This window comes from Actinomyces viscosus (genome assembly GCF_900637975.1).
In the GTDB taxonomy this organism is placed as follows: Bacteria; Actinomycetota; Actinomycetes; order Actinomycetales; family Actinomycetaceae; genus Actinomyces; species Actinomyces viscosus.
This window is the reverse complement of the sequence record NZ_LR134477.1, coordinates 1,960,365-2,018,035: the sequence shown is the minus strand read 5'-3', so window position 1 is coordinate 2,018,035 and position 57,671 is coordinate 1,960,365. Positions and strand designations below refer to the sequence as shown.

The window sequence follows — 57,671 nt, the reverse complement described above, 5'->3', positions numbered from 1 at the left end:
ACGTACTGGTCGATCTTGGAGGACAGCAGCCGCAGCGGCCACGGGTTCTCGGCGGTGGTGAGGTTCGCGCGCGGCGCCAGCTCCTGGGGGCTCCCGTCGGCGGTGGGGCCGGGCGCCGTCCCGGGCACGGGGCCGCCGGCGGGGGAGGACTGCGGGCTGGGCTGGGTGGGGCTCTGGCCTGTCACATGCACCACTGTGCCACGTCTGCCACTGGGGACCTGGGTCCTACTGTGGCACAGTGGTGGCCGTGACGACCATCGAGCTCGCCAGCGAGCACACCGACGCCACCGCGCCCGAGGCCGGCTCCGGGGACGCCCCGCAGGACGGCGAGGCCACTGCCAAGGGCCGCAGCAAGGGCGGTAAGCGGATCCTCATGGCCGCCCCGCGCGGCTACTGCGCCGGCGTGGACCGCGCCGTCGACGCCGTCGAGCAGGCCCTGGCCCACTACGGGGCGCCGATCTACGTGCGCAAGGAGATCGTCCACAACAAGTTCGTCGTGGAGGCCCTCTCCCGGCGTGGCGCCATCTTCGTCTCCGAGACCGACGAGGTGCCGGTGGGCGCGCGCGTCGTCTTCTCCGCCCACGGCGTCTCCCCGGCCGTCCACGCCGAGGCCGCCGAGCGCCGGCTGGCCACGATCGACGCGACCTGCCCGCTGGTGACCAAGGTGCACAAGCAGGCGGTGCGCTTCGCCTCCAAGGACTACGACATCATCCTGGTGGGCCACATCGGCCACGAGGAGGTTGAGGGCACCCAGGGCGAGGCCCCGGACAACATCCAGGTCGTCAACGGCCCCCACGAGGTGGACCAGGTCGAGGTGCGCGACCCCTCCAAGGTCGTGTGGATCAGCCAGACCACCCTGAGCGTGGACGAGACCCTGGAGACGGTGCGCCTGCTGCGCGAGCGCTTCCCGGAGATGATCGACCCGCCCGGCGAGGACATCTGCTACGCCACCCAGAACCGTCAGGGCGCGGTCAAGCAGATCGCCCCGCAGGTCGACCTCATGCTCGTGGTCGGCTCGGGCAACTCCTCGAACTCGGTGCGCCTCAAGGAGGTGGCCCTGGAGGCCGGGGCCGGCGCCTCCCACCGGGTGGACTTCGCCAGCGAGATCGACCCGGCCTGGCTCGACGGCGTGGAGACGATCGGCCTGACCTCGGGCGCCTCGGTGCCGGAGATCCTCGTGCGCGAGGTGATCGAGCGCCTGGCCGAGTTCGGGTTCGACGACGTCGAGGAGGTGCGCACCACCACGGAGAAGATCTCCTTCTCCCTGCCCAAGAACCTGCGTGCCGACCTCATGGCCGCCCAGGGCGCTCCGGCCACGCACAAGCGCCGCGAGCCTGCCGCCGGCCACACCCGCTGACTCCGGGCGGCTCCCGACGGCGGTCGGTCCCGTCGTGGCTGAGACCGTCAGCACATCTCGGAACGCGTGAGACGGGACAAGGTGAACACCGGGTTGCGCGCCCAGCCATTACCCTCGGTTGGGTGACACACTCCCATGACGATCATGACGGGGCGGCCGCCGGCGGCCGCGCACCCGCCGAGCCGGGGCGCCGGTCCGACGCCACGGACGGTACTGCCGGCGCCGCCGATCCCGCTCCCAGCGCCGCCGCCGACTCGCTGGTCCCCGATGCCTCCGGGCAGGTCTCCAACGAGGCTCTGGAGGAGAGCAGCGGGCTGCAGCGCAGCCTGACCAACCGGCACATGCAGATGATCGCCATCGGAGGTGCCATCGGCACGGGGCTGTTCGTGGCCTCGGGGGCCACGGTCTCCACGGCCGGGCCGGGTGGCGCCCTGGTGGCCTACGCGGCGATCGGCCTCATGGTGCTCCTCCTCATGCAGTCCCTGGGGGAGATGACCGCGCACATGCCGGTGGCCGGCTCCTTCCAGACCTACGCCACCCGGTTCGTCAGCCCCTCCTTCGGCTTCGCCATGGGCTGGAACTACTGGTTCAACTGGGCGATCACGGTGGCGGCCGAACTGGTGGCCGCCGGGATCGTCATGGCCTACTGGCTGCCGGGGGTGCCCCCGTGGATCTGGGCGGCGCTGTTCCTGTCGCTGCTGACGACCCTCAACGCCCTGTCGGCCCGCGCCTTCGGGGAGGGGGAGTTCTGGCTGTCGGCCATCAAGGTGGTCACGGTCGTCGTCTTCCTCATCGCGGGCGTGGCGATGATCCTGGGCGTCATCGGCGGCGGGCCCGCCGGCTTCGGCAACTGGACCACCGGGGACGCGCCCTTCCACGGCGGGATGCTGGCGATCGTGTCGGTGTTCATGGTGGCCGGCTTCTCCTTCCAGGGAACCGAGCTGGTGGGCGTGGCGGCCGGCGAGGCCCGCGACCCGCGCCGTGACGTGCCCAAGGCGATCCACACGGTGTTCTGGCGGATCATGATCTTCTACATCGGCGCGATCTCGGTCATCGGCTTCCTGGTGCCCTACACCGACCCGAACCTGCTGCGCTCGGACACCTCCGACATCTCCTACTCACCCTTCACCCTGGTCTTCGAGCGGGCGGGCATCGGGATCGCGGCGGCTCTCATGAACGCCGTCATCCTCACCGCGGTGCTCAGTGCCGGCAACTCCGGCCTGTACGCCTCGACCCGCATGCTGCACTCGATGGCCCTCCAGGGCCAGGCACCGGCCTGGTTCTCCTACGTCAACCGCCACGGGGTCCCGGTGCGGGCCCTGGGGGCGACGGCGCTGGTGGGGGCGGCCGGCTTCCTCACCGCCGTGGTGGGGCAGGACACCGCCTACACGTGGCTGCTCAACGTCTCGGCCCTGTGCGGCTTCATCGTGTGGCTGGGGATCGCCGTGTGCCACTTCCGCTTCCGGCGCGCCTACGTGCTCCAGGGCAACGACCCGGCCGACCTGCCCTACCGGGCGCCCTGGTTCCCGCTGGGGCCGATCCTCGCCTTCATCCTGTGCGCCCTGGTGATCCTGGGGCAGAACTATGAGGCCGTCTTCAAGGGGCAGCTGCTGGAGGTGCTCTCCTCCTACATCGGCCTGCCGGTCTTCGGGGCGATCTGGCTGGGTCACCGGCTGGTGTCCGGTTCGCGCGCGGTACGCCTGGAGGACGCCGACGTCTCCGGTGTCGTCGTCCACGAGCGCCGCTGACCGGCCACCGGCCGGCGAGTGCCGGGCTATGGAGCCTACTTCCGGCCGGTGACGCTCAGGTAGATGGAGATCGCGATGATGGCGGCGACCACGGATGTGGCCCACTTGATCCAGTCGACCCCAGGAGTGTGGGCGACGCCGAAGAAGCCGGCGACTGCGCTTCCGATGAGCGCGCCGACGGCGCCCAGCGCGATGGTCCACAGCACCGAGATGTTCTGCTCTCCCCGCATGATGAGCCGGGCGAGGGCGCCGATGACGGCACCGGCGATGATCATTCCGATGATTGACAGCATGGTGTCTTCCTTCGAGAGGGTCCGATGAGACGGAGGCGGGAGTATGTCTCATGTGGACGTTGATACGTTCTGGCAGCGTGGCAACTCGTCATGAGACCGGAGACAACGCTCCCTGATAGACGCCATGGAAGCGTCGATCGTCACGGAATTGGAATATGGCGTGCGTTACGGATTCGTGAGGTGGTCCTGCCCTTCGGAGACGGGGGCGGTGAACTCGGGTGCGGTGACCTGACTTGGCTCATTGCGGGGTGGTTGGGTCGCTGGGGGTGTGGTTGTGGTTGGGATTGTGCGGGTTGCGTGGGTGGGGGTGCGCACTAACGTGGGGGTATGAGTCCGTACGTTCGCGCGGTCAGGACGGCGTCGGGGGCCCGTGCGGTGCAGATCGTGTACTCCTCCCGCAAAGGAGCCCGCAGCATCGAGCACATCGGCTCAGCCCATGACGATGCTGAGCTGGCGGCGCTTAAGGAGGTCGCCAGGCAGCGTCTCAACGCTGGCCAGCTCGGCCTTGACCTGCCGGGCCTGAACGGTGCGGACGTCGGGGGAAAGGGACCGCAGGCGCTGGCTGGGGCCGGGCGCGTAGCGCCGATCACCTCCAACCGGATGGGAGTGCTCCTGGAGACGCTGGAAGCGGCTTGGAAGGCAGTGGGCCTGGACGGGCTCGGTGGTGCTGACGAGGTCTTCCGCCAGCTCGTTACCGCCAGGCTGATCGAGCCGACCAGCAAGCAGGGCTCCCTGCGGGTCCTGGCCGAGGCAGGTCTGACGCCGGTGTCCTACGCCACGGTCAAGCGTCATCTGCCCCGCTACGCCGCTGAGGAGTTCACCCGGGGCCTGTCGCGCCTGCTGGCCGGACGCGCCCGCATCGACCGGGCCTCGCTGGTCCTGTTCGACGTGACGACCCTGTACTTCGAGACCGACAAGGCCGACGGTTTCCGCGAGCCGGGCTTCTCGAAGGAAAGACGCCTGGAGCCGCAGATCACGGTAGGGCTGCTCACCGACGAGACCGGGTTCCCTCTACGGGCCGAGGCCTTTGAGGGCAACAAGGCCGAGACCGCCACCATGATCCCGACGATCAACGACTTCATGAACGCCTACAACCTCGACGACGTGGTGGTCGTCGCCGACGCCGGGATGATCAGCGCCGCCAACAAGCAGGCCCTGGAGGCAGCCGGCCTGTCTTACGTGCTGGGCTCACGCACCTCACGCGTCCCCCACGTGATCAGCTCCTGGCACGACAACCACCCCGACCAGGACGTCCCCGACGGGCTGACCCTGACCCAGCCCTGGCCCGCCGGAGCCAGCGACCAGCGCCGTGACGAGACCATCTACTACCGCTACAGCGCCGACAGGGCCCGACGCACGCTACACGGGATCGACACCCAGGTCGCCAAGGCCGAGAAAGCCGTCGCAGGAAAGATCCCCGTCAAACGCAACCGCTTCGTGCACCTGTCCGGCGCCACCAGGAGCATCAACCGCGACCTGGAGACACGGGCCCGGACCCTGGCCGGGTGGAAGGGATACGTCACCAACCTGCCCAACCCCGACCCCGAGACGGTCATCGGTGCCTACCACCGCCTGTACAACATCGAGAAGTCCTTCCGCATGTCCAAGTCCGACCTGAGAGCACGCCCCATCTACCACCACCTGCGCCAGTCCATCGAGGCCCACCTGACCATCGTCACCGCCGCCCTGGCCATGGCCCGATGGCTGGAGAACACCACCGGCTGGTCCATCAGACGCCTGATCACCACCGCCCGCCGCTACCGCACCATCACCATCAACATCACCGGACACACCCTCACAGCCGCCGACCCACTCCCACCCGACCTCATCCAAGCCCTCAACAACATCCACCACGACACTAAATGAGCCAACTCAGGTCTCATGTGGACGTTGATACGTTCTGGCAGCGTGGCAACTCGTCATGAGACCGGAGACAACGCTCCCTGATAGACGCCATGGAAGCGTCGATCGTCACGGAATTGGAATATGGCGTGCGTTACGGATTCGTGAGGTGGTCCTGCCCTTCGGAGACGGGGGCGGTGAACTCGGGTGCGGTGAAGGTGCGCACCTGGGCGGCGTCGGCGCCGATGAGCGCGGGGGAGTCGACCTGCTCGCCGAGGGTCTCCAGGGACCGGGCGGTCACCAGCAGCCGGTTCTCCATGGAGCCGACCGCCTTGTTGTAGGCGGTCACGCCCCGCCGCAGCGCCCCGCCCAGGGCATCGAGGTGGCCGGCCACGGTCCCCAGCCGCTCGTAGAGGGTGCGCCCGAGCGCGAGCAGCTCGCGAGCGTCGTCGTTGATGGCGGTGCGCGCCCAGGCCGTGGCGCACGTGCGCAGCAGGGTCAGCAGCGATACCGGTGAGGCCAGGGCGACGCCGTGCCCCAGCGCGTGCTCCAGGAGCGCGGGGTCGGTCTCCAGGGCGGCCGAGAGCACGGCCTCGGCCGGCACGAAGAGCACCACGAGCTCGGGGGAGTCCCCCAGCGCCCGGTCGTAGCGGCGCGCGGCGAGCTGGTCGACGTGCCCGCGCAGTGCCTTAGCGTGCGCGTCCAGGAGCTCGCGGCGTCGGTCCTCGGCCTCGGGGGAGGCGCCCTGGACCGCCGTGGCCGCCAGGTAGGAGTTCATGGGGGCCTTGGCGTCCACGGCCAGGTACCCGTCCCCCGGCAGATGGACGACGACGTCGGGTCGGGACCGACCAGCAGCACCGTCAGCGGAGTCAGTCGCGGCTCCCAGCCCACCGCGCCGCTGGACCAGGGCGCCGATGGTGCGCTGCTCGGAGAAGTCCACGTGCCGCATCATCCCGGAGGCCTCCAGGACGCGGGCCAGCTCGACCTCTCCCCACATGCCGCGGGCCGAGCGCGAGCGCAGCGCCCCCTCCAGGGAGGCGGCGGAACGCGCCAGGTCCTGCTCGCGCAGGGCGGTGGCCCGCAGCTGCTCGGCCAGGGCCGCGTGCTGCTCGGCGCGCTGCTTCTCCAGGGACTCCACCCGGGACCCCACCTGCTCGAGCTGGCTGCGTACCGGTGCCAGGGCCCGCAGCACTGAGCCGTCCCGCTCGGCGCGCTCCTCGGCCACCTGGGTACGTGTGGACAGCTCCTCGGCCCGGGCCTGCCACTGGGCGGCCTGCGCCCGCAGCTCCGCCAGCTGCTCGCCGTCCGACCGGTGCGCGGTGGTACGCCGGGCGATCGCACCGATATAGCCGATCGCCACCCCGATCACCAGGCCAATGAGGAGCAGCAGGACGGGAAGAAGGACGGGTGAGGAACTCATGAACCGATGGTGCCCCAGGGGTGTGACATCTATTCGGGACTCTTAAACCGGCTTGCGGAGGTCTGCCGGGCATCGCGGACACACCGTGGGTCATCAGGATGGGGCCGGCAGGAACCCGCGCGGCTCGTGTCGACTATCGACGCCGTCGGCCGGCCGTCCCGCAGCCACCGGCCAACCGACCGTTCGGACCTGGGTCAAGGGTCCCTCTTCATGGCTTTCTCCTCCCTGCGCAGGAGCCGAGGAGACCAACGGCACGGCTCCTCTGCTACCTCGGGAGGATGGGCATTCGCGCAGGTAGTGCCATGCTTTGGAGACGTGAGCCTCCTGCGTGGAATCGAGTTGACCAGCGCCAGCACGATCTGGACCGTCGCGGTCCTGGCGGTCCTGAGCGCCGTCGTCGCCGCGGTCCTGCTGCCGTGGACCCTGCCGGCCCGTGCGCGGACCCGGCCGGCTGAGCCGGCCGACGTCCCGGGTCCGACCGATGCCGCGGATACCGCGGACGGCCCGGGCACTGCCGAGATCCCCACCAAGCCCACCACCGAGCCCGCGAGCCCCACCCCCGGCCGCGCCTCGGCCCGCGCGGTGCTGCGCGCCGTCGGCCGCTATACCGCGCGTGCCGTCATGGTTGGTGTGCCGGTGCTGCTCGTCGTCGTGCTCGGAGGCCTGCTCATCAATCGACCCATGCACTACGTGCGCACGCTCGGCGACGTCATCGAGGCCGCAGCCCCTCGCACCCAGGGGGCCTCGCGCGTGACGCCCCTGCCGGACCCCTCCGTCTACGACGCCGTCCCGGCCTCCGCCTGGAAGGCAACCTTCCAGGACGCCGGCGACGGCTCTCAGGAGGCCACCTGGACCGGCCCGGTCAGCGGTATCAGGCTGCCGGTGCGCGTCATCGTGCCGTCGGGCTACCGGCCCGACGACGGCCGCACCTACAACGTCATCGAGGGCATCCACGGCTGGGTCGGAGACCCGCAGTCCCTGGTGACGGGCATGACCTCGCCCAAGCAGCTCCAGGAGGCGATCGACGCCGGGCGCATCCCGCCGTCGATCATGGTGCTTCCCTCGGTCAACGTGGACGGCGGCCAGCACGACTGCGTCAACATCGCCGGCCGCCCGGCTGTGGAGACCTGGACCGCCGAGGAGATCCCCCGCATGATCCGGGCCACCTTCCCCAACGTCTCCACGCAGCGGGCCGGCTGGATGCTCATGGGGATCTCGGCGGGCGCCTACTGCGCGGCCCGGACCGCCTACGACGTTCCGCAGCGCTTCGGGGCGGTCGGGGTCATGTCCTCCTCCGACAGCCCGGGCGAGGGGGCTCTGGCCCACAGCGGCAAGCAGCTCCGGGCCGAGAACACGCTGTCCACCATGCTGGGGAAGCGCACCCCTGACGGCCTGCGCTTCTACGTCATGGGGGCCCAGGACGACTCCTCCGGCGAGGCCCGCGCCGCCTGGTTCATGGAGGACTCGGTGCAGGCGCCCGACTCGGTGACGATTGATACCCCGGTGCAGGGCGGGCACTCCTGGGTCCTGTGGAATGACCGCTTCCCCTCGCTGTTGACGTGGTGGGGATCCGATCCGGAGGTCTTCGCCGCGGCCGGTCTGCCGGCACCCGGGGGCGATCCGTGGGCCAAGGCGAGAGCCGACGGCGTCAAGCCGCTGACGGAGACGCCCAGGGACCAGCGCACGGCTGGATCCATCTCGCCGATGCGCGCCGCGCCCTTCGAGATCAACGGCCTGGGCACCATCATCGTGGCCGTGGTGGCCTCGCTGGCGACGGTCGGGATCGCGCTGGCCTGGGCTCCTCGCTGGGGCCGACGGCGCGAGGGAGACAGTCCCTCAGGGCTGCGGTTGGTTGGTGCGATCGTGGGACGTTTCGCGGTGGTGATGGTGGCGGCCTCCCTCATCGCGACGACGGTGGGCATCGGGGTCAACGCCGGCGGGGGCTTCTACACCTCGTGGCGTGATCTGCGCGCCTCGGTGCGGATGAACAACCAGGCCGGTTAGCGGAGGACAGGCCCGGGCCGGCCGGCGCAGCCGGTCGGGGTGGGGGAGCGGCGCCGCTGTGCCCGGTTGGGGCGCACGGTGTCGGAGGGGCCGTCTAAACTCTCCTGCGTGGCACTTACCATCGGAATCGTCGGACTGCCCAACGTCGGCAAGTCCACCCTGTTCAACGCCCTGACCCGTGCGACCGTCCTGGCCGCCAACTACCCGTTCGCGACCATTGAGCCGAACGTGGGGGTTGTGCCGCTGCCGGATGCGCGCCTGGACAAGCTGGCCGAGCTGTTCCACTCCGCGAGGGTGGTCCCGGCGACGGTCTCCTTCGTGGACATCGCCGGGATCGTGCGCGGTGCCAGCGAGGGCGAGGGGCTGGGTAACCAGTTCCTGGCCAATATTCGCGAGGCGGACGCGATCTGCATGGTGACGCGCGCCTTCGAGGACCCGGACGTGGTGCACGTGGACGGCAAGGTGGAGCCGGCCGGGGACATCGAGACGATCAGCACCGAGCTGGTGCTGGCGGACATGCAGACCCTGGAGAAGGCGATCTCGCGCCTGGAGAAGGAGGTGCGGGGCAGGAAGACGGAGCCCGTGGTGCTGGAGACGGCACAGGCGGCCCTCAGGGTCCTGGAGGAGGGGACGCTGCTGTCCGCCGGGGCGGAGGCCGCCGGGATCGACGTGGAGGTGCTCAAGACCTTCCAGCTGATGACGACCAAGCCGTTCATCTACGTGTTCAACTTGGACGACGCCGGGATGAGCGACGAGGCCCGTCAGGCCGAGCTGCGTGAGCTGGTGGCGCCGGCGGAGGCGATCTTCCTGGATGCCCAGTTCGAGGCCGAGCTCGTGGAGCTGGAGCCCGAGGAGGCGGCGGAGATGCTGCACGAGAACGGTCAGGAGGAGTCCGGCCTGGATAAGCTGGCGAGGGTCGGGTTCGACACCCTGGGGCTGCAGACGTACCTGACGGCGGGGGAGAAGGAGTCCCGGGCCTGGACGATCCGCAAGGGCGCGACGGCGCCTCAGGCGGCCGGGGTGATCCACACTGACTTTGAGCGGGGTTTCATCAAGGCGGAAATCGTGAGTTACGATGACCTGATCCAGTGCGGCAGCGTCGCCGAGGCCCGCGCGCGCGGTCGAGTGCGCATGGAGGGGAAGGACTACGTGATGAGCGACGGAGACGTCGTGGAGTTTAGGTTTAATGTGTAAGACCAAATTTCTAGACAGAACTATTACGATTTTGTTACGTAAAACAAGAGCACCAACCTGGGGTTCAATCAGGGGGTCGGCAAAGTCGGTGGGTGATGAGGGATGAGCCGGTCTGACGGGGGCTTTGACGGGGTTTGGTGTGTCGTTGAGACGGGGGCGCGGGCCCCGTGGGGACGATGAGTGGTGTCTAGTCATCCCCTCGTCCTGGGAGCCCGCGCTGATGCCATCCTCCACCACGACCGCCTTGTCGCGCCAGCCCCTGGTCCAGGTTCTCAGGAACGTGACCGACCCCCGCGATCGGCGGGGTGTGCGCTTGAGGCCTGCCCACGGTCCTGTCCCTGGCCGTCACCGGGGTGCTGGCCGGCTGCCGGAGCCTGACGGCGATATGGGAGCACACCACCGACCTGACCGGCGCCGACCTGCGCTCTCTGGGGCTGGAGGAGGGGCAGGCCCTTCCATCGGAGTCCACCATCCGACGGGTGCTCCAGGACCTGGACCCCGCAGACCTCGACGCCCATCTGATGACCTGGTTCTACACGCGTACCGGCACCATCAACGGCCGCACAGTGATCGCCGTGGACGGCAAGACCATGCGTGCAGCGCGCAGGGGCGAGGATCCGGCGCCGCACCTCCTGGCCGCCTTGGACCACGCCACGGGCGCCGTGCTTACCCAGGAGCGGGTGGCCGGCAAGTCCAACGAGATCCCCGCACTCAGGGTTCTGCTTGAGCCCCTCGACCTGGACGGGGTCGTGGTGACCGCTGACGCCATGCACACCCAGGTGGACACCGCCCGGTGGATCACCCGGCGTGGTGGTCACTACGTGTTCACCGTCAAGGGCAATCAGAAGACCCTGCGCAGGACGCTCAAGGCCCTGCCGTGGAAGGACGTCCCGTCCATCTCCTCGGTCGAGCGCTGCCACGGTCGGTGGGTGCGGCGCACCGTCAAGGCCCTCGAGGCCCCTAAGTGGGTGGACTTCCCCGCCGCCGCCCAGGTGATCCAGATCCGACGCACCCGAACCGTCAAAGGCCGCAAGCGTGTCGAGGTGGTCTACCTGATCTGCTCCCTGCCCATGACCGACGCCCAGCCCGAGGCCGTCGCGGCCTGGGTCCGCGGGCACTGGGGGATAGAGAACCGTCTCCACTGGATCCGGGACGTGGTCTTCGACGAGGACCGTCACCAGCTGAGCACCCGCAACGGCCCCGAGATCATGGCCGCCCTAAGGAACCTGGCCATCAGCCTCATCCGCCTCTTCCTCGGGCCCGGCGTCTCCATCGCCTCAACCACCAGATCCCTGTCCAGACGCCCCAAACGAGCCATCAGCCTACAGACCCAACCAACCCCCTAAAACCGACTTTGCCGACCCCCTGGGTCGGACACCCATGCCAGGGTCTCGGCCTGGGTACAGGCGACCTGCATATTGAAGCCGATGATCTTGTACTGGCCTTAAGTAAAGTTTAGGGCGATCGGTTTGGAGTTAGTGCTTTAGTGGGGTATCGATACGTGATCGTCGGGGTGGCGGGCTCCGTATCGGCCTCCGTAGGACTCTACCTAATGGTCGATATGTTGGCCCAACTATCCTGATGGACATTTTCGTAGGTTTGGGTCGCGCTGATTCTCCTGATATTATGGCCGGCATTAAACAAAGTTTCCTTCTGGGGTTGTGTTGTCGGGTGGTTTTGGGGGTATCGATATAGAATGTGTGTGTGGTTGTTGATGTGACTGCGGAGGAGCGGGATGTTCTTCTGGCGTGGAAGAAACGCGGTGACTCGTTCGTCCTGGTGCGTTTAAAGGCTGAGGCCATTTTGTATGCCTCTCGTGGTGTCGGCACGGGTGTTATCGCTGAGATGGTCGGCCGCAGCCGCAGGACGGTGAGCAACTGGCTGCGCCGCTGGCGGTGCTCCAGGTTGCACTCGGTTGTCACTGGGCACGCCGGCAACGAGAACGCCGCCAAGCTCACCCGCGCCCACAAGGAGCAGCTCAAGCGGATCCTGAGTAGGCCACCGGCCCAGAGCGGGATCAGGGCGGACTTCTGGGACGTACCGGCCCTGCGTGACGTGGTGCGGATCAAGTTCGGCGTGGAGTACGCCTCAGACTCCTCCTACCAGCTGCTCCTGCGCTTCGTGGGGATGAGCTTCAAGCTGCCCGACCCCTTCGACAAGCGCCGCGACGAGGCCGCCGTCACCGAGCGAATGGACCAGGTCCGTCAGGAGGTCGCCGACCTGCTGGCCCGGGGCTGGGAGGTCTACACCGTCGACGAGGTGCGCGTCGAGCACGAGGCCGTCACCCGGCGTATGTGGCTGCCCACCGGCCGTCGGACCAAGATCTATGTCGACCGAGAACGCTCGGCCCAGTCTTTCTTCGGCGCCCTGAGCCTGACCAGCAAGCAGGTGCGCGTCTACCCCATCGAGGGCAACCAGAACGCCGAGCAGGTCACCCTGGCCCTGGCCCGTCTGGTACGCGAGACGGCAAACGACAAGATCGCTGTTGTTCTTGACAACGCCGGCTTCCACCACGCCAAGGCGGTCACTGACCTGTATGAGCCCGGCCAGGCCCTGGAGCGCGTCAGGCCGATCTATGGCCGGCATTAAACAAAGTTTCCTTCTGGGGTTGTGTTGTCGGGTGGTTTTGGGGGTATCGATATAGAATGTGTGTGTGGTTGTTGATGTGACTGCGGAGGAGCGGGATGTTCTTCTGGCGTGGAAGAAACGCGGTGACTCGTTCGTCCTGGTGCGTTTAAAGGCTGAGGCCATTTTGTATGCCTCTCGTGGTGTCGGCACGGGTGTTATCGCTGAGATGGTCGGCCGCAGCCGCAGGACGGTGAGCAACTGGCTGCGCCGCTGGCGGTGCTCCAGGTTGCACTCGGTTGTCACTGGGCACGCCGGCAACGAGAACGCCGCCAAGCTCACCCGCGCCCACAAGGAGCAGCTCAAGCGGATCCTGAGTAGGCCACCGGCCCAGAGCGGGATCAGGGCGGACTTCTGGGACGTACCGGCCCTGCGTGACGTGGTGCGGATCAAGTTCGGCGTGGAGTACGCCTCAGACTCCTCCTACCAGCTGCTCCTGCGCTTCGTGGGGATGAGCTTCAAGCTGCCCGACCCCTTCGACAAGCGCCGCGACGAGGCCGCCGTCACCGAGCGAATGGACCAGGTCCGTCAGGAGGTCGCCGACCTGCTGGCCCGGGGCTGGGAGGTCTACACCGTCGACGAGGTGCGCGTCGAGCACGAGGCCGTCACCCGGCGTATGTGGCTGCCCACCGGCCGTCGGACCAAGATCTATGTCGACCGAGAACGCTCGGCCCAGTCTTTCTTCGGCGCCCTGAGCCTGACCAGCAAGCAGGTGCGCGTCTACCCCATCGAGGGCAACCAGAACGCCGAGCAGGTCACCCTGGCCCTGGCCCGTCTGGTACGCGAGACGGCAAACGACAAGATCGCTGTTGTTCTTGACAACGCCGGCTTCCACCACGCCAAGGCGGTCACTGACCTGTATGAGCCCGGCCAGGCCCTGGAGCGCGTCAGGCCGATCTACCTACCTCCTTACGCGCCCGACCACAACCCAATAGAGCACGTCTGGAACACCGCCAAGAAGAACATCTCAAACATACAACGAGACAACCCCGAGGAAACCTACACCGCATTCACCAGCTACATCACCAGCCGCACCTTCGACTACGACTTCGAGCACCTACCCATCACACCAACCCAAGAAAAGCTTGATTAAAGACCGCCATACCTACCTCCTTACGCGCCCGACCACAACCCAATAGAGCACGTCTGGAACACCGCCAAGAAGAACATCTCAAACATACAACGAGACAACCCCGAGGAAACCTACACCGCATTCACCAGCTACATCACCAGCCGCACCTTCGACTACGACTTCGAGCACCTACCCATCACACCAACCCAAGAAAAGCTTGATTAAAGACCGCCATATCCGTGTCCTGCGGGAGGTGAGTTCCCGAAGTTCTTTGTTTTACGATGAGGTGAAAACGTGAGCATGGAGATGGCCTCAGTGGCTACATGGACCTTCCTGGCCGAGGTTCCAATCCCTCAGGATGTTATGGGGGTTCTCGTGCAAGGCGAGCAGCCTTATGCTGCCTTCAAGACGATGCGAGACTCCGCCATATTTACGTCGAAGAGGTTGATCGTCCGTGATGCTCAAGGGCTGACCGGTCGGAAGGTGGAGATCTATTCGCTGCCCTACAGTGCCATCAATATGTGGTCGACCGAGAATGCGGGAACGTTTGACATCAACTCAGAAGTCGAGTTGTGGACGCGGGCTGGTCACATCAAGATCAAGCTCGGGTCTCAGGTCGATGTCCGCAAGATCGATAGGCTCATTTCGTCTTGTGTTTTAATGGCGCACTGACTTTTCGTTAGTGAGTGTTGGGTGGTCGTTGTCGCTGCTGATGGTGACAGAATAGAGCCACATGGTCGATTTTCTTGTACGGTACTGCCGTGGTCGAGCATCTTCTTCATGGGCGTCGCATCAGCGGTAGGCAGATCCGGGCGTGGGCTGACGAAGCAGAGGCTGGCTACGACGTCCGACAACTGCCGCAGCCAGTTTTGGGACCTCCTTCGATCGGCCGAAAGGCTGCCGATCCTCAACTCGTTGCGGCTGAACGAGCAGTGCGCCGTCGAGATGAACAGACTGAGGCTGGAGATCGAGCCCAGTGCTGACTCGGCGGACGCTCTGGGTGCCCTTGACGATCAGCGGGATGAACGGCTGTAAACAGGCTGAACGACTGTGGGTCGGCCTCCACATGCTGGTGCTCGTGTGCTCCGTAGTAGGAGCCCAGTTCAGGAAGACGCCACCGCGGCTGGCCCTCGCTGGGCTGGACCACGACGAAGCCCGGACCGTGGAAGGCCAGCTGGAAGGACTCGCCCGAGCCCCGTCCGATGAGGGAGCCCATCTTGAAGGTGCTCTTGATCTGCGGCTGCAGGTTCGCCGACCAGCAGATCGCCGCCTGCGGGTCGACGAAGGTCGGCAGTTGGGGCAGTTCAGCAGCATTGGAGAGCTGGTGGAGGCGGCGCACCCTACCTCCTGCCTTCGGGCATGTTGTCATGCCTCTCATCGCGTAGACTCCAGACATGGAGACCCTAGACGTCGACCGAGTGAGGCTTGATGCACTGTGTCGTCATTTCGGGATTGCGCGCCTCGATGTCTTCGGATCGGTCGCCCGTGGTGAGGATCGCCCGGGAAGCGACGTCGATCTTCTTTACGAACTTGCTCAGGGGCGGTCGCTCGGCTGGGAGATCGAGGACCTGTCTCAGGACCTAGCCGACCTGTTCGGGCGTCCAGTCGACCTGGTGTCGCGGTCTGCTTTGCACCCGCTGATTCGTGAACAGGTCCTTGCGGACGCGGAGCCATTTTATGACGCGGCCTGAGTATCTGTATCTGCGAGAGATGCGGGATGCGGTCACTCGCATCATCGCTCTCGTTGATGGTGTCTCGGTGGGGACTGATCTCGAGGATGACTGGGTGAAGGCTGATGCTCTGTCCTGGAACTTCACTGTTCTCGGGGAAGCTGCTGCGAAACTACCCGAGAAGTTCCGCTCGGGCCATCCGGAGGTTATCTGGCGTCGCCCCATCGGCTTGCGCAATCGAGTCGTGCACGGTTACTGGTCAATCGATGTCGACATCCTGGTGACGACAGCGCGCAACGACCTTCCTGAACTTGGCCGGCAACTCGATGCCTTGCTGTCCAACATGGAACCTTAAGCAAGCACCCGCGAGGCACCCAGTTCAGGAAGCCGTCACCACCGGCTGGCCCTCGCTGGGCTGGACCACGACGAAGCCCGGGCCGTGGAAGGCCAGCTGGAAGGACTCGCCCGAGCCCCGGCCAATGAGGGACCCTATCTTGAAGGTGCTCTTGATCTGCGGCTGCAGGTTCGCCGACCAGCAGATCGCCGCCTGCGGGTCGACGAAGGTCGGCTGCTGGGAGCAGTCCAGCAGCATCGGCGGCCCGTCAGAGGACACAGCAACCACGCCCTGCCCCTGAACCATGAGGTTGAACAAGCCGCCGGCAAGAATCCCCGCGTTGCCGAGCATCCGGATATCGTAACCCAGGTGTGCATCGAAGGCCAGCAGTGACGGCGTGTTCACCGTGATCGCGTCGCCCTCCAGCTGAAGCAGGAACACGTTGTGCGCACTGCGGGCGAAGAACACCTCGCCCTGCCCGGAGGCGCGCATGAGGTTGCCACCCTCCCCGGTGGCGGCCTTCTTGATCATGCCGCCCAGGCTCCTCGAACCCTGGTAGGAGAAGTCGATATTCCCCTGGTAGGCGACCATCGACCCCTGCGCGGCCAGCACCTCCGGCCCCAGAGCCACGCGCAGCATCTTGTCGGACTGAAGAGTCCAGCGCTGGCCGGTCTCCTGTTCACGGTTGGCCTGGTCGAAAAGGGGACTGCGCACGGAAAGTACCTCTGTTCCAAGGGGTGGGGGCGGGAGAGCAGCAAGTCGCTGTTGGCGGCAGACCACCAAGCGGGCGGTCGACGCATCTGAGAAACCACCCCGATCACCGGACCCGCCGTCGAGCCCCCACCCCGCTTCCTCTCGTTTCTTGTGACGATCGCGCTCGCCATAACTTCCAGTTCGGGCTACGGTGCTAGCCATAGTGAACGGAGGACGAGGACTGTGCCCGGCTACAGGATCAACCGTCAGGTGTAAGGAGCTCGGGGAGCACGTGCGCGGGTGGCGCATGGTGCTCGGCCTGACCGCGCAGCAGGTCTCCGAGCGCGCGGGCATCACCCGCGACACCCTGCGCAAGATCGAGTCGGGCAACCCCAACGTCAGCTTCAACAGCGTCGCCCAGGTGCTGCGCGCCCTGGGCATCCTTGACCAGCTCGTCGACGCCGTCGACCCCCTGTCCAGCGACATCGGTCGCCTCCGCGCCGGCCGCCTCACCAGAAAGCGCGCCCGATGACCGCCGTCGAGATCGTCACCGGCACCAACGGCTCACCCCGCCTGGTCGGCCTGGCGCACTTCGCGGGATCGCGCGGCCAGGTCTCCACCACCTTCCTCTACGACCCCACCTACCTCGCCGACGGCGGAGCGAACATCGACCCGGCCCTGAGCCTGGTCCCCGGAGCTCAGTACCATCCGAGTCTCCCCGGCGTCTTGGGTTCCTCGCCGACCGCAGATTCTGGAGGCTCAGCCCCGTGTTCGACGTCAACCTGAGCCCCGACCTCAGCAGGGCCCGTGCCACCTCGATCATGAGGGCCGACGTGATGTCCGATGAAGCTGACGGGTTCCTGGCGGAAAGCCGTGAGGGTCCTCCACCCGCCCGGGTGGAGGACCCTCACTCATCTGGCTGACGGCCGCGGTTACCGGCTCTCAGCGCGCCGGCTCACGCCCTGCGGCGATACGCCAGGAGCACGCCGCCCGCGATCGCGGCCAGAGCCAGGGCGAGGGGGATCCCCACGAATGCCCCGGTCCGGGCCAGAGACGATCCGGAGTCTTCCTGCGCCGGGTCGCTGGGTGTCGGCTCGCTGGACGCCGACGGCTCAGGGTTTGCTGAGGGCTCGGGGTCGCTGGGTGTCGGCTCGCCGGATGCGGAGGGCTCGGGGCTCGCCGACGGCTCGGGGCTCGCCGACGGCTCCGGGACACTCGGATTCTCGGTGTAGGCGTTGATGAAGGAGGCGTTGACCACCTGGTCCTTCTTCGAGACCGTCACCGTTTGGGCCTCCGGGGCTGCCAGCGTGTAGCCGTCGATCGCGGCCGCCTTGGCGTCCTCGGTCACGGTGCACTGCGTACCGGTGGGCACCTTCGGTCCGGCGACCGCCTCGCCGTCGGCCTTGGCCTTCAGTGTGCCCTTGGTCCCGTCGGTGCAGGTGTAGGCGAAGGAGAACTGCTTGTCGCCGGCCTCCGCGCCCGTCACGGTCTTGGTCACCGAGAACGAGCCGGTCTGACGGCTGTAGGTGTTGACGAAGGAGGCGTTGACCACCTGGTCCTTCTCCGAGACCGTCACCGTCTGGGCCTCCGGGGTCGCCAGCGTGTAGCCGTCGATCGCGGCCGCCTTGGCGTCCTCGGTCACGGTGCACTGCGTACCGGTGGGCACCTTCGGTCCGGCGACCGCCTCGCCGTCGGCCTTGGCCTTCAGCGTGCCCTTGGTCCCGTCGGTGCAGGTGTAGGCGAAGGAGAACTGCTTGTCGCCGGCCTCCGCTCCCGTCACCGTCTTGGTCACCGAGAACGAGCCGGTCTGACGGCTGTAGGCGTTGGTGAAGGACAGCGCGGCGTCCTTCTCCGCGATCGTCACGTTCTGCGCCTCCGGGGTCTTCACGTCATAGCCGTTGACCTGGGCCGACGACGCCTTCTCCGACACCGAGCACGTCGCCCCGACGGGCAGCGCGGGCCCGGAGACGGCAGTGCCGTCACCGCGAGCCGTCAGCTCACCACTGACCTCGCCCTCGACGTCGGAGGTGCAGGTGTACTGGAAGGTGAAGGTGACGTTCTTGTGGGTCTTGGCGCCATCGCCCTCCACCTTCTTCGACACGGTGAAGGTGCCGCGGTCCAGGGTGTAGGTGTTGACGGCCGAGACGCTGACGGCGGCGGCGTCCCCGCCCAGGACATCGAAGGTCGCTTTGTCGCCTTGCACGGGCGTGCCGTTGACGGCCAGGGCCGTTGAGAGGCTCGTTCCCTTGGCGGAGGCGTCCTTCTCCGTGAGCGTGCAGGAACCGGTCGGCACGTCGCCCACGTGTGCGGTCTCGCCGGCCTTGACCACGACCTGCTTGGGGGAGCCGGCCTTGCCGGTGACCTTGTCGGTACAGGTGTACTCGAAGGTGAACTCCGCGGGAGCGGACTGCGCGCCGTCTCCCTGAACCGTCTTGGAGACCGAGAAGCCCCCGGTCTGGCGCGTGTAGGTGTTCGTCACCGAGACGTCCGGAACCTGGTCCTTCACGATCCTCACGGTTGTCGAGGAGTAGGCGGTGGCGACCGCGTAACCCTCACGCTGAGCCGAGGCGTTGTCCTCACTCAGGGTGCACTCCGTCCCCGTGGGGAGGGCCGGCCCGCTGACGGCGGTGCCGTCCATGGGCACATCGAGGCTTCCCTGGGTGCTGTCGGGGTCGTTGCAGGTGTAGCCGACCTTGACGGAGTCGCCCGCCTGCGGGACGTAATCGCCCTTGACGCTCTTGGTGACCGAGAAGGTACCGGTGTCACGGGTGTAGGTGTTGGTGGCGGTGACGGCAACGGTCTGGTCCTTGGCGATGGTCACCGTGTCCTGCGACAGGGTCGAGGTCACCGAGTACCCGTCCTTGGCGGCCGACGCGGCGTCCTCCGCGATCGTGCAGGAGAGTCCGGTCGGGATCTGCGGAGAGGACACGGCCGTCCCGTCACCGGGGACCGTCAGGGTGCCCTTCACGTCACCGTCGCAGGTGTAGGTGAAGGTGTAGGGGCTGTTGGCCGCCCCGTCCGGGCCTCCCTGGACCGACTTGGCGATGGAGAAGGACCCCGTGTCACGGGTGTAGGAGTTCGTGAACGCGGCCGTGGCGACCGGCTCGGCAGGGTCCTTGACGGTGACGGTCTGCTCCTCGGGAGCCGTGAGCGTGTAGCCGTCGAGCTGCGCGGAGTCGGCATCCTCCTTCACCGTGCAGGTGGTGTCCTGCGGGAAGGTCGCGCCGGCCTGGACCGCCGTCCCGTCGCCCTTAGCGCTCACCTGTCCGGACTGGCCGTCGGAGCAGGTGTAGGTGAAGGTGAAGTCCTTGTCACGACCACCCGCGGGGGCGCCGACGACGGTCTTCGTCACCTGGAAGGTTCCGGGCGCCTTGACGAGGTCGGCGGTGTTGTTGAGCGTGACCTTGGTCGATACCCGGTTGCCGATGGTCAGGACATTGGTCTCGGTGTTGCCGACCATGAAGACCGGATCCCCCCAGGTGTACCCGGAAGGGGCGGGGGAGGCCTGGCCGGTGTCCTCCGACAGGGTGACGACGGTACCCTGGGGGAAGGTGCCCTGGAACGTGTTGGTCTTGCCGATACTGACGTTGAGGACGGCGGTACCGCTGAGGCCGTCGTCGTGGAGCGTCCCGGGAGCCTGCCAGCCGACATAGCTGCTGGCGGGCCCGGGCAGGACGTAGTCGACCTTGACCGGCAGGGTCGTGGAGGTGACGTCGACGGCGTCCAGACCGCTACCGTCAAGCATCTTGACGATCTCGAATCCGCCGAATCCTGCGGCCATCTCCACGTTCACCTTGAAGGAGTCGGTGTAGCTGCGGGTGAACTCCCCCTGGGCCCCGGAGTTGTTGAGGGAGGCGGAGTTGTTGTAGCGCACGCCGGCGGTGGCCTTGCCGTTGTGTGAGGTGAAGGTCACGGGGTAGGAGATCTTGTAGTTGGAGCTGGCGGCGAAGGGGCCGGTGACCTTGATGGTGGCGACCTGACCCTGGATGTCCACCGTCATGTCGAAGTCGCCGTACTTCGTACTCAGGTCCTTGCCCGCAGCGTTGGTCAGGGTGACTCCGGACATATCCGGCTCAGCGGCGCTGTTGCGCAGTGAGAGGTTCCACCTGCTCGGATCGGGGTTGAAGGTCATGCCGGGGCCGAGGGTGTCGGTGACGGTGATCGTCTGGCGGGTCTTGCCGTCCACGATGATGGGGCCGGCTCCTCCGGCCAGCTGCTCCTTGATGTAGTCCGAGCCGAAGTTCACCTCCCAGACCATGGAGGAGGATGTCGAGGTGATGACCGAGGAGACCTTCGTGAACTTGAAGGGGGTGTAGACCGCTGGCGGGGGGCCCGCGATGCCCCCGGTTCCCGGCAGGTCGACGCTCACCTTCTGGCTGCCGTTGACAGTCATGTCCACCGTCTCTGCGGTGGTGGTCTGCGTGACGAGGAGCAGCGCCTCACCTGAGCCCCTGAACTCCGTGAACCCTGCCTTCTTGAGGTCTTCGATCTTGTCGTTGAAGGTGCACTCCATGGTTTTTTCTGTCAACGAGCAAGTACCCACTTCTGTGGATGTCCCGTTGTACGGAAGGCTCATAGAGACGGTTTTCGGACTTTCCAGGTTCTTGAAATGGTCGCCCAGATCGATTGAGAATGAGTCTCCCGGATTGATCGTGGTCTTGGTGGCGTCCCACGTGTAGGACAGCTTGGCCACGTCCTGTGTTGTGATGGCCCCCGAGGCGTTGTTGCCGTCCCGGTCGGACTTGGACAGGGTGAGGCTCGACACCTCGATACCGTTATTGACTGCGCCGTAGGCCTGCAAAGGTGGCATCGCGCTGAGAATCAGGGCTAGGAGGGCGAGTGCGATGGTCGCCAGCCGTACCCTGGGTGTGGTGTGCCTGAGATCGGCAGTAACCTGCATTTATGCTTCCTCTTCAGTAGGAACTTGCGGTCCGTTGATGGCCGCTGGTGGCCGGTGAAGAGTATCGTGGGAGGCAAATTCTGGGCAAGTATTGTGGTGTACCAGTCAACGGCTTTGAAGACGTTATAAGAATGTCATAGAAGCGTTACGAAAAAGAAATTATTGGTGAAACAAAAGGGTTGTCGTTATTTATCTGATCATTTAATGTGCCTTATGCGGCCGCCTGTCGGTGAGTGGGACGGTGAATTGTCGCCAAGAGTGTTCTGGTGCTTTGTCCTGGAATACCTCGGGAGGTGTCCGGTGCGACGGAGGACGGTGATGTGAGAATCGTTTGTGGTGAGGTGCTCAGGGGCTCGCCGTCGCTGCCGACGGCTTCATTACTGTTACTGCAGTCGGTTCAAGGGTGCTCTTCAGGTGGGCTGCTTGATGAGGGCTGTCGGACGCCCTCTCGGTCATCCAGTCTCACTAGAAAGCGCGCCCGGTGACCGCCGTCGAGCTCGTCCTCTGGGGCAGGGTGTGTCAAGGGTGTGCCAGTGGTCGGGTGGTGCAGGAGCCGTCGAGGGTGAGTGTCAGTCCCGGTGCAGCGAGGGTGGGTTGCTTTCGCTAATGGTACCATGATCTGGTACCACTAGCGAAAGAGGGGTGTTCCTGTGTCCATCAGTGCAAGTGAGGCTCGCAAGACGCTGTACCCGCTCATCGAGCGGGTCAATGCAGATCATGACGCTGTAGAGATTGTTTCGCGTAAGGGCGCTGTTGTTCTTATGCCTGCCGACGAGTACGCCGCCTGGCAGGAGACCGCCTACCTGTTCCGGTCGCCTGAAAACGCGCGACGCCTTCTCGACGCCTACGACCGGGCTCGTTCGGGCCGTACTGAGACCCATGATCTCGACTGGGAGGACTGATGCGTCTCGTATGGGACCCGTCTGCTTGGGAGGACTACAAGCATTGGCAGACGACGGATCGTCGGGTCCTCAAACGAGTCAACACACTCATTGGTGCAGCTCTTCGCGACCCCTTCGGTGGCATCGGCAAACCCGAACAGCTCAAGTACGGCGCCTCGGGCGCATGGTCGCGGAGGATCAGTGACGAGCACCGTCTTGTGTATCTCGTTGTTGGCGATGACCTGGTGATTCTTCAGGCTCGCTACCACTACTGACAAGGAAGATGTTTCCTCAGCGCTGAGAGCCCGCACCGGCTCGCTCTGCTGTGCCACGGACTTGCGTGGCACGATGTTCTCGAGCTGCTCTCGCAGCGCTCTGCGCTTAAGCCGCAGCTCGTAGTGGGTCTGCCGGCTCATCCAGAGCTCAGCCGATGTGCCGAAGTACCTGGCAGTCTCACGGCCGTGTCCGCCGTCACGCCGCATTAGCTGTGCACGATAGCCTTAGGATCCGCGCCGTAATGCATGAAGGCGAGGGGCAGGACGCACCGGCGTTCTGCCCCTCGCACATCATTCAGGCATCAGCCTGAACGCGACTCTCACTCGGTCCGGGCGCGACGAATGCGCAGGACCAGGTAGCCCCCAGCGGCCGCTGCGGCAGCGACACCAAGAACCAGCAGCGCGTTGGTACCCGTCCGCGACAAGCCGTTCCTCGACGTCGCCCCGGTCACCGAGGTGCTGGGCCTACCCGCCCCGCCGGTCGGCTGCGCCATGGCACCGTCGGAGGGCCGATCAATCTCATCGGGCTCCGTACTCGGTCCCGACGTCGCCGACGAGGACTGACTCGGCGCCGGGATAGCACTCGACGAGGGCTCAGGCGAAACGCTCGGCTCACTGCTCGGCGCCGTGGTGGGCTCCGGTGCGGGCGCAGTAGTCGGCTCGCTGGTCGGCTCGGCGCTCGGGGCTGCTGACGGCGTCGGGCTCGGGCTCGGCTCCGGGCGCGGCTGGCTGCACTGGTCGCCCACCCAGCCCATCGTGAAGTTGCGGTACCAGATGCCGCCGTAGTTCCCGTCCTCGCTGAGCAGGCCGATGCTGCCGTCGGACTGCACCGCGATCGTCGTGTAGCCGACGAACTTCTCGTTGAAGACCCGGCCGGTCACCCAGGAGGCGCCGTTGTCGCAGGACATCGAGATGGTGCCGCGGTCGCGCGACCAGGGCCTGGGGTTCGGCGAGTGGCTCAGCAGCAGCACCTTGGCGCGCGGGTCGCTGGGGGCGGCGTTGGGGAAGGGGCGGATGATCTGGGCGTTGTCCACCGAGTCGGGCAGGTTCTTGTCGGGGACCGGCTCGCTCCAAGTCTGTCCGCCGTCGGTGGAGGTGGCCACCTTACGGAAGCCCGTGCCGTCCGAGGCGCGCGAGTTGAGCATGAGGGAGCCGTCGGAGAGCTCGACGACCTTGTTCTCGTCCATGCCGGTGCCGGTCGGCGTTCCCGCCTGCCAGGTCTGCCCGTGGTCGTCGGAGTAGACGGAGACAGCCTGCACCACCCCGTCGGCGGTCCTGATCGTGTACTGCTGCACCAAGCGACCGGCGTGCGGACCCTGGTGGATCTGGATGCCCTGGCCCGAGGCCGCGAAGCGCGCAGTCCACGGATTGTCCCTCGTGATGTCCGCGGTGATGGTGCGGTGGGTCCAGCTCCAGCCGTTGTCGGTGGAGGTGGAGACCTCGGCTTGGATGACGCTCCGGTCCTCCGGGTCGGTGCCGGCCTGTGAGTGGCCCCAGCCCTGGTCGAAGGACTTGACGTGGAAGTTGAAGATCGTGCCCGTCTGGTTGTCGACGACGTAGCTCGGGTCGGAGTAGCCGACCTTGCGCCCCGTCTCCACGCCCTGGTGGATGTAGCTCGGCGCCGACCACGTCTTGCCGCCGTCGGTGGAGCGGCGCTGGACGATGTGGTTCGGGTTGGGCGAGTCGCCGCCGTTGTTGCCGTTGTCCCTGGGGCGCTCGTCGTAGGAGACCAGCAGGTCCCCGTTGGGGGCGGTGGTGATCGCCGGGATGCGGTAGTTGTCGGTGGCCGTGTTCTCGGCCAGGTGCTGGGCATCGCTCATCGAGGCGGGAAGCTCCGTGCTCGCGTCGGGCGCCGGAGCCGGATCGGCCTTCGGGCGCTCGACGACGACACTCAGCGGCTCCCCGGTGGCGGCCAGGGTCTGGAGGGCCGCGCCGTCGGTCCCGGTCGCGGCCAAGGTGATCGACGGCGTCCAGGTGCCGTGGTCGGCGTCGGCCTGCGTGATCGTGTGGGTCAGCGGCTTGCAGTTGTAGACCGCTCCCTGGCCTGGCTTGAGGTTGCCCCAGTGGCACTGTCGGGCCAGGTCGTCGAAGGAGGAGTCGGTGGCGGCGACGTTGATGGTCTGGTCCGACAGTGAGCGGATGCGCACCGTGTAGCTGACGACGTCACCGACCGTGTAGGTCTCCTTGGGGGAGGCAAGCGTGAAGGACTCGACCTTGAGGGAGGCCGGCTTGATCTGGCTCGTGGGGCCGGTGACCGGCTCGGGCTTGTTCAGGGCCTCGCCCTTGTAGCCCACGGCCTTGACCTCGTAGGCGATCTGCGGGGTGAAGCCGCCGGCCTTGAGGTCCTCGGCCGTCACGGTGTGGGTGGCCAGACCCGTGCAGTCGGTCTTGGTGGCACCGGCCGCGACATTGCTCCAGCGGCACTTGAGGACGTTGCCAGACAGGTTCGTCGAGGCCGGGGCGAAGGAGCGGGCCTGGCCGCTGGTGTTGGTCAGCGTGATGTCGAAGGTCATGACGTCGCCGACGGCGTAGATGCCGTCGGCCGGCGCATGCGTCTGCGTGATGGTGACATCGGCCAGGCCGTCACTCGTGGGGGTGGCGTGCGCCGGTGGCGCGGCTGCGATGATGCCGGTGACGGCAAGAGCCAGCGAGCCCGCGAGGGCCGACAGGCGCCTCAGGGCGGAGGACTTCGTTGTTGTCATAGGGCTTCCGTTCGGGATAACGAGGCGACCTTGCCTCATCGGGGGAACGCCGACCGAAGATGTCTGACGTCTTACAATAAGGTAACGGATGGTTGCGATTCTGCAAAGTCGGGCGAGTCGCCGCCTCCCGAGACGGGCCTGCGGGTTGGTTGGTTGTGCTTGGCGGCATCCGGTGGGGTGGCGGTGCCGGTAGCCGTGCGGGCAGTGCCGCCAGGGCGGGGTGTCCCTGCTGCGCTGGCGCCGGCCTGACGGTGAGCTCGCGCCGGAAAGCTGCTAGTCGGGACCGGAGTGGGGAAAGGGTTCTGGTGATATCAATTCGGCTGCGTGAGCTCCGTTGGAAATCTGGCAGATCATCTCGCGTGAATCCATCTGGGGTCGACCTGTTGCGTTAACCGCGGGATGTCGGGGGAGGCCGGCGATCTCAGGCTGTGGATAAAGAATGTTATCCACAAGGCGGGAAGGCCGGATGTGCATGAATGGTGGGGTTCTTGCATGATGGTTGCATGGGAATTCGATACTACGCATATGCAGTTGAGGCGGACAGGATCGACGACGCTATTGAGTGTCCCTCGATGTTCCTGTCCTGCGATCCTCTTGCCGACGCCTGGGGAATGGAGGGCGGCGTGATGTCCGGGCCGGCCACCATGAAGCAAGTGGTCCCGAAGAGGGACATGCTCTATCTGGATAAGGCCTGGGATGAGCTGCAAGAACTTACTCGAGCTGAGAATAATGGTGGAGAATGTCGCCCTTCTTATCGCATGTTTGAAGGGAGGGTGCGCATGGTCGGGCCGGAGTGGGAGCCGTGGGTCAGAGTGCTGAGGCCTGAGGAGATGAGGGGGATCAGCTGGGATCTGAAGTTGTTGTGCCAGGAGGAGGCGTCGATATCGAAGCGCAGTCACGGGGGAGGATCTGAAGAGAGCATGTCATACCTCGTCAGATATCTTCAGGAGGCCTGCCGATTTGCTGAGGAACTTGTCGAGGACGGGCGCGGCATGGTCTACATGATTGGCTGACAAGTGTCGCATGGGCCAGTGGTCACCGGTGTTGCTGCCAACAGTTGCGGGCGGCTGGTCGTGTCGACGCCCGCTTGACTCGTGCCAGCTCAGCTAACCGGATGTGAGTGGAGGTGACGCGCGCGAATCGACGTATCTGTTGAGGTGGAGGCCGAGTCTGGGTGGGCTGGAAGCTAGGTTGCCGGTGGACTCGTCTTAGGTGCGCCTGTCCTTGTTATTGCGCTTCGGCAGGTATTAGCGTTTCCTGTGGCGGTAACGCCGGTGTGTTTCGGTGAGGAGGGTGAACAGGTCCTTGTGAGGGATGGTGAGTCTCTGAGGGACAGAGATCGTGCAGCTATTTCGAGAAGAGAAGATTGTGTACCTCTGGCGGGCGACCGGGTTCGAGCGAAGAAGTTCCTCATGTCACCCCTTCCCGAAGGGTGTGAGGTGATACAGGAGGGTCTCCGGCCCCTCTTCGTGACAGCATCCGTCCGGCTTCTCCTCCGTGCTCCGACGTCGGATCCGATGCTGCCACCCCGGGCGGACGGCGCTCCGGCGCCCACCAAAAAGTGATCTAGATTACGATCCGGGCTGTCTAATGTCCGTTCCGACGGACGAAAGTCGCACCTGCCTATAGTCTTCCCGCCACTGGACATCAGATGTCAACGATGACGTCGGCCGTGGCACGTGTCAACGAAGAAGGTGCACAACCCCATGACCACCACAGCCTCCCCGGGCAGCAAGGTCTCCTCCCCGGGCAAGCAGCCCAGCCCGCAGGCGCGCGCCGCAGCCCGACGCTACGCCACGGTCCTGGCTCTCATCGCCACCCTCGGCCCGTTCTTCTACGGCTTCGAGGGCATGGTCCTCAACGGCGCCATCAAGGCCGTCGGCAGCGAGTTCCACCTCGGTGAGCTCGCCAAGGGCGTCGCCGGCAGCGCCGGCATCATCGGCGGTCTCATCGGCGCCGTCCTGGCCGGCCGCATCTCGGACAAGATCGGCCGCAAGACCACCCTCATGTGGGTCGGCCCCTTCCTCGCCTTCGAGGCGATCTGCGGTGTCTTCAGCCCCATGCTCGGCTCCTACGGCTACCCCTTCCTGCTCCTGTGCCGCGTCATCGGCGGCATTGGCTTCGGCGCCGCCACCACCGTGGCCCCCGGCTACGTCGCCGAGATCGCCCCGGCCGACATCCGCGGCCGCCTTCTACATCATCTTCACCACCTTCATCCCCGAGTCGCCCCGCTACCTGGTCTCGGTGGGCCGCCGCGAGGAGGCCGAGAAGATCCTCGTCAAGGTCACGGCCGAGCCCGACCCCGCCGCCCGCGTCCAGGCCATCGCCGACTCCATGGGCGCCGACGGCGCCGTTAAGATGAGCGTCGGCCAGATCTGGGCCTCCCAGTGGCGCGGCCTGGTCCTGGTCGGCATGGCCATCGCCGCCTTCCAGCAGCTCACCGGCATCAACGGCGTCTTCTTCTACTCCAACACCCTCTTCGGCGCCGTCGGCTTCACCGAGGACATGGCCCTCCAGCAGACCCTCATCATCACCGCCTTCAAGGTCGTCGGCGTCGTCAGCGGCATCCTCCTGGTGGACAAGATCGGCCGCAAGCGCATGCTCATCTACGGAGGGACCATCATCTTCCTGTCCCTGGCTGTCGTCGCCACCGTCTTCACCATCGCCCCGATCGTGGACGGCAAGCCCGACATCGCCGGCAACCCGACCCTCGGCTTCATCGCCGTGGCGGCCCTGTGCACCTTCATCTTCGGCTTCACCTCCTCCTGGGGCCCCATCTTCTCCATCGTCATGGGCGAGATGTTCCCCAACCAGATCCGCGGTGGCGCCATGTCCCTGGCCTCGGGGGCCGACTTCCTGGTCAACTTCCTCGTCGTCCTGTTCTTCCCCTACCTCATCGCCTGGTCGCCGGCTGGCACCTACTGGATCTACTGCGCCTTCGGCGTCCTGGCCGTCATCTTCACTGCCCGCTACCTCCACGAGACCACCGGCACCCAGCTCGAGGACGTCGACAAGGTCGTCTCCAAGTGACCCGCCGGTCACCTACGGACCACGACGACAGAAAGGAACTCTCATGACGACGACGTCGAACCCTCAAGCCGCTCAGCCCGCTGAATCCGCAGGGCCCACAGAGCCCGCCGGGCCGGTCGAGGGCGCCCAGCCGGCCCGCCCGGGTCGGGATATCCCCGACAACGTCCGCAACGTCCTGGTCATCATGACCGACCAGCACCGCACCGACACCATCGGCTGCCTGGGCAACCCCCACGCCCAGACCCCGGTCATCGACGCCATGGGCGAGAACGGATTCGCCTTCACCAACTGCTACACGCCCACCGCCATCTGCACCCCGGCGCGCGCCTCCCTGCTGACCGGCAAGCTGCCGCGCAAGCACCAGGTCCTGGCCAACCCGGAGTGGAACATCGCCTACCAGACCGCCATCCCGCTGGGCACCTGGACCTACACCCAGGCCCTGCGCGACCACGGCTACAACGTCGGCATCGTCGGCAAGTACCACTGCGGCCCCAACCTGCCCGACCAGTTCGGCATGGACGACGACTCCTACTGGGGCGCCGAGAACCCCGTGGGCAACGAGAAGTACGTGGCCTGGCTGGAGAAGAACAACCTCCCGCCGGTCAAGGCCCACGACCTGTGGCGCGGCAAGCTCCCCGGCAACCGCGACGGGCACATCATCGCCGCCCGCCTCGACCAGCCCGAGGAGGCCACCTTCGAGCGCTTCCTGGCCGACCGCGCCATCGAGAAGCTGCGCGAGTACGCCGCCGACTGGAAGAAGGACTCCAAGCCCTTCAGCCTCGACGTGCACTTCTTCGGGCCCCACCTGCCCTACTTCCTGCCCGACGAGTGGTTCGACCTCATCGACCCCGAGACCGTCACCCTGCCGGAGAACTTCGGGGACTCCCTCATCGGCAAGCCCCCGATCCAGCAGAACTACGCCACCTACTGGTCGACGTCGTCGTTCACCAACGAGCAGTGGAAGAAGCTCATCGCCGTCTACTGGGGCTACGTGGCCATGATCGACTTCGAGATCGGCCGCATCATGGACGTGGCCCGCGAGCTCGGCGTCCTGGACGACACCGCCGTCTTCTTCTGCGCCGACCACGGCGAGTTCACCGGCTCCCACCGGATGAACGACAAGGGCCCGGCCATGTACGACGACATCTACAACGTCCCCTTCATCGCCCACATCCCGGGCGTGTCCACGGTGGGGCGCTCGGACGCCTTCACCTCGCTCATCGACCTTCCGGCCACCGTCCTGGACATCGCGGGACTCGACCCCTCCCTGGTGGAGGACGGCCGCTCGATCGTCGACCTCACCCGGGGCCAGGAGGTGCCCGACTGGCGCGAGAACATCGTCTGCGAGTTCCACGGCCACCACTTCCCCCTCCAGCAGCGCATGCTGCGCACCCGGGACTTCAAGCTCGTGGTCAACCACGAGTCCATCAACGAGCTCTACGACCTGCGCGTGGACCCCGCCGAGATGAACAACGTCTACACGGTGCCCGTCTACGACCAGATCCGCCGCGAGCTGGCCACCGAGCTCTACCGACAGCTCCGCGAACGCGGAGACCACTCCTTCGCCAAGTGGATGGCGGCGATGACGGACTTCGACATCCCGCTGGTCAACACCGCGCGAAGCGACCTGGACAAGGTGCTCAGCGACTGAAAGCCGGTCTCGACCGCCCTCAGTCGCCTTGCGGCACCTTCGACGCCGATCCCCGGCGGGCCCACTTCCCTGCACCGGGCCCGCCGGGAACGGTGGAACCGTCGCTGCCACCCGAGCGGCACTCGATCATCTTGACCATCCCGACCACCACGCCCAGCACGACCTGACCGACACACCCTGACCGACACAGCCTGACCGACACGAGGAGGATGCGACATGGACTACCTGGCCACCCTGGCCCCCTCGAGCCTGGAGGAGAGGATCGTCCAGGCCCTGGCCTCCGGCCCGGCCACGCGCAGCGAGCTGTGCACCCGCCTGGACGTCTCACGCACCGTGCTGGGGCGCGCCCTGACGGAGCTGCGCCAGGACGGGGCCGTGCGCGTCGTCGCCTACCGCTCCCACGAGGAGGGACGGGGCCGGCCCGTCGAGCAGCTGGGCCTGGCCGAGCGCATCGCCTGCGCCGTCGGCCTCCACATCTCCCGCACCGCCGCCGGCGGCATCGTCCTGGACCGCAAGGGCGAGGTCCTCGCCTCGGTCCTGACCCCGCTGTCCTTCACCGGCTGGCAGGAGCCGCTGGACCAGCTGTGCCGGGACCTCAAGGACAGGGCCGACGACGACGGCGTCGACATGTCCTACGTCTCGCGCATCGGCGTCGGCCTGCCCGTCCCCGTGGGACAGGGGACCGGCCCGGGAACCGCCCTGGGGGAGGACCTGTTCAGCTCCGTGGAGCAGATCGTCTCCCCCTACTGGAGCGGCTCGCTGCTCGTGGACAACACGATCCGCATGACCGCCCTGGCCGAGGCCCGGTGGGGCGCGGGCCAGGGGGCGCCGGAGCAGATCTACGTCCACCTCGGGGGAGGAGTGGGCGCCTGCGTCATCGTCGCCGACCGCATCGGCGGCGGCAGCACCGGGTACGCCGGCGAGCTCGGGCACGCCACCGTCCCCGGTGGGACGCGCCCCTGCCAGTGCGGCAGGACCGGCTGCCTGGAGACCCTGGCCTCGGCCCCCGCCGTCGTCGAGATCGCCGGGGCCAAGGACCTCGCCGAGCTGCGCCGGATGCTCGACGACGGCGCCCCCGCCGCGCGCTGCGCCCTGACCGAGGCCAGCCGGGCCGTCGCCCAGGCCTGCGCGACGGCGGTGCTGCTCATGAGCCCGGGCCGCATCGTCGTCGGCGGCGAGCTCGTGGCCGCCTGCCCCGAGATCGTCCCCCAGATCGCCACCGAGATCGCCGACCGCCTCGTACCGGGGACCGGATGGTCCGTGGAGGTCGTCGCCGCCGGTCTCGACGCGCTCGGCCCGGCCCGCGGCGCCGCCGGGGCCGCCGACTCCTACGTGACGGCCTGCCTGGAGGAGGCCAAGCGCCGCCAGAGGAGCTTCGGATGAGCACCGTGGCCCTCCCGATGCCCACGGTCCGCCCGGCCCACCCGGACGAGGCCGCCTCGTCGGGGCCGGGACTCGCCCCGACCCCGTACCTGGATGCGACGGCCCTGCCCGAGGCGGACCCCGCAGCGGGGCCGCTGAGCCGACGCCGCCTGCCCCTGTCCGTCGTCGCCAAGCCGACCGGAGCCGCCTGCAACCTGGACTGCCAGTACTGCTTCTTCCTGTCCAAGGAGCTGCTCTACAACATCCCCCGCCAGCTCATGAGCGAGGAGACCCTGGAGCGCTACGTCGCCGAGTACCTGGCCGCCAGCGCCGACGGCGAGGTCACCATGCTCTGGCAGGGCGGCGAGCCGACCCTGCGCGGACTGCCGTTCTTCCGCCGGCTCATCGAGCTGTGCGAGACCTACCGGCGCCCCAGCCAGAAGGTGGTCCACGCCCTGCAGACCAACGGCACCCTCATCGATGAGGAGTGGGCGGCCTTCCTGGCGGACAACGACGTCCTCGTGGGCCTGTCCATGGACGGGCCGCCGGCCATGCACGACGCCTACCGGCTCAACCGCGGCGGGCGCGGCACCCACTCCATAGTGCTGCGCGGCTGGAAGCACCTCGTGGCCGCCGGCGTGCGCCGCAACATCCTGTGCACCGTCCACGCCGCCAACCAGGACCACGGCGCCGAGGTCTACCGCTACTTCCGTGACGAGCTGGGCGCCACCCACCTGCAGTTCATCCCGATCGTCGAGCGGGTCGAGCCCGAGCAGCTGGCCGCCGCCGAGGCCGGCTGGCGCACCGACACCGGTGCCCGCCTCCTCTACCGCCAGGCCGGCAGCTCGGTGACCTCCCGCAGCGTCGACCCCCAGGCCTACGGCCGCTTCCTCTCGGAGATCTTCGACGAGTGGGTGGCCGCCGACGTCGGCCGCGTGTTCGTCCAGGACTTCGACTCGGCGCTGTCGGCGATGTTCGGCATCCACCCCACCTGCGTCCACGCCCCCGAGTGCGGCAACAACATGGCCATGGAGTTCAACGGGGACGTCTACGCCTGCGACCACTGGGTCGAGCCCGAGTGGAGGCTCGGCAACGTCACCGACGAGCCCTTCGCCGACCTGGCCGGCACCCCCACGATGCAGCGCTTCGCCACCAAGAAGAGCGCCCAGCTGACCGACCAGTGCCGACGCTGCCCCGTGGTGCAGCTGTGCTGGGGAGGGTGCCCCAAGGACCGCTTCACCCGCTCGGTCGACGGCCAGGAGGGCCACAACTACCTGTGCGCCGGGTACGGCGCCTTCTACTCCCACATCACGCCCGACCTGCTCGCCATGGTCCGGCTCCTGGGGGCGGGGCGCGCGCCGGCCGAGATCATGGACCCGGGCACCAGGCGCTCCCTGCGGCCCGAGGAGGAGTAGAGGAACGTGTCTGTGCTCACCGCCCTGGCTGTCGGGGTGCTGGTTGGCGTCGTCGTCGGCGCCCTGGGGGCGGGTGGCGGCATCCTGTCGGTGCCCGCCCTGGTCTACCTGCTGGGACAGGATCCGCACGACGCCTCCGCCGGCTCCCTCGTGGTGGTGGGGCTGACCGCGATCGTCTCCCTCATCGCCCCGGCCCGGGCCGGTCGGGTGCACTGGCGCGATGGGCTGACCTTTGGGCTCATGAGCGTGCTCGGCGCCCTCGTGGGATCCCAGGCCTCCGTGGCCGTGAACGGCACCGTCCTGCTGACCCTGTTCAGCGCGATGCTGGCCGTCGTGGGCGTGATCATGCTCGTGCGCGGGCTGCGCTCGCGCAGGGGCGCTGACGGCGGCGGTGACGGCTGCGACGGCTGCGACGGAGGGGGAGGGGCGGCCCGGCGCGGCCTGCTGGTCATCGCGGGCGCGGCGACCTTCACCGGGTTCCTCACCGGCTTCTTCGGGGTCGGTGGCGGGTTCATCGTTGTGCCGATGCTCGTGCTGGCTCTGGGTTTCCCGATGAAGGAGGCTTCTGGGACCTCGTTGCTGGTCATGATTATCGCCTCCGCGGCCGGCCTGGTGGCGCGGGTGGGGACGCACTCGAACGTGGACTGGCCCGTGGTCCTGGTCTTCGCCGCGGCCTCGATGGCGGGCGGGCTCCTCGGTGGTCCGTTGACGAAGCGGGCCTCGGCGGCGACGCTGACGACCGTCTTCGGCGTCCTGCTCCTGGGCGTGTGTGCCGTGACCGCCTACGACCTCCTGACCGCCTGAAGACACTGTGAATGAAGGATAAGACGCGTTGCCGCTACTAAATCCGTGTGTTTACTAAGCCACTTGAACTCGCTGATCGCCTGTCACATACTCAATCGCCAGGTCCCCACCAACCGCCTCCAGGTATCTGCGGATAGTGCCGATCTTCGAGTCGTCAAGGTCGCCGCGTTCGATCTTTGAGACCTGCCGCTGACCGACTCCGATGCGATCCGCTAACTGTGCTTGAGTGAGTCCGGCCTGCTCGCGCAGCTCGCGTAAGCGGTATGCGCGGATCTCGGTGCGCATGCGCTCTTTGTGGGCCTCGATCTGGTCTCGGCTCACCGGGTGGGTGTCTAAGAACTCTGTAATTGTCATGGGCATTGTGGCTACTCTCCTCTCAGTGCGTGCAAGTGCTTGTCGAACAAGTCATCGGCTATGGGGATGTTTTGCTTGTCTCAGGGGGCGGCCGAGGTGAGGTCCTTGTTCTTCCAGCAACTCGATGGCCGCGACCACCTGCGCCTGTGAGCTGCTGTCCAGTGAAGCCAGCCACGCTGCAACCAGCTCGATGTCAACACTCCGCACGCCGACATCTTAGCACCTGCAGGGTCTAAGAGCGGAGTGCGCTCGGTACGTCTACCTGTTGTCTGGCAGCATCGGTGGCATGAGCAACGAGTCGGCATCCGAGCAGACCAGCACCTACGACGTCGTCGTCATAGGTGGCGGGCCGGCGGGGGAGAACGTCGCCCAGTACGCCACCGAGGGCACCGACCTGACCGCAGTCCTCGTCGAGGGGGAGCTTCTGGGCGGTGAGTGCTCCTACTACGCCTGCATGCCCAGCAAGGCCCTCCTCCTGCCCATCGAGGTCGCGGCGGCCTCCGCGCACCTCGGCGGGCTGCGCCCCGCCGAGCTGTCCGCACCGGATCTGCTCGCGCGCCGAGACGAGTGGGTCTCCCGGTACGACGACTCCGGACAGGTGTGCTGGGCCGAGAGCGCAGGCATCGACGTCGTCCGTGGATGGGCGCGCCTGGCGGGTCCTCGGCGGGTCGCCGTCCAGACCCCCGAGGGTGAGCGCGTGCTTCAGGCCCGGCGCGCCGTCGTGCTGGCCACCGGAGCGCAGCCCGTCGTGCCCGCGCCTCTCCAGGGCCTCGAGGCCTGGGGGTCGCGCGACGCCACCGGCGTGCAGGAGATCCCGCGGCGGCTCATCATCATCGGCGGCGGGGTCGTCGCCTGTGAGGCCGCCACCTGGATGTCCGCCCTGGGTAGCGACGTCACCATGCTGGTGCGCGGCCCCCGTCTCCTGTCGGGCGCCGAGGTCTTCGCCTCGCAGATCGTCGAGGAGGCGCTGGCGGCCCGCGGCGTCACCGTCATCACCGACGCCCAGGTGGCCGGCGCCGAACGGGTGCAGGCGCGCGACACCGGGCTCGGCCGCATCCACGGCGGCACCGTGACGGTCACCTGCGCCGGCCGAAGCATCGAGGCCGACGAGATCCTCATCGCCACCGGCCGCCGCCCCCTCCTGGACGGCATCGGCCTGGAGACCGTCGGCCTTGCGCCCGACGACGTCCTGGCCGGTCGCCTGCCCGACTGGCTCTACGCCGTCGGCGACGCCAGTGGGGAAGCGCAGCTGACCCACATGGGCAAGTACCGGGCGCGCGTCGTGGGGGAGCGCATCGCCGCCCTCGCGGCCTGCCGTGAGCCTGAGCCGGTGGTCGAGGACGTTCCCGTCCCCCAGGTCGTCTTCACCGACCCCCAGGTCGCCGCCAGTGGCCTGACCGAGCAGCGGGCTCGCGACGCCGGGTACGACGTCGTCACCGCCCAAGTCGGTTACACCTCGGCCGCCGGTGCGGCGCTCCTACGCGACGACGCCCACGGTGAGGCCAAGCTGGTCGTCGACCGCCAGACCGGTGCCATCCTGGGGGCAACCTTCGTCGGCCCCGGTGCGGGCGAGCTCATCCACGCCGCCACCATCGCCATCACCGCCGGCGTTCCAGTCCGCCGGCTGCGCCACGCCGTACCCGCCTACCCCACGGCCAGCGAGATCTGGCTGCGACTCATCGAGTCCCTTCCCAGCGAGGTCCTTCACCGTCCCGGTAAGGGGTGACGTCGAGGTCCCAGGGCGTGACTGAGGGACAATCGGTGCGTGCGTATCACCGGTATCGACCACGTCGTTCTGACCGTCCGCTCCATCGAGGCGAGCATCGACTTCTACTCGCGGGCCCTGGGCATGGAGGTGGTGACCTTCGGCCACGGGCGCACGGCACTGCGGCTCGGGGACCAGAAGATCAACCTCCACGCCGCGGACGACCCGATCTCCCCGCACGCCGCGCGGCCCGCCCCCGGAAGCGCGGACCTGTGCCTCGTCGTCGACGGCGCCATCGACGAGATCCTCGCGCATCTCGCCTCCGAGGCGGTTCCTGTCGAGCTCGGTCCCGTCGACCGGACAGGCGCTCGCGGCCCCATCCGCAGCATCTACGTGCGCGACCCCGACCAGAACCTCATTGAGCTCGCCGTCTACGAGACCCGTTGAGGCGCGCTCGAGTCCGGTAGCGGGTCCGTGTCCAAATCTGTAACAAAGAGCCACCACTACCTCTTGGCCTGACGGATGAACCGCGGAATCAAGCGGTTTCTCTTCGTCGATCGGTGCCTGACTGGAGCCTTTGCTGCAGATTTGGACATCGAGCAGCTGATCGGGGTGATTAGCGTCGAGTCCTGGTGTTCCAGAGATACGTTCGGGTGCTGGGGAGGTGTTCGTGAGGAACCTCGCGTATCTCTGCATTGAGTGCAATGATGCACTGAGTGCAAGATGGGTGTGTGACCGGAACCGACCTACGCGCCTCCCATGTGCAGCGCACCCGCGCCGCCATCCGCGCTGCCGCTCTCACCCTGGTCCGGGAGCGCGGCTACGCCGCCATGACGGTCGACGACGTCGCCTCCCTCGCCGGTGTCTCCCGGCGCACCGTCTTCAACCACTTCTCCTCCAAGGCCGACCTCCTCGTCGTCGGCCCAGAGGCGCCCGCACCTGAGGCCGTCGAGGCCTTCGTCAACGGCACCGGAACCCTCCTGGAGGACCTGGGTGCCCTGCTCGCCTCCGGCACCGAGGTCATCGACTCCGAGCGCGGCTGGCTCCTGGCCTTCCCGGAGATCGTGCGGGACAACCCCGAGGTCGAGCACGCCATCCACGAGCGCCTGCGTGCCACCGCCGACTCCTTGGCCGACGCCGCCTGCCGCCGCCTGGGAACCAGTCCCGGTGACCCGCGCATCCGCGCCGTCGTCGCCCTGGCCATGGCCATCCAGCGCAGTGCCATGGACCTGTGGTCCGGGCGCACGCACCCCTGGGATGAGGACGGCCGGGAGCCCGCCGAGTCTCCCGGGACTCCCGCCGTACCGGGCGGTTGTCCCGAGGCCCGGCTGACCGACGCCGTCCACGCCATGACCCGCGCCATCGCCGACGTCGTCGCGCAGGCCTCGCCCAGCGGCCCGGCCTCCGTCGTTGCTGGCGCGGCCGGCGTGCCGCCGCCATCGGACTCGCCGGGCTAGCCGCGCGCACCGCCGCATCAGCCTCTCTTACCAGCCTTATCCACCTACCTCACCTGTAAAGGCCGTATCCGTGACTCAAAGCGCTACGACGCCGGCACCCACCGGCACCGCCGTCCACGAACCGGGAGCCGACTTCCACCCCGACCGCCGCTTCTGGGCGGTCTACGCCTCGCTCCTGGTCGTCATGTTCCTGTCCGCCATGGACCAGACGATCGTCGGCACCGCCCTGCCCACCATCGTGGGCGACCTCGGCGGCGCCGCCCACATGGCCTGGATCCTGACCGCCTACACCCTGGCCATCACCGTGGCCATGCCGGTCTACGGCAAGCTCGGTGACCTCGTGGGTCGCAAGAACCTCTTCCTGACGGCCATCGCCCTGTTCCTGATCGGCTCGGCCCTGTGCGGCACCGCGACCACGATGACTCAGCTCATCCTCTACCGCTTCATCCAGGGTCTTGGCGGCGGCGGCCTCATGATCTCCTCCCAGGCGATCACCGGAGACCTCATCCCGCCGCGCGTGCGCGGCACCTACATGGCCCCCATGGGCGCCATGTTCGGCATCGCCTCCATCCTGGGCCCCATCATCGGCGGCTGGCTGACCGACTCCGTCTCCTGGCGCTGGACCTTCTGGATCAACCTGCCGCTGGGCATTCTCGCCTTCATCGCCATCGCCCTGGTCCTGCGCCTGCCCAGCAGCCGCCTGACCAGCCCCATCGACTGGTGGGGGCTCGCGCTCATGAACGCCGGGGCCGTCGCCATCGTCCTGATGGCCACCTGGGGAGGCAATCAGTACGAGTGGACCAGCCCCGTCATCATCGGCCTGGGCGTCGTCGGCCTCGTCTGCTGGGGGCTGTTCGGCCTGGTCGAGACGCGTGCCGTCGACCCGATCCTGCCCTGGTCGATCCTGACCAACCGCACCTTCATCGTCTCCACCGTGGTGGGCATGCTCGCCATGGGCGGGATGATCGGCGTCCTGAGCTACCTGCCCACCTACCTGCAGATGGTCTACGGGTACTCGGCCACCGCCTCCGGCCTGCTCCTGGTGCCCATCACGATCGGGATGCTCCTCTCCTCGATCCTCTCCGGCGTCCTCGTCTCGCGCACCGACCGCTACAAGATCTACCCGGTCCTAGGGCCGCTGGTCGCCGCCGGCGCCTCCTTCTGGCTCTCGCGCCTGTCGACGACGTCGCCCGTCTGGGAGGTCTCGGCCTCCACCTTCGTCATGGGCGTGGGCATCGGCATGTTCTTCCAGCTCCTGGTCACCGTGGTGCAGAACGCCATCGAGGCCCGGCACCTGGGAACGGCCACCAGCGGCAACAACTTCTTCCGCGAGGTCGGGGTGTCTCTGGGGGCCTCGCTCATCGGTGCTGCCTTCTCCTCCGGCCTCACCTCCAACCTCACCGAGCGGATCGGGGAGCTGGCCCGCAGCGCCGACCCCAGTGTGCTCGCCTCGCTCAGCCAGTTCCGTGAGGCGGACACCTCCTCGCTCACCCCGGCCCTGGTGAGCCAGCTGCCCGCTGCCCTGCGCGACGTCGTCGCTGGCTCCTACGCCGATGCCCTTCTGCCGATCTTCGCCTGGATGATCCCCCTGTTCGTGGCCACCTCCGTCATCGCCCTGTTCCTGCCGGAGGTTCCCCTGTCCCAGAAGACGGGGATGGAGCAGGTCGCCGAGGCCGAGGGTGAGGCCGAGGTCAAGGCTGAGGTCGGTGAGTCGACGCCGCAGGAGCCCGACCCGGTGGAGGAGTCACCGGAGCGGGAGCCGGAGGCGCAGGGCTCGGCGGCCGACGCAGAATGATGAGGCCGTAGACGGGGGTTGTCAGCACCGGTACGAAGGCGAAGAGAAGGAAATCCTTCAGGGAGGCCAGCGTGGACACCAGGGTGATCACGTAGATCAACCCGGCGCCTGTGCCCGCCAGGACTCGCAGGACTCTGCCCCGGGGGAGCCAGGTGAACACCACCCAGGCGAGTGCTGCACCAGCGCACAGAACGGAGATACTCTCGACCCGGAGTGCCTCGCGCCATGGATGCCACCAGGCAATGGCTGCGAAGCCGAGCGTGGAGGCCCAGGCCAGGGCCGCCGACCCCCACGTGCTCACAGCCGACGAGGGGAACCTTCCCGAGACCCACAGCGCTATCGCCGCCAGCAGGGGGGTGAAGGCGAGGTGCGCACCCGCGGCGCCTGCCGCCCGGTCCGCGACCGCCCAGGCGATCGCGCCTGCCCCGAGCACGATGGCGCTCACCGTGAGGAGCCGTATCCACGCGATCCTCCGCTCGGAGAGCACACTGGCTGCTCGGGGGTCTGAGCGGGGCCTGGCCGGTGGCGCCCCCGGACGGCGGCCAGGTGCGGACCGTCCGACGGCACTCATGATGATGAGTCCGATGGCCCCGGGGAGGTTCACCCATCCCAGGAGCAGGATGAGGCCCCAGAACGGGGGAAAGACCAGTGCTCCGATGACGAGCCCGACGACGGCGCGCAGCCCGGGCTCCATCCTCCGGCAGGCGGACAGGCCGTCGATGAGCACTCCGATCGTGGTTGCCCCCAGGGTCCAGCCGATGATGAAAAGCGCCATCTCGGCGTGGTAGCTCCACTGGGGTAGGGTGCCTGAGCCCACGTTGATCGAGTCGACCACACCCAGGACGGCGAGGGCCTCGCTGGAGATCAGTACGAGTACTGAGAAGAGGACAGCGTACGCGGCATGCCGCGGGGCCACCGCGGCCCTCTCGCGTAGAAGACTGATGAGACCGACGGACAGGAGGAAACCGACCAGGCAGGACAGCGCGGTCTGGATGAAGAACGGGGAGTCTCCCATCCATCTGGGCAGAAGAGCCGCGACGAATACGAAAGATATCGAGCCGATGTAGGTTACGACCGCCAGAATGCCGCACCACAGAGCTGTGCGGCGGCCAATCCGGGCCCGAAACGGCCACCCATGGTGCTTTCCGCATGGCCGACGGCGTCCTGGGCAGGGGCGGGAGGAGGGCCGCCGGAGGTCCGGTTCTCCGCCTGAGGGGCTCGCGATCCCGGGTGCTCCGGAACGCCGGCATGAAGAGGAGGGTGGGAGGGGCGCAATACCGTTGGTGCTGGTGGCCGCCGGCGTCCTGGCCGTCTGATGATGAGGGACAGGATGATGAGCACAGCGGAGGCGCCGAAGATCGAGGCCGGAATCCACATGATGAGGATGGTCCCCGCCCCTGCGGGAATCCCCGTGACGGTGGCGATCGCAGCGCGGGGCACCGCGTGCATCCGTGTCGTGATGCTCAGGACGCCGTCGACGATGACCGCCACGGCGATCGTCCCCACGATGCCGCAGGCCACCAGCAGGGGTGTGCTCAGTCGGCCGAGGAGCGGAACGGGAGCGCCGGCGTCGGCGGCCTCGAAGGCGACCGTCCACGCGAAGTACGCCACCGTCGCCACCACGCAGGTCAGGGCCGCCACCACTGCCGCGACGAAGGCGTGAGGCGCCGGCAGCAGGCCGCGCTCACGTACCAGTCCCAGGTAGCCGGGGACTACCAAGGCCCCGGGCATGATCGACAGGGCCGTATACAGCCAGCTGAAGACCGTGTCATTGTCCTGCCCGCTCTCCATGACGGCCGCGATGAAGAAGCAGGCGAGACCGGCCAGGCTCAGCAGGATGCCGGCCACACCGCACCACAGAGCGGCCCACGCTCCCAGCCTGGTCCCCATCCCGTGGACGAAGGCCGACCAACGCTGGCCGGTCGAGGGGCGGCTGCGCCCTACGGCCTCGGCCTCGTCCAGCATGACGCCGAGCAGGGCCTCGCCGTGACGCGCCCGCCAGCTCCTCGGGTACCACCGGATGAGACGTCGGTAGTGCTGCTCCTCCACCATCTCAGGTCACCGCCCAACGCGCGTTCTGCGGCCGGGGCGCGCGGCGCTCAGACTGGCCCGAGCGGCCCTCGCGGAGCGCTCCAGCGCCTGCGTCTCGGCAGTCAGCAGGTCGATGCCGGTATCGGTGATGCGGTAGTAGCGCCTCACCCTTCCGTCCACGACCTCCTGGCCGTCGGCGTGGATGAGGTCCTTGGCCTCCAGGCGCTCGAGGGTCGCGTACAGGGTGGTCGGCTTCAGTCGGGCGGTGCCGTCGGAGATCAGCGCCGCCTCGCGCAGGATCTGGTAGCCGTGCCGGCGACCGTTCGCCAGTGAGGTGAGGATCCAGAAGGCAGACGAGGACAGTGACATGAGGATGAGTATATGCCCGATTCAGGAGTATGTCTGTTGAGGGCATATCTGTTTGAGGCGTTCCGCTGTCCCGCCGTCGTGGTTTACCCGGTTTTCGCGGGGCTGGTGCGGGTCAGGCCTTCCTGACAGAATCAGGGCCGCCCCGCCGCCGGTCCGACGTCGTCGTCGTGCGAGCCCGCGGCGGCCGCGACTCGTCCGCCCTTCCCCAGAGGAGCCTCCATGCCGTCCGAGCACACCCCCGTGCCTTCCGCCGCGCTGTCCACCGACACGGTCGCACTCAACCCGAACCCCTTGGTCCAGGCCCTGGGCAAGCCGGCCGAGGACTTCACGCGCGCCGACATCATCCGCTTCGTCGCCGAGCAGGGCATCACGATGCTCAACCTGCGCTACGTCGGCGGAGACGGGCGGCTCAAGGAGCTGAACTTCGCGATCCAGTCCGCCGCGCACCTGGACCGGATCCTCACCATGGGGGAGCGGGTCGACGGGTCCTCCCTGTTCGACGTCGTCGAGGCCACCAGCTCCGACCTCTACGTGGTCCCGCAGCTGCGCACCGCCTACCTCAACCCCTTCACCGACCGGCCCACCCTGGACATCATGTGCGGCTTCTACGACGTCGAGGGCAACCCGATGGCCAGCGCCCCGCAGCAGGTCCTGCGCCGCGCCCAGGAGGCCCTTGAGGCCGAGACCGGCTGCCGGCTCGAGGCGCTGGGCGAGCTTGAGTACTACCTCTTCTCCGAGGTCGACGAGCTCTTCGGCGTCGAGGAGCAGCGCGGCTACCACGAGGCCTCCCCCCTTCTCGAAGTGGTCGAAGGTCCGCAGCGAGGCGCTCGGCCACCTGGTGCGCATGGGCTGCGCGGTCAAGTACGCCCACGCCGAGGTCGGCAACTTCGTGGCCGACGGGCGCCAGATCGTCCAGCAGGAGATCGAGTTCCTGCCCACCGACGTCTCCCGGGCCGCCGACCAGATGGTCCTGGCCAAGTGGGTGGTGCGCGAGGTCGCCCACGCCCACGGCATCGAGGCCTCCTTCTCCCCGAAGATCGCCGTCGGCCAGGCCGGCTCCGGCATGCACTTCCACACCCGCCTCATGAAGGACGGCGTCAACCAGTTCTCCGACGGCTCCTCCCTGACCGATGCCGCCCGCCGCGTCATCGGCGGCTACCTGTCCCACGCTGCCTCACTGACTGCCTTCGGCAACACCGTGCCCGTCTCCTTCCTGCGGCTGGTGCCCCACCAGGAGGCGCCGACAGCGATCTGCTGGGGCGACCGCAACCGCTCGGTCCTCGTGCGGGTGCCGCTGGGCTGGCAGAACCTCGACGACCGCATGTTCCGCGACGCCAACCCCGGTGCCGAGCCCGTGGGCGAGCTGCCGGGCGACTCCCAGACCGTGGAGCTGCGCTCCCCGGACGGCAGTGCCGCCATCCACCTGCTGCTGGCCGGGATCACCGTCGCGGCGAGGATCGGGCTGACCGGGCCGGGCATGCTGGAGTACGCGGGCGAGCACTACGTCAGCGGGGACGCCTCCAAGGTCGAGGGACTCGACCAGCTGCCGGTCTCCTGCGCCCAGGCGGCCGAGCGCCTGCTCGCCCAGCGCGAGGACTACGAGGACCTCGGGGTCTTCCCGCCGGCGCTCATCGACTCCTGGGCCGCCGGGCTCGTGGCCCTGGGTGACGCCGACCTGCGTGAGGAGATCGCCGATGCCCGGATTCAGGTCGAGGACCTGGTGGCCCGGTACTTCCACGTCGGCTGAGTGCAGTCGGGGCAGGCTGCTGATCGGGAAGGCGACCCAATCTGTCACGAATGGCGACTTTTAGGTGGTCGCCTGAAGTGCTCCTCTCGAGTCTCGCGGCATCTGCACAGGTAGTGGCCCTGAGATGGTGGTGCTTGGTTCTGGGCGCCCGGGTAAAAGTCTCCCGGAGGTGACGCGGCTCGCTCGGCCGAATGGAATGATCCGAGAACTCTCGTAGTTGAAGATTGCATGAAAGCATTCGGGTTCCTCAGCTTCGGACACTATGGACACGGTCGCGGCCCAGGCGACCCCGACGCCGGCCAGGCGCTCAAGGACGCCGTCGAGATCGCGGTCGGCGCCGACGAGATCGGCGTCAACGGCGCCTACTGGCGCGTCCACCACTACGCCCGCCAGGCCGCCGCCCCCATCCCGCTGCTCTCCGCGGCCGGCGCCCGCACCAAGCGCATCGAGGTCGGTACCGGCGTCATCGACATGCGCTACGAGAACCCGCTCTACCTGGCCGAGGAGGTCGCCGCCCTCGACCTGCTCACCGATCAGCGCATCGCCATCGGCATCTCCCGCGGCTCCCCGGAGCAGGCCCGACGCGGCTGGGAGACCTTCGGCTACGTCGGCAGCGCCGACCCGCGCGGAGCCGACGTAGCCCGCGCCCACACCACCCAGTTCCTCGACGCCGTCCGGGGCGTCCCGCAGGCCGACCTCGACACCTCCGGCGGCATGGCCCCCGGCGCGAGCTCCCGCCTGCGCATCGAGCCGCACGCCCCCGGCGTGGACCGTCGTATCTGGTGGGGCGCCGGCTCGCGTGAGACCGCCGAGTGGACGGCTCGCCAGGGCCTGAACCTCATGAGCTCGACCCTCCTGACCGAGGCCACCGGCGAGGGCTTCTCCCACCTCCAGGCCGAGCAGATCCGCCGCTACCGCGAGACCTGGAAGGAGGCCGGCCACGACTGGGCCCCGCGCGTGAGCGTCTCGCGCTCCATCTTCCCGATCGTCTCCGACGTCGACCGCAAGTTCTTCGCCCTGCGCGGCGAGGACTCCCACGACCAGATCGGCATCATCGACGGCCTGCAGTCGACCTTCGGACGCACCTACGCCGCCGAGCCCGACGTCCTCATCGAGCAGCTGGCCCAGGACGAGGCGCTCCACGCCGCCGACACCGTCATGCTCACCATCCCCAGCCAGCTCGGCGTGGACTTCAACCTCCACATCCTCCAGGCCTTCGCCGAGCACGTCGCCCCGGCGCTGGGCTGGCAGCCCAACACCTCCGGCCCGGTGACGGGCTACTCCCTGGAGGACTAGCCGCCCGACGACGGTCGCGCCCCGGCGCCTCGTCACCGGGTCGCCGTCGCCCCACTGACCGTCGCGGTCGGCCGGAGCCCTCCGGCCGACCGCGATACGGTGTCATCATGGGCAGTTCTGACGAGGCGCCGCGCGTGGTCGCCTGGATGGAGCGCCATCAGGTGGCCCTCTACCTGAGTGCGCTCGCGGGTGGAGCCGCAGTGGGACTGGCGGCGCCCGCGGCGCGAGGAGCCCTTGAGGCGGCGATCACTCCGGTCCTGGCCGCACTGCTCTACGCCACCTTCCTCGGCGTGCCCTTCACCCGCCTGCGGGCCGCCTTCGCCGACGCCCGGTTCATGGCGGCGCTCCTGGTGGTCAACTTCCTCGTCGTGCCGGCGGTGGTGCTGCCCCTGTCCCGGCTGGTGGCCGATGAGCCGGGCCTGCTGGTCGGCACCCTCCTGGTGCTCCTGGCGCCCTGCGTCGACTACGTCATGGTCTTCACCCGCCTGGCCGGTGGCGCCTGGTCGCGCACCCTGGCGGCCTCGCCGGTGCTCATGGTCGTCCAGGTCCTCGTCCTGCCCTTGTGGATCGCGCTCGCCACCGGCTCGCCGGGGTCTCACAGCGGTGGCATCAGCTGGTGGCCCTTTGCGCAGGCCTTCCTCGTCATGATCGCGCTGCCGCTGGGCCTGTCAGTGCTGACTCAGCGGGCGACCGAGGGGTCGGCCGTGATGGCACGCTGCTCCAGGGTGGTTGCTACGACGGCGACGTCCCTCATGGTTCCGCTCATGATGGCGACCCTGGGGCTCGTCGTCGCCTCGCAGGTTCCCCAGGTCGTCTCCCGTCCCGACGTCGTGGCCCGAGTGGTTCCTCTCTTCGTGGCCTTCGCCGTCCTCATGCCGGTGGCCGGCGACGTCGTCGGACGCCTGGCTCGCCAGGGGCGCCGGGAGCGCGTGGCCCTGGCCTTCTCCGCGACCACCCGCAACTCGCTGGTGGTTCTCCCGCTCGCCCTGGCTCTTCCCGATTCCATGGGAATAGCGCCGATCGTCGTCGTCACTCAGACCCTGGTGGAACTCATCGTCATGGTGGTCGGCGTACGCCTGCTGCCCCGCTTCATCCGATAAACCGGAACGCAGGCGCTTTGGGGGACGCGCAAGCTTCTTCCCTCTGACGGGCCGGGGAAGGTTATACAGATCGAGGGCGTGCCGATATTGCCTTGACATCGCCTCGACGTCGTCTTGATCGGCCGGTGCGGTCAGGGAACGAAAAGGAGCGACGCGACGGTATGGGGATGAGATTGCCTCATGATGTCGGGACGGTGGTGAAGACGGCGGTGAACCTGTCCGGTGGCGACGTGGTCTGTGGGCCCGGATATCAGTCCGGGTCCCACAGACCCCTGTCGTTGAGGGTGGCATCGCCCTGGATTCCCATAACTCCAGGGGGACTCACCCTCCTTCGCCGGAGCGGCTCGCATCGGGCTCCCTATCAACCCGAGCGGCCTCGAAAACTGATCGGTCACTGGGCTCCCCAACCCTCGCGACCAGTTCCGTCCGGCGGCGGACACAATGTAACCCGCCGCCCCTGTGGGTGCACTTCAATATAACTGAGAGTTTCCTGGGAAGTCACTCGATGTATTTGTTCTGTTTTCATGAGATTGTCTGCGTAAGGTTTTAGCGTGACACTGTTGATGCCATCTCTCGCGGCGTTTTTATACGTATAAGCGGCTCTACTGTTTTTCCTCCGGGTTGCGCGGCCGCCGCTTCTCGGCGTTCATTACTGTTGGTTGCGGCCTCTGGAGCGGTGCTGTGTGGGAACATGGCCGGGGATCTTGAGATGCTGTCGTGAGATGTCGTGTTGTGATCAGTGAAAAGATGCACATCTCGGGCGAATGGGTGGAATGTCCGTGTAGTCGGTCAGTTACGGCGAATTTTCAGATCCCGTCTCTGAAACGGGGTGTATTGTTCAGCCGTCCAACCGTCAATCAGCGGGCGGAAGGCGAGGATCACCCGTCTCGCCACGCCGGCCGCCGTCGCGCCCCGATCTCTTCAAGGAGCACTTGACTATGCCACAGGTCACCGGAGCCACCCACGAGGTGGGCGTGGACCAGCTCTTCTTCTCCACCACTGACGCGCGCGGCGTCATCCGCCACTCCAGCAACGTGTTCATCGAGCTCTCCCGGTACCGACGCGACGAGCTCTCCGGCGCCCCGCACAACATCATCCGCCACCCGGAGATGCCCGGCGGCGCCTTCAAGGCCATGTGGGACACCCTCAAGACCGGCAGCCCCTTCGCCGCCTACGTACGCAACCTCGCCGCCGACGGCAGCGAGTACGACGTCTTCGCCACCGTCACCCCGCTGTCCGACGGCGGCTACCTCTCGGTGCGTACCCGACCGGTGTGCACCGACCTGTTCGACACCGCCTGCGCCATCTACCGTGATGCCCGGGCCGTCGAGGACCGGGCCATCACCAACGGCGCCAACCGCCGGGCGGCGGCCGAGCAGGGGCTCGGTCGCATCGCCGAGCTGCTGGCCGGAGCGGGCCTGTCCTCCTACGAGGAGTTCCAGAACGCGGCCCTGCCCGCGGAGGTGGCGCGTCGCGAGCAGCTCTCCGAGGGCATCCCGGTGCGCCCCGGAGCCACCGGGAACCTGCGCGTCATGCTCGACTCGGTCACCACCATCGCCGCCGGACTCGACTCCTGGATGGCCGGCCAGCAGCAGCTCGCCGAGCTGTCCGCCTCGCTCAAGGCCGCAGGCAAGGGCCTGACCCGGACCCTGGAGGACCCGCGCCTGAGCCCCGAGCGGATCGCCGCCCTGGACCGTTCCGACCCCCGGGTCAAGCCCCTGGCCGACCTGCTGGACCTGTGGATCCAGATGCAGGGACTCGTCAGGCCGCTGGTCGCCCGGCTCGTCGACACCCTGGCCCAGCTCGACACCAACGGCGCCCGGACCCGTTTCCGCATCGCCCTGGCCCGCCTGCACGCCACCATCACCTCGCTGTTCACCGTTGAGCTCATCGACGGCGTCGGCGACCCGCAGTACTCGGCCGAGGCCATCCCCGACCTCATCGAGTCCCTCAACGACGGTATCGCCGAGATGGAGCGCCAGGCCCACGCGCACCACACGCTCGCGGCTCAGGCGGTCGCCTACATCGGCGAGGCCAGCCGCATGATGACGATTCCCAACCAGCTCCTCATGCTGTGGACCGGTTCACCCGCCTCGACCGACCCCGCCCTGCCCGCCGCCGCGGCCGAGCTGTCCGCGGCCGCCTCCGGCGTGGTCGAGTCCGTCGGTCATCGCCTGGCCGAGCTCGATGATCTCGCCGCCCGCTGCCAGGCCATCAACGTCGCCGACGGCGCCGCCGACCTGCGCGGAGCCCTGTCCTCCTTCACAGCGGCCGCCAGTGCCGTCGCCCCGCGCTGATACCTGGGGACCGAAGGACCTGGGCGTACCGCGGGTCGGCACGGGTCGGCACGGGATGGCTAAGACACTGAAGGAGCCGGTCGGGTGAGCCCTCGCGTTCACCCGACCGGTGCCGTCGTTGTGCTGGCAGGTGCCTGCCGGTGCTCAGACGATCTCAGCCCTGGTCGAGGTCGGGGCGCGGATCCTGCGGGCCTTGCAGGCTCAGGGGAGCTGTTCCGGAGCCGCCCATGATCCTGTCCTCCTGCCCTGCCGGCGGGGTGTCTCCGTACGAGGCGGGCTGCTGTGGTCCCGCCGGGGTCTTAGCGGAGTAGGTACCCTCGGACGCCGTCGGACCGGCCGGTCCAGCGGGGACCGGGACCGGGGAGGCCCAGCGCAGCTCGTTGCGGGGAGTCTCGTAGCTCATGCCCGGGTAGCGGCCGAACTGCTCCTCGCTGGGCACACTCGTGGTGGTGGAGTCCAGCACCGAGAGCACCTGCTCCGGCGTCGGCCAGGAGTCGGACCAGCCGCTGCCACTGGGAGCCGACGGCGGGAACCAGGCGGTCGACTCCGGCGGGCGGATCATGATCCGCCCGGGGCGGCTGCGGTCGCGCAGGGCGTGGGCGCGCCAGGTGTTGATCGGGTGGCTGGAGAGCCAGTTGCTCAGGTGGAGCCAGAACCCCTTCTCGCGCGTGGCGCGATCGGCCAGGGCATGGGTATTGACCTCGGCCCCCAGGTACTTGCCGCCGGTAAGAACACCCATGGCTCCGGACACGCCCTGAGGTGAGCTGGCGTAGCCGTGGTTGTCCGCCGTGTACTCCTGGGCCCGCGAGAGGGCCTGCCCCAGCAAGGGGACGTAGCCGGCCAGATGGGAGAAGATGAGACGGAAGTAGGAGACGTGACCGGCGGCGATGTGGCCGACCTCGTGGTTGATGATGAAGCGCAGCGCCTCGGGGTCGCGGGCTCGACCGCCGATCTCGAACAGGTCGGAGTAGACGGCCACGAAGCGTCGGAATCCGTGGCCGGAGGCGAAAGCGTTGATCTGGCCGTTGCCCAGCACCACGTAGGCGTCGGGGACTCGTCGCAGTCCGAACTCCCGGGCTGCCTCGACGACCATCCGGTACCCTTCCGGGAACTGGGTGGGGGACATCTGCGCTGAGCTCGCCCGCAGCTGGGCGTACATGATGGCGCGGGCGATCCATACGAGGAGGGGTGTGAGGGGGATCACCAGCAGTACCTGATACAGGGTGTCACCGTCCAGGAGCTGGTTGCGGACCTCGGCCTCCAGGCCGGTGGCCTCGGAGGAGCCGGCCAGCCAGCTGATGACCATGAACCATATCCCGTAGCCCATCAACGTGGTGAGGACTGCGGCGATGAGCAGCGGGATCTCCGCGGGATGGCGTAGTCGGTTGGTTCCGGCAATGCCGTGAACGGTCGCGCCGTTGAGGATCCGAGGCCGAGTGGGGGTCCCGGTCGACGGCGCAGGCCCGGAGGGGCCAGGGGCGGTAGGGGGAACAGGTGGTTGCATGGTGATAATTTAAGCGACTCGTCCCACGATCCCTCTCCTGCCGCAGGAGGATCTTCACCGCCTCGCATATCCGCCACATGGTGGGAAAAGGCGGTCTTCCCCTCCTCCGATAGTGTGCCGCCCGGCGGGTCGGCCGGGCTGCGGCCTCGGCCTCTGACGCGAGCGGGGGCGAGGTCGTAGGCTCCTGCTCGTGCCGCACTCCGTAGCCTCTCCCTCACTGTCCACCTCCTCCTCAGCAGCCTCCTGGCCGCAGCCGCCCTCCTTGTCCGGGCACCCGGATCACGAGGTGCCCTGGGGTATGCAGATCGCCGTGCGTTACGACAAGGTTCACCCGCCGCGGCGCATCGACGTCGCTGAGGCCGCCGCCCGCGCCGTCGTCGCCCTCCTGGCCGCGCCCGCCTCCGCCCCCGGCGGGCCGTGGGGCCCAGCCGTCGACTACTGGCGTGACGGACGCATCCGCAAGCTCGTGCGCCGCGCTCGCGGTAAGCGCTGGGAGGAGGTCCAGGCCATCGACGGCGTCACGGTCACCCAGGACGGCCCGGCCGGCTGGGGACGGGCGGCAGCGCGCGTCTTCGTCCCTGGACCGGTGCGCCCCCTGCCCGGTGCCCTGGCCAAGACCCAGGTGGAGGGCACCCACTTCCCGGCCGGTGACGAGCTGCCCCCGCCGCCGGCCGCGATCACCTCGCGCGTCGAGAAGGACCCGGACGCGGCCAGCGAGATCGCGCTGATGGCGTCGTCGGTCTCCACCGGGGCGTTCGTGACGATCGAGGTCACGCCCCTGCACGAGATGACCTCGGGCAAGCTCGCCGCCCAGTGCGGTCACGCCGCCCAGCTGGCCTGGGAGAGTCCGGCCATGCCCTCCTCCGTGCGGCGGGCCTGGGCCGAGGACGGCTACCGGGTGCGCGTCGTCGTGCCCAGTCGGGAGCAGTGGGTCTCTACCACTCGGCCCGTCCACGTCACCGACGCCGGCTTCACCGAGCTCGACGGGCCTACGGAGACGACCCGCGCCCACTGGTGAGCGCCCTGCGGCTCCTCGCTGCTCCTCAGCGGTGCGCCCTCTTGGGCTCCGGGGTCCCCCGGAACACCCACAGGCGAATGAACACGTAGAGGTAGATGCCCTCGCAGCAGGCCGAGATGACGCGAGCCAGTGTTGCATTCATCCCGAGCCAGTGCAGCAGCGTTGACAGCCCCAGGATGAAGACGACGTACTGGCTGACAAGGCCCACCGTGTAGCCCGCCCCCTGCTCGACGACGTGCCCGTGGGACTGGAAGTTCAGCCACCGGTTGAGCAGGAAGGAGTAGACGCCCGCGATCGCGTAGCCGACTGTCACTGCCATCGGGAACCACCAGTGGAGGTGGTCGTTGAAGATCCGTAGGCAGATGATGTCCAGGATGAAGGCGGAGCCGTTGATGATCGCGTAGCCGATGAAGGTCACTGGCAGCCGGCGGCGCACGAAGCCCGGCAGGACGGAGTGGATCGCGGTGATGAGGCGCAGGAAGACCTCGGGGGCTCGGCGGGCGCCGGAAGCGGGCGGGCCCGCCGGGGGCTTGGAGGACGTTGCCGAGGCGGGGGAAGCAGTAGCGAAGGTGGTCTCGGGGGCCCGGCCGTCCGCCGTCGTTCCTGCCATGAGGTGTCCTTCCCTGATCACTGGTGTCAGGGGGAGTCTTCCCCGCCCGCGCCGGTCAGGCAAGTTCCAAAAGGAGGAACGGGGGACTGTCGACTCATCCTCGCGGAGGAGCGGCGGCCTGTGCCAGGGCCTGGACGACCTCGCGGCGCAGCAGCTCGCCGCCGGCGTCGGCCGGGTGGTGGATCGTGCGCAATCCCACCTCCTGGGCCCCGGCGATATTGGTGGCGCTGTCGTCGACGAACAGAGCCTGGCCGGCCCCGACGCCGGCGAGCTCCAGCAGGCGGTGGAAGTAGGCGGCGTCCGGCTTGGCCACCCCCAGGGTGCACGAGTAGCCGTCGATGTCGCACAGGCCGTCGTAGCCCAGGTGCTCGCGCATCCAGGCCCGGCGCTCCCACTGCTGGTTGGTGGCCAGCACCGTCGTGTAGCCTGCCGAGCGCAGGTCTCCCACCAGCTGCCATGCCAGCGGGTCGGGCGTGGCCCGGTGCCACATCTCAAGCAGATCCGATGCCCTCAGATCGAGCCCCAGAGTCTCCACCACCCGCTCCAGCAGATCGGTGAGGGTCTCCCGGCCCGCCAGGGCATCGGCCTCACCATCGATGACGGCCTGGGCGAAGGCGGGGCCGCCGCCGCGGGTCAGTGCCTCGTCCCACGGGGTGCCGATGAGCTGAAGGACGCCGTCGGCATCGAGCAGGACGGCGCGCACGGGCGTGGACGAGGCGGGCGGGATAACCGGCTGAGAGATGCGCACACGCCGATTCTGCCCTACCCGCCCTACCGTGCGGCAGGTGTTGTTCACGGCGGCTGACCAGGATACGGGGTGCTGCAGTGAAAGACTGGGGTCATGACCGATGCCGCCAGCACACCCGCAAGCATCCCGTCCGGCCCGCCCTCCAGCACCCCCCTTCCTCGACGGGTCCACTGGTGACGCCGGTGCGATCCTGCGCGACGAGGACGCCTACACCGACTCGCTCATCGACTTCGTGACCGCCTCGCCCAGCTCCTACCACGCCGCCGCCGAGGCCGCCCGACGCCTGGAGGCGGCCGGCTTCACCCGCGCCGAGGAGACCGTCTCCTGGCAGACCGGCCCGCCCCGGCGCGGCTACGTCATCCGCGACGGCGCGCTCGCCGCCTGGGCCCTGCCCGAGGCCCTGGCGCCGGGAGCGGGCCTGCGCGTCGTCGGCGCCCACACCGACTCCCCGGCCCTCAAGCTCAAGCCCGACGCCGCCCTCGTCCGCTCGGGCTGGCAGCTCATCAACGCCGAGGTCTACGGCGGCCCCCTGCTCGCCTCCCTCCTCGACCGCGAGCTGGGCCTGGCCGGGCGCCTGACCACCCGCGACGGCGCCGTCCACCTCGTGCGCACCGGCCCCATCGCCCGCGTCGCCCAGATCGCCCCGCACCTGGACCGCAGCGTCAACGACACCCTCCGCCTGGACCGCCAGACCCACCTGCTGCCCCTGTGGTCGCTGGCCGGCCCCGACTCCGCCCCCGACGCCGTCGAGACCTACCTGTGCGAGCTCGCCGGCATCGACCCGGCCGACCTCGCCGGCCACGACGTCCTGACCTACCCCACCCAGGCCCCCGCCCGCTTCGGCCGGGACAGTGAGTTCCTGGCCTCCTCCCGCCTGGACAACCTCTCCTCCGTCCACGCCGGGCTGGTGGCCCTTGAGGCGCTCGCGGCCGCGGGGGCCGAGCCGGCCGAGCCCGTCATCCTGGTCGCCTTCGACCACGAGGAGGTCGGGTCGGCCACCCGCTCCGGCGCGGGCGGTCCCTTCCTCGAGTCCCTTCTTCGGCGCCTCGCCCGCACCCTGGGGGCCGGCGGCGACGACGTCGAGGCCCTCCTGGCGCGCTCGACCTGCGTGAACGCCGACGCCGGGCACAGCGTCCACCCCGCCCACGCCCACCTGCACGACCCGGCCGTCCAACCGCTCATCAACCACGGCCCCCTGCTCAAGATCAACGCCCAGCAGCGCTACGCCACCGACGCCGTCGGGGCCGCGACCTGGGCGCGGGCCTGCGCCGCCGCGGGCGTGCCCAGCCAGGACTTCGTCTCCAACAACGCCGTCCCCTGCGGCTCCACCATCGGCCCCATCACCGCCACCCGGCTGGGGATCACCACCGTCGACGTCGGCGTGCCCCTGCTGAGCATGCACTCGGCCCGCGAGATGGCCGGAGTCAAGGACGGCCCCTGGCTCGCCCGGGCCCTGCACGCCTACTGGCTGGGGGCCTGAGCATGGCCGGCCAGCAGGCGGGGCGCCGCGCCCAGCCGGACTCGCCGATCCGCGCCGCGGGCGTGCGCACCGCCGCACCCTGCCCCTGCGGCAGCGGACGCACCTACGGCCAGTGCTGCGAGCCCCTCCACGACGGCGCCCCGGCACCCACCGCCGAGGCCCTCATGCGCTCGCGCTACACGGCCTTCGTCGTCGGCGACGAGGACTACCTCTTCCGCACCTGGCACCCGCGCACCCGGCCCGAGGGCCCCTACTGCCACCCCGGCACGCGCTGGACCGGCCTGACCATTCACGAGACCGCCGGAGGCGGAACCGACGACGAGACCGGCATCGTGGAGTTCACCGCCGCCTACCGCACCGGGGACGGGCGAGGAGGAGTCGTGGCCGACGCCCTCCGCGAGCGCTCCCGCTTCACCCGCCGGGCCGGCCGCTGGCTCTACCTCGACGCGGACGCACCATAGGCCCCTACGGCTGATCCTGTGGGGTTGTTCGGGAGGTCTAAGGTGCGTCCGCGAGAACCTCCGGCTCAGTGCCAGGTGCCGCGCCAGTACTGGATGGGCCAAGGGGCCTCGTCCCAGGCGCGCGCCCCCAGATCCGCAGCCCAGCGCAGCGGCAGGTAGGGGTCGCGCAGAGCGGCACGGCCCACGGCGACGGCGTCGACCTGGCCGGTCACGAGCGCCTGCTCGGCCTGCGCCGCCTCCTCGATGAGCCCCACACCCACCACCGGGACGCCGGTGCCGGCCACCGCCTCCTTGACCTGCTGGGCCAGCGGCAGCTGATAACCGGGCCCCACCGGGACCGCGGCGGGCACGTTGCCGCCGCTGGAGATGTGCAGGACCTTGACCCCGGCCTCCACCAGCTCGCGGCTGAAGGCCGTGGTCTCCTCGCCGGTGACGCCGCCGTCGGCCCAGTCCGAGGCCGACAGGCGGATGTCCAGCACCGTGTCCGGCCCGATGGCCTCGCGCACGGCCCGCACCACCTGAAGCGGGAAGCGCTGACGGTTCTCAGTACTGCCGCCGTAGGAGTCGGTGCGCTGGTTGGACAGGGGCGAGCGGAACTCGTGAATGAGGTAGCCGTGGGCGCCGTGGATCTCGACGACGTCGTACCCGGCCTCGACGGCGCGGCGCGCGGCCGCGGCAAAAGCCTCCACCAGCCGGTCGATCCCGGCCTCGTCCAGCTCGGTGGGAACCGCGTGCTCGGGGTAGGGGATCGCGCTGGGGGCCAGCAGCTCCCAGCCCTCCAGGGTCCCCGAGCGGGCCCCACTGACATCGGGTCGCCACGGGGGCGTGCCCGACTTGCGACCGCCGTGCCCGATCTGGATACCGGCGATCGCCCCGCCGGCGTGGATCGCCTCGACCAGACGGCGCTGGCCGGCGACCTGCTCGTCCGACCACAGCCCCAGGTCGTTGGGGGACAGGCGCCCCTCGGGCGTCACGGCCGTCGCCTCCACGATGACCGTTCCGAACCCGCCCACCGCACGGCTGGCGTAGTGGGTCACGTGCCAGTCGGTGACGACGCCGTCCTGCGCCTCGACCGTGTACATGCACATGGGCGGCAGCCACAGGCGGTTGCGGGCTCTCAGCCCACCGAAGGTCATCGGCTCAAGAATGCGCGGTGCGCTCGAGGTGCTCATGGCCTCACGCTACTCTCCCGACCGCCTGGCAGACATGGGGCGGGAATCACCCGTGCGAACCCCTCATCGAGCCCATAGGCTCCCGGGCGTGAGCTCGCGTCCCGTCCCCGTCACCGACCCGAACCACCGGCCCGCCCCCGTCACCCACGGGCCCGACGACGTCGCCCTCGTCTTCGAGAGTGGCGGCATGCGCGGGGCCTACACGGCCGGGCTGGTGCGCGTCATGCTGGAGGCCGGGCTCTCCTTCCCCTGGGTCGGCGGCATCTCCGCCGGTTGCACGAACACCTGCAACTTCGTCTCCCGGGACACCTGGCGCACCCGCGAGGCCTACCTGGGACTGACCACCGACCCCAAGGCCGGCGGCTGGGGCAGCTTCGTCACCGGCAAGGGCTACTTCAACTCCGAGCACATCTACCTGCACACCTCCGCGCCGGACGAGTCCATCCCCTTCGACTGGGACACCTTCACCGCCTCGCCCGCCACCGTTCGCCTGGGCGCCTTCCGCTGCGACACCGGCGAGGAGGTCTACTGGGGACTGGAGGACATGCCCACCATGGCTGACCTGCTGGTGCGCGCCCGGGCCTCGTCGTCGATGCCGGTGCTCATGCCCATGGTCGAGGTCGACGGCGCCCCCTACGTGGACGGAGCCGTGGGGCCCACCGGAGGATTCGCCGTCGACGCCGCCCGCGCCGACGGCTACGACAAGCTCCTCGTGGTCATGACCCGCCCCGAGGGATACCGCAAACCGCCCATGCGACGCCACGAGGTCGAGGTCCTTCAGCGGCTCTACCCGCGTTACCCGGCTCTCGTCCAGGCCGTCATCGACCGGCCCGAGAACTACAACCGCACCGTCGACGAGCTCGAGGAGCTGCGCAGCCAGGGGCGCGTCTACCTCTTCCGGCCCGAGCGCATGCCCATCGCCAACGGCGAGCTGCGCTACGACCGCATCGTCACCGCCTTCGAGGCCGGCCTGGCCCAGGCCCGCCGCGAGCTGCCCGCCATCGAGGCCTTCCTCGCGAGCTGAGCTCAGTGCGGCAGGGCGACGCCGTAGCGGGCGATGTCCTGGCCGGCGTCGAAACCGAAGGTGGTGATCGGCGGTACCGGTCGGCCGCCGTCGAGGGCCCCGGCCAGGAGCCCCAGGACATAGCGCTCATGGGGCGGGACCGGATCGGGCAGGTCGGCCAGCGGGAACCAGCGCAGCCCGGCGTTCTTGGCCGGCTCGCGCACGGCCGGGGCTCCGACCCAGGTGCGCAGCGTGAAGAACAGGTCGACGCGCTGCTCCAGGGCCGCGCCGCCGAGGTCGTTGGTGCGGTGCATCGCCGTCAGCGGGGCGAGGTCCTCGGCGGCCGCGCGAACTCCCAGCTCCTCGCGGGTCTCGCGCAGGGCCGTTTCGACGACGCTCTCGGCGGCCTCGACGTGGCCCGAGGCGCCGCAGGCCCAGTGCCCGTCCATGTACCCGGTGCCGCGCCGCAGCTGGAGGAGCACCTGGGTCGTGGCGCTCGCCGATCCGCTCGCCGATCCGTTCACCATCCCTGACCGGGCGGCCGGGGCGGCGGGGGAGGGGCGCAGGAGGTAGACGTAGGCGGCGGGAACGAGGGTGAAGGAGTGGACGGCCATGGCGGCCACCGTAGACCAGGTGGGACCGAGGGCGGACCATGCTCGGGCGGGGGAGTGGCTCCGAGGGGACGCCGGCCGGGATACCGGTGGTGAGAATTCATGAAACCATCAGGAAATTAGGCGATGCTCCCCCACAGTCAGTCATCAATGGCCGTCCGTGGAGGCCCTGCAGCGCGCCCGTCGCGGGATCGCCGCGATTCGCTTCGCGGTAACTTCGCGGTAACGCTGCCGGTTCGGCGTCGGGCAACTAGGCTTCTACCTGGGGTGATGGGGGACTGCGGGGCCAGCCCGTGAACCCGACGTCACTGCCGATCGTCAGCCGTCGACACGATCAATGATGACCGATGCCGACCCGAGCATGACCGACACCCCATTGATGACGCCGCCTGAGGAGGACCCGATGCAGACCAGCCTTACTCGGCTCACGGCCGACGACGGAACGCGTCTGGTCGTGCACATCTGGCTGCCCGAGTGGCTCATCGACGGCTCCCTGCTGGTGGCCGACGCCCCCGAGGACGGCACGGGGGTCCGCACCATGGTGACGCCGCACCCGCAGATGACCGGCGCCGCCCGCCCCCGGGGCATCATCCTCATCTCCCACGGCATGGCCGAGCACGCCTCGCGCTACGCCCGCTTCGCCGCCTCAGCGGTGGAGGAGGGCTACGCGGTCCTGGCTGAGGACCACCGCGGTCACGGCGCCACCGCCGCCCCCGACGGCTTCGGCTTCGTCGCCGAGCAGGATGGCTGGGACACGGTCGTGGCCGACATGGGTACCGTCCTCGACGCGGCCCGGCGGGCCTGGCCCGGCATCCCCGTCTTCCTCATGGGCCACTCCTGGGGGTCCTTCCTGGCCCGGGACCTGGCCGCGCGCCGTGGCGGAGAGCTGGCCGGCCTCATCCTGCTGGGGACCGGTGCGGGGACCGGTGCTCTGACACGGCCCGCGACGGCGATCTGCGCCGGGGAGTCCCGGCTGCGGGGCCCGCGCCACCCCTCCCGGCTGCTCAATGCGCTCGCCTTCGGCCCCTACCAGCGCCACTTCGCCCCCAACCGCACCGAGGCCGACTGGATCAGCCGCGACACCAAGGAGGTCGACCGCTACGTGGCCGACCCCTGGTGCGGATTCGTGTGCGCCTCGAGCTTCTTCCACGACCTCGTGGCCGGGCAGGGCGCCGTCAACACGGTCTCGCATGCTGCCGCGGTACCCGCGGGGCTGCCCATGCTCCTGGCCTCCGGCGACCGGGACCCGGTCGGCGCCATGGGGCGGGGCGTCCAGCGGGCCGCCACCCTCTACCGCCGCGCCGGCGTGCGGGAGGTCTCCGTCATCCTCTACCCGGGCGGCCGCCACGAGCTCCTCAACGAGACCAACCGGGACCAGGTCACCGGCGACATCCTCACCTGGATCGACGGGCACCTGTGACAACTGTGAAAACCACCGATCAATCGCGGTTGCACGGCCAGAAGAACCCTCATTGGTTGTAGGTATCCTACAAACGACGGTGTGACGCTTCAGCAGGATCCGGTCGTTCGTGACGCCGGCGCTACCCGTAGGGTTGAGCCATGGTCACAAAACCCTCCACTCCTGCTGCCGACGGCGTCGCCCTCAGCCCCGCGCTCGCCCGCGTCCGTGAGGCGGGCCTG

49 protein-coding genes and 3 pseudogenes (2 of these 52 cut by a window edge) are annotated in these 57,671 nt (G+C 68.3%); 36 read left to right on the top strand and 16 right to left on the bottom strand.

Annotation, left to right across the window (positions count from 1 at the left end):
- Positions 1-194: the 5' portion of an exodeoxyribonuclease VII large subunit gene (xseA, locus tag EL340_RS08655; RefSeq protein ID WP_126414263.1), read on the bottom strand. The gene continues 1,180 nt to the left of window position 1, outside the view; only the first 194 of its 1,374 coding nucleotides appear in the window; its start codon is at positions 192-194; the stop codon falls past the left edge of the window.
- Positions 195-238: 44 nt separating this feature from the next.
- Between xseA and EL340_RS08650 the strand changes: the two genes are divergently transcribed.
- Together EL340_RS08650 and EL340_RS08645 are read left to right on the top strand one after the other, a co-directional pair.
- Positions 239-1,357 (top strand): 4-hydroxy-3-methylbut-2-enyl diphosphate reductase, encoded by a 1,119-nt coding sequence (locus EL340_RS08650; protein WP_126414262.1) that lies wholly within the window; start codon positions 239-241, stop codon positions 1,355-1,357.
- 122 nt (positions 1,358-1,479) lie between these two features.
- A complete protein-coding gene (locus tag EL340_RS08645) occupies positions 1,480-3,105 on the top strand; it encodes an amino acid permease (RefSeq protein ID WP_126414261.1) in 1,626 nt (541 codons plus the stop codon).
- Between the two features lie 35 nt (positions 3,106-3,140).
- Here EL340_RS08645 and EL340_RS08640 read toward each other — a convergent pair whose 3' ends face one another.
- Entirely contained in the window at positions 3,141-3,398 is a 258-nt protein-coding gene (locus EL340_RS08640) for a GlsB/YeaQ/YmgE family stress response membrane protein (protein WP_126414260.1), read from the bottom strand.
- 327 nt (positions 3,399-3,725) lie between these two features.
- On the opposite strand from EL340_RS08640, the gene EL340_RS08635 reads away from it, so the two are divergent.
- On the top strand, positions 3,726-5,264 hold the full coding sequence (locus EL340_RS08635; RefSeq protein WP_126414259.1) for an IS1634 family transposase: 1,539 nt from the start codon (positions 3,726-3,728) through the stop codon (positions 5,262-5,264).
- 130 nt (positions 5,265-5,394) lie between these two features.
- On the opposite strand, the gene EL340_RS08630 is transcribed toward EL340_RS08635, so the two are convergent.
- Positions 5,395-6,660: a DNA recombination protein RmuC gene (locus EL340_RS08630; RefSeq protein WP_126414258.1), complete on the bottom strand. Its 1,266-nt coding sequence runs from the start codon at positions 6,658-6,660 to the stop codon at positions 5,395-5,397.
- 315 nt (positions 6,661-6,975) lie between these two features.
- On the opposite strand from EL340_RS08630, the gene EL340_RS08625 reads away from it, so the two are divergent.
- The 7 genes and pseudogenes from EL340_RS08625 to EL340_RS08595 all read left to right on the top strand — a co-directional run bounded on the left by EL340_RS08625 (position 6,976) and on the right by EL340_RS08595 (position 14,227).
- The gene (locus EL340_RS08625) at positions 6,976-8,664 is read left to right on the top strand and encodes an alpha/beta hydrolase (RefSeq protein ID WP_232022954.1); all 1,689 of its coding nucleotides are present in this window, start codon (positions 6,976-6,978) and stop codon (positions 8,662-8,664) included.
- Positions 8,665-8,772: 108 nt separating this feature from the next.
- Positions 8,773-9,858, top strand: a complete 1,086-nt coding sequence (ychF, locus tag EL340_RS08620; RefSeq protein WP_126414256.1) for a redox-regulated ATPase YchF — start codon at positions 8,773-8,775, stop codon at positions 9,856-9,858.
- Positions 9,859-10,211: 353 nt separating this feature from the next.
- Positions 10,212-11,204, top strand: a complete 993-nt coding sequence (locus EL340_RS08615) for an ISAs1 family transposase (RefSeq protein WP_232022953.1) — start codon at positions 10,212-10,214, stop codon at positions 11,202-11,204.
- Positions 11,205-11,562: 358 nt separating this feature from the next.
- A complete protein-coding gene (locus EL340_RS08610) occupies positions 11,563-12,447 on the top strand; it encodes an IS630 family transposase (RefSeq protein ID WP_126414255.1) in 885 nt (294 codons plus the stop codon).
- 64 nt (positions 12,448-12,511) lie between these two features.
- Positions 12,512-13,576, top strand: coding sequence for an IS630 family transposase (locus tag EL340_RS08605; protein WP_126413152.1), 1,065 nt, complete (start codon positions 12,512-12,514; stop codon positions 13,574-13,576).
- Positions 13,577-13,591: 15 nt separating this feature from the next.
- Positions 13,592-13,780, top strand: a pseudogene (locus tag EL340_RS08600) (hypothetical protein); the annotation flags it as partial.
- 75 nt (positions 13,781-13,855) lie between these two features.
- Positions 13,856-14,227, top strand: a complete 372-nt coding sequence (locus EL340_RS08595) for a PH domain-containing protein (protein WP_126415395.1) — start codon at positions 13,856-13,858, stop codon at positions 14,225-14,227.
- 235 nt (positions 14,228-14,462) lie between these two features.
- On the opposite strand, the gene EL340_RS15435 is transcribed toward EL340_RS08595, so the two are convergent.
- Complete coding sequence (locus EL340_RS15435) at positions 14,463-14,924, bottom strand: AIM24 family protein (RefSeq protein WP_232022952.1); 462 nt, start codon at positions 14,922-14,924, stop codon at positions 14,463-14,465.
- A 25-nt stretch (positions 14,925-14,949) separates the two neighbouring features.
- Here EL340_RS15435 and EL340_RS08580 point away from each other — a divergent pair, with 25 nt between their 5' ends.
- Together EL340_RS08580 and EL340_RS08575 are read left to right on the top strand one after the other, a co-directional pair.
- Positions 14,950-15,246, top strand: coding sequence for a nucleotidyltransferase family protein (locus EL340_RS08580; protein WP_126414254.1), 297 nt, complete (start codon positions 14,950-14,952; stop codon positions 15,244-15,246).
- Complete coding sequence (locus tag EL340_RS08575; RefSeq protein ID WP_197722288.1) at positions 15,233-15,580, top strand: HepT-like ribonuclease domain-containing protein; 348 nt, start codon at positions 15,233-15,235, stop codon at positions 15,578-15,580. The genes EL340_RS08580 and EL340_RS08575 overlap by 14 nt, the downstream gene beginning before the upstream one ends.
- A gap of 24 nt (positions 15,581-15,604) precedes the next feature.
- Here EL340_RS08575 and EL340_RS08570 read toward each other — a convergent pair whose 3' ends face one another.
- Positions 15,605-16,273 (bottom strand): AIM24 family protein, encoded by a 669-nt coding sequence (locus EL340_RS08570; RefSeq protein ID WP_126414253.1) that lies wholly within the window; start codon positions 16,271-16,273, stop codon positions 15,605-15,607.
- A gap of 271 nt (positions 16,274-16,544) precedes the next feature.
- On the opposite strand from EL340_RS08570, the gene EL340_RS08565 reads away from it, so the two are divergent.
- Together EL340_RS08565 and EL340_RS08560 are read left to right on the top strand one after the other, a co-directional pair.
- The gene (locus EL340_RS08565; protein ID WP_126414252.1) at positions 16,545-16,784 is read left to right on the top strand and encodes a helix-turn-helix domain-containing protein; all 240 of its coding nucleotides are present in this window, start codon (positions 16,545-16,547) and stop codon (positions 16,782-16,784) included.
- Positions 16,781-17,038 (top strand): hypothetical protein, encoded by a 258-nt coding sequence (locus EL340_RS08560; protein WP_232022951.1) that lies wholly within the window; start codon positions 16,781-16,783, stop codon positions 17,036-17,038. Before EL340_RS08565 ends, EL340_RS08560 begins: the two co-directional genes overlap by 4 nt.
- Before the next feature lie 169 nt (positions 17,039-17,207).
- On the opposite strand, the gene EL340_RS08555 is transcribed toward EL340_RS08560, so the two are convergent.
- The gene (locus EL340_RS08555) at positions 17,208-21,062 is read right to left on the bottom strand and encodes a DUF5979 domain-containing protein (protein ID WP_164719363.1); all 3,855 of its coding nucleotides are present in this window, start codon (positions 21,060-21,062) and stop codon (positions 17,208-17,210) included.
- Positions 21,063-21,802: 740 nt separating this feature from the next.
- Between EL340_RS08555 and EL340_RS08550 the strand changes: the two genes are divergently transcribed.
- Both EL340_RS08550 and EL340_RS08545 read left to right on the top strand, forming a co-directional pair.
- Positions 21,803-22,054 carry a type II toxin-antitoxin system Phd/YefM family antitoxin gene (locus EL340_RS08550; RefSeq protein WP_126414251.1) on the top strand — a complete coding sequence of 84 codons (252 nt, stop codon included), beginning with the start codon at positions 21,803-21,805 and terminating at the stop codon, positions 22,052-22,054.
- Positions 22,054-22,308: a Txe/YoeB family addiction module toxin gene (locus tag EL340_RS08545; protein ID WP_126414250.1), complete on the top strand. Its 255-nt coding sequence runs from the start codon at positions 22,054-22,056 to the stop codon at positions 22,306-22,308. The genes EL340_RS08550 and EL340_RS08545 overlap by 1 nt, the downstream gene beginning before the upstream one ends.
- A gap of 320 nt (positions 22,309-22,628) precedes the next feature.
- Here EL340_RS08545 and EL340_RS08535 read toward each other — a convergent pair whose 3' ends face one another.
- Positions 22,629-25,010: a sialidase family protein gene (locus EL340_RS08535; protein WP_126414249.1), complete on the bottom strand. Its 2,382-nt coding sequence runs from the start codon at positions 25,008-25,010 to the stop codon at positions 22,629-22,631.
- Between the two features lie 503 nt (positions 25,011-25,513).
- On the opposite strand from EL340_RS08535, the gene EL340_RS08530 reads away from it, so the two are divergent.
- The 6 genes and pseudogenes from EL340_RS08530 to EL340_RS08505 all read left to right on the top strand — a co-directional run bounded on the left by EL340_RS08530 (position 25,514) and on the right by EL340_RS08505 (position 33,272).
- Positions 25,514-26,023, top strand: coding sequence for a DUF1877 domain-containing protein (locus EL340_RS08530; RefSeq protein ID WP_126414248.1), 510 nt, complete (start codon positions 25,514-25,516; stop codon positions 26,021-26,023).
- A gap of 693 nt (positions 26,024-26,716) precedes the next feature.
- Positions 26,717-28,040: pseudogene (locus tag EL340_RS08525) on the top strand (MFS transporter).
- A 43-nt stretch (positions 28,041-28,083) separates the two neighbouring features.
- Positions 28,084-29,691 carry a sulfatase family protein gene (locus tag EL340_RS08520; protein WP_197722287.1) on the top strand — a complete coding sequence of 536 codons (1,608 nt, stop codon included), beginning with the start codon at positions 28,084-28,086 and terminating at the stop codon, positions 29,689-29,691.
- Positions 29,692-29,907: 216 nt separating this feature from the next.
- Positions 29,908-31,074, top strand: coding sequence for an ROK family protein (locus EL340_RS08515; RefSeq protein WP_126414247.1), 1,167 nt, complete (start codon positions 29,908-29,910; stop codon positions 31,072-31,074).
- Entirely contained in the window at positions 31,071-32,468 is a 1,398-nt protein-coding gene (locus tag EL340_RS08510) for an anaerobic sulfatase maturase (RefSeq protein ID WP_126414246.1), read from the top strand. Before EL340_RS08515 ends, EL340_RS08510 begins: the two co-directional genes overlap by 4 nt.
- 6 nt (positions 32,469-32,474) lie before the next feature.
- On the top strand, positions 32,475-33,272 hold the full coding sequence (locus EL340_RS08505) for a sulfite exporter TauE/SafE family protein (RefSeq protein WP_126414245.1): 798 nt from the start codon (positions 32,475-32,477) through the stop codon (positions 33,270-33,272).
- A gap of 54 nt (positions 33,273-33,326) precedes the next feature.
- Here EL340_RS08505 and EL340_RS08500 read toward each other — a convergent pair whose 3' ends face one another.
- Positions 33,327-33,632 (bottom strand): helix-turn-helix domain-containing protein, encoded by a 306-nt coding sequence (locus EL340_RS08500; RefSeq protein WP_126414244.1) that lies wholly within the window; start codon positions 33,630-33,632, stop codon positions 33,327-33,329.
- A 280-nt stretch (positions 33,633-33,912) separates the two neighbouring features.
- Between EL340_RS08500 and EL340_RS08490 the strand changes: the two genes are divergently transcribed.
- The 4 genes from EL340_RS08490 to EL340_RS08475 all read left to right on the top strand — a co-directional run bounded on the left by EL340_RS08490 (position 33,913) and on the right by EL340_RS08475 (position 38,583).
- The gene (locus EL340_RS08490; protein WP_126414242.1) at positions 33,913-35,352 is read left to right on the top strand and encodes a dihydrolipoyl dehydrogenase family protein; all 1,440 of its coding nucleotides are present in this window, start codon (positions 33,913-33,915) and stop codon (positions 35,350-35,352) included.
- A gap of 39 nt (positions 35,353-35,391) precedes the next feature.
- Positions 35,392-35,778, top strand: a complete 387-nt coding sequence (locus tag EL340_RS08485; protein WP_126414241.1) for a VOC family protein — start codon at positions 35,392-35,394, stop codon at positions 35,776-35,778.
- A 284-nt stretch (positions 35,779-36,062) separates the two neighbouring features.
- Positions 36,063-36,788: a TetR/AcrR family transcriptional regulator gene (locus EL340_RS08480; RefSeq protein ID WP_126414240.1), complete on the top strand. Its 726-nt coding sequence runs from the start codon at positions 36,063-36,065 to the stop codon at positions 36,786-36,788.
- A 70-nt stretch (positions 36,789-36,858) separates the two neighbouring features.
- Complete coding sequence (locus EL340_RS08475; protein ID WP_126414239.1) at positions 36,859-38,583, top strand: MDR family MFS transporter; 1,725 nt, start codon at positions 36,859-36,861, stop codon at positions 38,581-38,583.
- Here the strand turns inward: EL340_RS08475 and EL340_RS08470 are convergent.
- Genes EL340_RS08470 through EL340_RS08460 form a run of 3 tightly spaced genes read right to left on the bottom strand, consistent with a single transcriptional unit; the run spans position 38,480 to position 40,983 of the window.
- On the bottom strand, positions 38,480-39,598 hold the full coding sequence (locus EL340_RS08470; protein WP_126414238.1) for a hypothetical protein: 1,119 nt from the start codon (positions 39,596-39,598) through the stop codon (positions 38,480-38,482). The two genes, EL340_RS08475 and EL340_RS08470, sit on opposite strands and share 104 nt — an antisense overlap.
- Before the next feature lie 53 nt (positions 39,599-39,651).
- Positions 39,652-40,635: a hypothetical protein gene (locus tag EL340_RS08465; protein ID WP_126414237.1), complete on the bottom strand. Its 984-nt coding sequence runs from the start codon at positions 40,633-40,635 to the stop codon at positions 39,652-39,654.
- Between the two features lie 6 nt (positions 40,636-40,641).
- Positions 40,642-40,983, bottom strand: coding sequence for a PadR family transcriptional regulator (locus tag EL340_RS08460; protein WP_232022950.1), 342 nt, complete (start codon positions 40,981-40,983; stop codon positions 40,642-40,644).
- 219 nt (positions 40,984-41,202) lie between these two features.
- On the opposite strand from EL340_RS08460, the pseudogene EL340_RS08455 reads away from it, so the two are divergent.
- From EL340_RS08455 to EL340_RS08440, 4 genes and pseudogenes are all read left to right on the top strand, one after another.
- Positions 41,203-42,730, top strand: a pseudogene (locus EL340_RS08455) (glutamine synthetase family protein).
- A 228-nt stretch (positions 42,731-42,958) separates the two neighbouring features.
- Positions 42,959-44,026 (top strand): LLM class flavin-dependent oxidoreductase, encoded by a 1,068-nt coding sequence (locus EL340_RS08450; RefSeq protein WP_126414235.1) that lies wholly within the window; start codon positions 42,959-42,961, stop codon positions 44,024-44,026.
- Positions 44,027-44,133: 107 nt separating this feature from the next.
- Positions 44,134-45,126, top strand: a complete 993-nt coding sequence (locus tag EL340_RS08445) for an arsenic resistance protein (protein ID WP_408608542.1) — start codon at positions 44,134-44,136, stop codon at positions 45,124-45,126.
- A gap of 938 nt (positions 45,127-46,064) precedes the next feature.
- Positions 46,065-47,423 (top strand): PAS domain-containing protein, encoded by a 1,359-nt coding sequence (locus EL340_RS08440; protein ID WP_126414234.1) that lies wholly within the window; start codon positions 46,065-46,067, stop codon positions 47,421-47,423.
- Between the two features lie 154 nt (positions 47,424-47,577).
- Here the strand turns inward: EL340_RS08440 and EL340_RS08435 are convergent, their stop codons facing one another.
- Entirely contained in the window at positions 47,578-48,849 is a 1,272-nt protein-coding gene (locus EL340_RS08435; protein ID WP_126415391.1) for a M48 family metallopeptidase, read from the bottom strand.
- Between the two features lie 268 nt (positions 48,850-49,117).
- On the opposite strand from EL340_RS08435, the gene EL340_RS08430 reads away from it, so the two are divergent.
- Positions 49,118-49,945 (top strand): aminoacyl-tRNA hydrolase, encoded by an 828-nt coding sequence (locus tag EL340_RS08430; protein WP_232022949.1) that lies wholly within the window; start codon positions 49,118-49,120, stop codon positions 49,943-49,945.
- A gap of 25 nt (positions 49,946-49,970) precedes the next feature.
- On the opposite strand, the gene EL340_RS08425 is transcribed toward EL340_RS08430, so the two are convergent.
- On the bottom strand, positions 49,971-50,555 hold the full coding sequence (locus EL340_RS08425) for a GtrA family protein (RefSeq protein WP_126414233.1): 585 nt from the start codon (positions 50,553-50,555) through the stop codon (positions 49,971-49,973).
- Between the two features lie 94 nt (positions 50,556-50,649).
- The gene (locus tag EL340_RS08420) at positions 50,650-51,303 is read right to left on the bottom strand and encodes an HAD family hydrolase (RefSeq protein WP_126414232.1); all 654 of its coding nucleotides are present in this window, start codon (positions 51,301-51,303) and stop codon (positions 50,650-50,652) included.
- Between the two features lie 100 nt (positions 51,304-51,403).
- Here EL340_RS08420 and EL340_RS08415 point away from each other — a divergent pair, with 100 nt between their 5' ends.
- Positions 51,404-52,783: a M18 family aminopeptidase gene (locus EL340_RS08415; protein WP_232022948.1), complete on the top strand. Its 1,380-nt coding sequence runs from the start codon at positions 51,404-51,406 to the stop codon at positions 52,781-52,783.
- Positions 52,784-52,785: 2 nt separating this feature from the next.
- Positions 52,786-53,244 carry a YchJ family protein gene (locus EL340_RS08410; protein ID WP_126414231.1) on the top strand — a complete coding sequence of 153 codons (459 nt, stop codon included), beginning with the start codon at positions 52,786-52,788 and terminating at the stop codon, positions 53,242-53,244.
- A gap of 65 nt (positions 53,245-53,309) precedes the next feature.
- Here EL340_RS08410 and EL340_RS08405 read toward each other — a convergent pair whose 3' ends face one another.
- Positions 53,310-54,416, bottom strand: coding sequence for an oxidoreductase (locus tag EL340_RS08405; protein WP_126414230.1), 1,107 nt, complete (start codon positions 54,414-54,416; stop codon positions 53,310-53,312).
- Positions 54,417-54,450: 34 nt separating this feature from the next.
- Between EL340_RS08405 and EL340_RS08400 the strand changes: the two genes are divergently transcribed.
- Positions 54,451-55,440, top strand: coding sequence for a patatin-like phospholipase family protein (locus EL340_RS08400; protein ID WP_408608584.1), 990 nt, complete (start codon positions 54,451-54,453; stop codon positions 55,438-55,440).
- A 2-nt stretch (positions 55,441-55,442) separates the two neighbouring features.
- On the opposite strand, the gene EL340_RS08395 is transcribed toward EL340_RS08400, so the two are convergent.
- On the bottom strand, positions 55,443-56,033 hold the full coding sequence (locus tag EL340_RS08395; RefSeq protein ID WP_126414228.1) for an NUDIX domain-containing protein: 591 nt from the start codon (positions 56,031-56,033) through the stop codon (positions 55,443-55,445).
- A 400-nt stretch (positions 56,034-56,433) separates the two neighbouring features.
- On the opposite strand from EL340_RS08395, the gene EL340_RS08390 reads away from it, so the two are divergent.
- Both EL340_RS08390 and EL340_RS08385 read left to right on the top strand, forming a co-directional pair.
- Positions 56,434-57,450, top strand: a complete 1,017-nt coding sequence (locus EL340_RS08390; protein WP_126414227.1) for an alpha/beta hydrolase — start codon at positions 56,434-56,436, stop codon at positions 57,448-57,450.
- A gap of 140 nt (positions 57,451-57,590) precedes the next feature.
- On the top strand, positions 57,591-57,671 hold the start of the coding sequence (locus tag EL340_RS08385; protein WP_126414226.1) for a biotin transporter BioY. The gene runs 504 nt beyond the window's last position; the window shows 81 of its 585 coding nt (coding positions 1-81); it begins with the start codon at positions 57,591-57,593; the stop codon falls past the right edge of the window.

Coding starts and splice junctions, on each gene's coding strand:
- EL340_RS08535 (WP_126414249.1), bottom strand. CDS start 25,010: ATGACAACAACGAAGTCCTCCGCCCTGAGGCGCCTGTCGGCCCTCGCG.
- EL340_RS08440 (WP_126414234.1), top strand. CDS start 46,065: ATGCCACAGGTCACCGGAGCCACCCACGAGGTGGGCGTGGACCAGCTC.
- EL340_RS08445 (WP_408608542.1), top strand. CDS start 44,134: ATGGGCAGTTCTGACGAGGCGCCGCGCGTGGTCGCCTGGATGGAGCGC.
- EL340_RS08500 (WP_126414244.1), bottom strand. CDS start 33,632: ATGCCCATGACAATTACAGAGTTCTTAGACACCCACCCGGTGAGCCGA.
- EL340_RS08630 (WP_126414258.1), bottom strand. CDS start 6,660: ATGAGTTCCTCACCCGTCCTTCTTCCCGTCCTGCTGCTCCTCATTGGC.
- EL340_RS08510 (WP_126414246.1), top strand. CDS start 31,071: ATGAGCACCGTGGCCCTCCCGATGCCCACGGTCCGCCCGGCCCACCCG.
- EL340_RS08450 (WP_126414235.1), top strand. CDS start 42,959: ATGAAAGCATTCGGGTTCCTCAGCTTCGGACACTATGGACACGGTCGC.
- EL340_RS08410 (WP_126414231.1), top strand. CDS start 52,786: ATGGCCGGCCAGCAGGCGGGGCGCCGCGCCCAGCCGGACTCGCCGATC.
- EL340_RS15435 (WP_232022952.1), bottom strand. CDS start 14,924: ATGACAACATGCCCGAAGGCAGGAGGTAGGGTGCGCCGCCTCCACCAG.
- EL340_RS08545 (WP_126414250.1), top strand. CDS start 22,054: ATGCGTCTCGTATGGGACCCGTCTGCTTGGGAGGACTACAAGCATTGG.
- EL340_RS08390 (WP_126414227.1), top strand. CDS start 56,434: ATGCAGACCAGCCTTACTCGGCTCACGGCCGACGACGGAACGCGTCTG.
- EL340_RS08635 (WP_126414259.1), top strand. CDS start 3,726: ATGAGTCCGTACGTTCGCGCGGTCAGGACGGCGTCGGGGGCCCGTGCG.
- EL340_RS08425 (WP_126414233.1), bottom strand. CDS start 50,555: ATGGCAGGAACGACGGCGGACGGCCGGGCCCCCGAGACCACCTTCGCT.
- EL340_RS08560 (WP_232022951.1), top strand. CDS start 16,781: ATGACCGCCGTCGAGATCGTCACCGGCACCAACGGCTCACCCCGCCTG.
- EL340_RS08575 (WP_197722288.1), top strand. CDS start 15,233: ATGACGCGGCCTGAGTATCTGTATCTGCGAGAGATGCGGGATGCGGTC.
- EL340_RS08395 (WP_126414228.1), bottom strand. CDS start 56,033: ATGGCCGTCCACTCCTTCACCCTCGTTCCCGCCGCCTACGTCTACCTC.
- EL340_RS08530 (WP_126414248.1), top strand. CDS start 25,514: ATGGGAATTCGATACTACGCATATGCAGTTGAGGCGGACAGGATCGAC.
- EL340_RS08470 (WP_126414238.1), bottom strand. CDS start 39,598: ATGGGAGACTCCCCGTTCTTCATCCAGACCGCGCTGTCCTGCCTGGTC.
- EL340_RS08405 (WP_126414230.1), bottom strand. CDS start 54,416: ATGAGCACCTCGAGCGCACCGCGCATTCTTGAGCCGATGACCTTCGGT.
- EL340_RS08520 (WP_197722287.1), top strand. CDS start 28,084: ATGACGACGACGTCGAACCCTCAAGCCGCTCAGCCCGCTGAATCCGCA.
- EL340_RS08515 (WP_126414247.1), top strand. CDS start 29,908: ATGGACTACCTGGCCACCCTGGCCCCCTCGAGCCTGGAGGAGAGGATC.
- EL340_RS08580 (WP_126414254.1), top strand. CDS start 14,950: ATGGAGACCCTAGACGTCGACCGAGTGAGGCTTGATGCACTGTGTCGT.
- EL340_RS08460 (WP_232022950.1), bottom strand. CDS start 40,983: ATGTCACTGTCCTCGTCTGCCTTCTGGATCCTCACCTCACTGGCGAAC.
- EL340_RS08465 (WP_126414237.1), bottom strand. CDS start 40,635: ATGGTGGAGGAGCAGCACTACCGACGTCTCATCCGGTGGTACCCGAGG.
- EL340_RS08555 (WP_164719363.1), bottom strand. CDS start 21,062: ATGCCACCTTTGCAGGCCTACGGCGCAGTCAATAACGGTATCGAGGTG.
- EL340_RS08640 (WP_126414260.1), bottom strand. CDS start 3,398: ATGCTGTCAATCATCGGAATGATCATCGCCGGTGCCGTCATCGGCGCC.
- EL340_RS08400 (WP_408608584.1), top strand. CDS start 54,451: ATGGGGCGGGAATCACCCGTGCGAACCCCTCATCGAGCCCATAGGCTC.
- EL340_RS08595 (WP_126415395.1), top strand. CDS start 13,856: ATGGAGATGGCCTCAGTGGCTACATGGACCTTCCTGGCCGAGGTTCCA.
- EL340_RS08490 (WP_126414242.1), top strand. CDS start 33,913: ATGAGCAACGAGTCGGCATCCGAGCAGACCAGCACCTACGACGTCGTC.
- EL340_RS08415 (WP_232022948.1), top strand. CDS start 51,404: ATGCCGCCAGCACACCCGCAAGCATCCCGTCCGGCCCGCCCTCCAGCA.